At 68.7% G+C, this 55,226-nt stretch carries 49 protein-coding genes and 1 pseudogene (2 of these 50 cut by a window edge); 23 read left to right on the top strand and 27 right to left on the bottom strand.

Translation table 11 applies throughout. The annotated features are described in order from the left end of the window. A protein-coding gene (locus tag ASG27_RS21435) for a hybrid sensor histidine kinase/response regulator (protein ID WP_056420550.1) crosses the window boundary here: on the bottom strand, positions 1 to 1,693 show its 5' portion. It extends 995 nt beyond the left edge of the window; only the first 1,693 of its 2,688 coding nucleotides appear in the window; the start codon lies at positions 1,691 to 1,693; its stop codon lies off the left edge, out of view. Positions 1,694 to 1,928: 235 nt separating this feature from the next. Here ASG27_RS21435 and ASG27_RS21430 point away from each other — a divergent pair, with 235 nt between their 5' ends. Further along, entirely contained in the window at positions 1,929 to 3,278 is a 1,350-nt protein-coding gene (locus tag ASG27_RS21430; protein ID WP_056420548.1) for a dicarboxylate/amino acid:cation symporter, read from the top strand. 267 nt (positions 3,279 to 3,545) lie between these two features. Beyond that, positions 3,546 to 3,992 carry a DUF2214 family protein gene (locus tag ASG27_RS21425; protein ID WP_056420657.1) on the top strand — a complete coding sequence of 149 codons (447 nt, stop codon included), beginning with the start codon at positions 3,546 to 3,548 and terminating at the stop codon, positions 3,990 to 3,992. 109 nt (positions 3,993 to 4,101) lie between these two features. On the opposite strand, the gene ASG27_RS21420 is transcribed toward ASG27_RS21425, so the two are convergent. After that, positions 4,102 to 4,404, bottom strand: a complete 303-nt coding sequence (locus ASG27_RS21420; protein ID WP_056420545.1) for a PsiF family protein — start codon at positions 4,402 to 4,404, stop codon at positions 4,102 to 4,104. Positions 4,405 to 4,800: 396 nt separating this feature from the next. Between ASG27_RS21420 and argS the strand changes: the two genes are divergently transcribed. The 6 genes from argS to ASG27_RS21390 all read left to right on the top strand — a co-directional run bounded on the left by argS (position 4,801) and on the right by ASG27_RS21390 (position 11,241). Next, positions 4,801 to 6,510, top strand: a complete 1,710-nt coding sequence (gene argS, locus ASG27_RS21415) for an arginine--tRNA ligase (protein WP_056420542.1) — start codon at positions 4,801 to 4,803, stop codon at positions 6,508 to 6,510. Between the two features lie 9 nt (positions 6,511 to 6,519). Further along, on the top strand, positions 6,520 to 7,170 hold the full coding sequence (locus ASG27_RS21410) for an SPOR domain-containing protein (protein ID WP_056420539.1): 651 nt from the start codon (positions 6,520 to 6,522) through the stop codon (positions 7,168 to 7,170). An 86-nt stretch (positions 7,171 to 7,256) separates the two neighbouring features. Continuing rightward, positions 7,257 to 7,904: a thiol:disulfide interchange protein DsbA/DsbL gene (locus ASG27_RS21405; RefSeq protein WP_056420537.1), complete on the top strand. Its 648-nt coding sequence runs from the start codon at positions 7,257 to 7,259 to the stop codon at positions 7,902 to 7,904. 185 nt (positions 7,905 to 8,089) lie between these two features. After that, the gene (gene lptA / locus ASG27_RS21400; protein WP_056172330.1) at positions 8,090 to 8,740 is read left to right on the top strand and encodes a lipopolysaccharide transport periplasmic protein LptA; all 651 of its coding nucleotides are present in this window, start codon (positions 8,090 to 8,092) and stop codon (positions 8,738 to 8,740) included. Then, entirely contained in the window at positions 8,737 to 9,531 is a 795-nt protein-coding gene (gene lptB / locus ASG27_RS21395; protein ID WP_056420534.1) for an LPS export ABC transporter ATP-binding protein, read from the top strand. Before lptA ends, lptB begins: the two co-directional genes overlap by 4 nt. Before the next feature lie 99 nt (positions 9,532 to 9,630). After that, positions 9,631 to 11,241 carry an RNA polymerase factor sigma-54 gene (locus ASG27_RS21390; protein ID WP_056420533.1) on the top strand — a complete coding sequence of 537 codons (1,611 nt, stop codon included), beginning with the start codon at positions 9,631 to 9,633 and terminating at the stop codon, positions 11,239 to 11,241. A gap of 87 nt (positions 11,242 to 11,328) precedes the next feature. Here the strand turns inward: ASG27_RS21390 and ASG27_RS27185 are convergent, their stop codons facing one another. Beyond that, positions 11,329 to 11,844 (bottom strand): glutaredoxin domain-containing protein, encoded by a 516-nt coding sequence (locus ASG27_RS27185; RefSeq protein ID WP_162240453.1) that lies wholly within the window; start codon positions 11,842 to 11,844, stop codon positions 11,329 to 11,331. 225 nt (positions 11,845 to 12,069) lie between these two features. Here ASG27_RS27185 and ASG27_RS21380 point away from each other — a divergent pair, with 225 nt between their 5' ends. The 3 genes from ASG27_RS21380 to ASG27_RS21370 are packed head-to-tail and all read left to right on the top strand — an operon-like array spanning position 12,070 to position 14,365. Further along, positions 12,070 to 12,582: an acyl-CoA thioesterase gene (locus ASG27_RS21380; RefSeq protein ID WP_056420527.1), complete on the top strand. Its 513-nt coding sequence runs from the start codon at positions 12,070 to 12,072 to the stop codon at positions 12,580 to 12,582. A 21-nt stretch (positions 12,583 to 12,603) separates the two neighbouring features. Then, a complete protein-coding gene (locus ASG27_RS21375) occupies positions 12,604 to 13,893 on the top strand; it encodes a THUMP domain-containing class I SAM-dependent RNA methyltransferase (protein WP_056420525.1) in 1,290 nt (429 codons plus the stop codon). After that, positions 13,883 to 14,365, top strand: coding sequence for a putative toxin-antitoxin system toxin component, PIN family (locus tag ASG27_RS21370; RefSeq protein ID WP_056420521.1), 483 nt, complete (start codon positions 13,883 to 13,885; stop codon positions 14,363 to 14,365). The genes ASG27_RS21375 and ASG27_RS21370 overlap by 11 nt, the downstream gene beginning before the upstream one ends. A 172-nt stretch (positions 14,366 to 14,537) precedes the next feature. On the opposite strand, the gene ASG27_RS21365 is transcribed toward ASG27_RS21370, so the two are convergent. The 3 genes from ASG27_RS21365 to ASG27_RS21355 form a co-directional block, all read right to left on the bottom strand. Beyond that, on the bottom strand, positions 14,538 to 16,274 hold the full coding sequence (locus tag ASG27_RS21365; RefSeq protein ID WP_056420518.1) for an ABC transporter ATP-binding protein/permease: 1,737 nt from the start codon (positions 16,272 to 16,274) through the stop codon (positions 14,538 to 14,540). Positions 16,275 to 16,616: 342 nt separating this feature from the next. Next, positions 16,617 to 17,447, bottom strand: coding sequence for a hypothetical protein (locus ASG27_RS21360; protein WP_056420515.1), 831 nt, complete (start codon positions 17,445 to 17,447; stop codon positions 16,617 to 16,619). Beyond that, a complete protein-coding gene (locus ASG27_RS21355; RefSeq protein ID WP_056420512.1) occupies positions 17,444 to 19,186 on the bottom strand; it encodes an FMN-binding glutamate synthase family protein in 1,743 nt (580 codons plus the stop codon). Before ASG27_RS21355 ends, ASG27_RS21360 begins: the two co-directional genes overlap by 4 nt. A gap of 239 nt (positions 19,187 to 19,425) precedes the next feature. Between ASG27_RS21355 and ASG27_RS21350 the strand changes: the two genes are divergently transcribed. Continuing rightward, on the top strand, positions 19,426 to 20,301 hold the full coding sequence (locus ASG27_RS21350) for a UPF0149 family protein (protein WP_056420509.1): 876 nt from the start codon (positions 19,426 to 19,428) through the stop codon (positions 20,299 to 20,301). A 177-nt stretch (positions 20,302 to 20,478) separates the two neighbouring features. Next, positions 20,479 to 21,966, top strand: a complete 1,488-nt coding sequence (locus ASG27_RS21345; protein WP_056420506.1) for a SulP family inorganic anion transporter — start codon at positions 20,479 to 20,481, stop codon at positions 21,964 to 21,966. A gap of 110 nt (positions 21,967 to 22,076) precedes the next feature. On the opposite strand, the gene ASG27_RS21340 is transcribed toward ASG27_RS21345, so the two are convergent. The 3 genes from ASG27_RS21340 to ASG27_RS21330 all read right to left on the bottom strand — a co-directional run bounded on the left by ASG27_RS21340 (position 22,077) and on the right by ASG27_RS21330 (position 24,969). Next, on the bottom strand, positions 22,077 to 22,598 hold the full coding sequence (locus ASG27_RS21340) for a CinA family protein (RefSeq protein ID WP_396505017.1): 522 nt from the start codon (positions 22,596 to 22,598) through the stop codon (positions 22,077 to 22,079). A 100-nt stretch (positions 22,599 to 22,698) separates the two neighbouring features. Then, complete coding sequence (locus tag ASG27_RS21335) at positions 22,699 to 23,211, bottom strand: phosphatidylglycerophosphatase A family protein (protein WP_056420500.1); 513 nt, start codon at positions 23,209 to 23,211, stop codon at positions 22,699 to 22,701. A 126-nt stretch (positions 23,212 to 23,337) separates the two neighbouring features. Next, entirely contained in the window at positions 23,338 to 24,969 is a 1,632-nt protein-coding gene (locus ASG27_RS21330; RefSeq protein ID WP_442854099.1) for a DUF4139 domain-containing protein, read from the bottom strand. Between the two features lie 366 nt (positions 24,970 to 25,335). Here ASG27_RS21330 and ASG27_RS21325 point away from each other — a divergent pair, with 366 nt between their 5' ends. Both ASG27_RS21325 and ASG27_RS21320 read left to right on the top strand, forming a co-directional pair. Further along, entirely contained in the window at positions 25,336 to 26,031 is a 696-nt protein-coding gene (locus tag ASG27_RS21325) for a hypothetical protein (RefSeq protein ID WP_200912463.1), read from the top strand. 13 nt (positions 26,032 to 26,044) lie between these two features. After that, positions 26,045 to 26,515 carry a hypothetical protein gene (locus ASG27_RS21320; RefSeq protein WP_056420489.1) on the top strand — a complete coding sequence of 157 codons (471 nt, stop codon included), beginning with the start codon at positions 26,045 to 26,047 and terminating at the stop codon, positions 26,513 to 26,515. A 159-nt stretch (positions 26,516 to 26,674) separates the two neighbouring features. On the opposite strand, the gene ASG27_RS21315 is transcribed toward ASG27_RS21320, so the two are convergent. The 3 genes from ASG27_RS21315 to ASG27_RS21310 form a co-directional block, all read right to left on the bottom strand. Continuing rightward, entirely contained in the window at positions 26,675 to 27,022 is a 348-nt protein-coding gene (locus ASG27_RS21315) for a hypothetical protein (RefSeq protein ID WP_056172393.1), read from the bottom strand. Positions 27,023 to 27,314: 292 nt separating this feature from the next. Next, a complete protein-coding gene (locus ASG27_RS27005; RefSeq protein WP_156370847.1) occupies positions 27,315 to 27,665 on the bottom strand; it encodes a hypothetical protein in 351 nt (116 codons plus the stop codon). A 133-nt stretch (positions 27,666 to 27,798) separates the two neighbouring features. Continuing rightward, positions 27,799 to 28,686, bottom strand: coding sequence for a LysR family transcriptional regulator (locus tag ASG27_RS21310; RefSeq protein WP_056420486.1), 888 nt, complete (start codon positions 28,684 to 28,686; stop codon positions 27,799 to 27,801). 133 nt (positions 28,687 to 28,819) lie between these two features. On the opposite strand from ASG27_RS21310, the gene ASG27_RS21305 reads away from it, so the two are divergent. Further along, positions 28,820 to 29,881 carry an NAD-dependent epimerase/dehydratase family protein gene (locus ASG27_RS21305; RefSeq protein ID WP_235504101.1) on the top strand — a complete coding sequence of 354 codons (1,062 nt, stop codon included), beginning with the start codon at positions 28,820 to 28,822 and terminating at the stop codon, positions 29,879 to 29,881. A gap of 152 nt (positions 29,882 to 30,033) precedes the next feature. Continuing rightward, positions 30,034 to 31,215 carry an Acg family FMN-binding oxidoreductase gene (locus ASG27_RS21300; protein ID WP_056420484.1) on the top strand — a complete coding sequence of 394 codons (1,182 nt, stop codon included), beginning with the start codon at positions 30,034 to 30,036 and terminating at the stop codon, positions 31,213 to 31,215. Positions 31,216 to 31,382: 167 nt separating this feature from the next. Here the strand turns inward: ASG27_RS21300 and ASG27_RS21295 are convergent, their stop codons facing one another. Beyond that, the gene (locus ASG27_RS21295; RefSeq protein WP_235504100.1) at positions 31,383 to 33,179 is read right to left on the bottom strand and encodes a pectate lyase; all 1,797 of its coding nucleotides are present in this window, start codon (positions 33,177 to 33,179) and stop codon (positions 31,383 to 31,385) included. A gap of 417 nt (positions 33,180 to 33,596) precedes the next feature. On the opposite strand from ASG27_RS21295, the gene ASG27_RS21290 reads away from it, so the two are divergent. Further along, positions 33,597 to 34,571, top strand: a complete 975-nt coding sequence (locus ASG27_RS21290) for a TRAP transporter substrate-binding protein (protein WP_056420479.1) — start codon at positions 33,597 to 33,599, stop codon at positions 34,569 to 34,571. 36 nt (positions 34,572 to 34,607) lie between these two features. On the opposite strand, the gene ASG27_RS21285 is transcribed toward ASG27_RS21290, so the two are convergent. From ASG27_RS21285 to thiL, 3 genes are all read right to left on the bottom strand, one after another. Next, positions 34,608 to 35,156, bottom strand: coding sequence for an RNA polymerase sigma factor (locus ASG27_RS21285; protein ID WP_056420476.1), 549 nt, complete (start codon positions 35,154 to 35,156; stop codon positions 34,608 to 34,610). A 41-nt stretch (positions 35,157 to 35,197) separates the two neighbouring features. Continuing rightward, positions 35,198 to 35,401, bottom strand: coding sequence for a YgaP family membrane protein (locus tag ASG27_RS21280; RefSeq protein WP_056420473.1), 204 nt, complete (start codon positions 35,399 to 35,401; stop codon positions 35,198 to 35,200). Between the two features lie 157 nt (positions 35,402 to 35,558). After that, entirely contained in the window at positions 35,559 to 36,542 is a 984-nt protein-coding gene (gene thiL / locus ASG27_RS21275) for a thiamine-phosphate kinase (RefSeq protein WP_056420472.1), read from the bottom strand. On the opposite strand from thiL, the gene ASG27_RS26225 reads away from it, so the two are divergent. Next, a complete protein-coding gene (locus ASG27_RS26225; protein ID WP_082486054.1) occupies positions 36,541 to 37,305 on the top strand; it encodes a hypothetical protein in 765 nt (254 codons plus the stop codon). The genes thiL and ASG27_RS26225 overlap by 2 nt on opposite strands. A gap of 10 nt (positions 37,306 to 37,315) precedes the next feature. Here ASG27_RS26225 and ASG27_RS21270 read toward each other — a convergent pair whose 3' ends face one another. From ASG27_RS21270 to apaG, 4 genes are all read right to left on the bottom strand, one after another. After that, a complete protein-coding gene (locus tag ASG27_RS21270) occupies positions 37,316 to 38,440 on the bottom strand; it encodes a YbdK family carboxylate-amine ligase (RefSeq protein WP_056420470.1) in 1,125 nt (374 codons plus the stop codon). A 61-nt stretch (positions 38,441 to 38,501) separates the two neighbouring features. After that, entirely contained in the window at positions 38,502 to 39,758 is a 1,257-nt protein-coding gene (locus ASG27_RS21265; RefSeq protein WP_056420467.1) for a cation:proton antiporter, read from the bottom strand. A 183-nt stretch (positions 39,759 to 39,941) separates the two neighbouring features. Further along, the gene (locus ASG27_RS21260) at positions 39,942 to 41,939 is read right to left on the bottom strand and encodes a site-specific recombinase (protein ID WP_056420463.1); all 1,998 of its coding nucleotides are present in this window, start codon (positions 41,937 to 41,939) and stop codon (positions 39,942 to 39,944) included. A 58-nt stretch (positions 41,940 to 41,997) separates the two neighbouring features. Then, a complete protein-coding gene (gene apaG, locus ASG27_RS21255) occupies positions 41,998 to 42,405 on the bottom strand; it encodes a Co2+/Mg2+ efflux protein ApaG (RefSeq protein ID WP_056420460.1) in 408 nt (135 codons plus the stop codon). 87 nt (positions 42,406 to 42,492) lie between these two features. Between apaG and rpe the strand changes: the two genes are divergently transcribed. Then, positions 42,493 to 43,179 (top strand): ribulose-phosphate 3-epimerase, encoded by a 687-nt coding sequence (gene rpe / locus ASG27_RS21250; protein WP_056420457.1) that lies wholly within the window; start codon positions 42,493 to 42,495, stop codon positions 43,177 to 43,179. A gap of 186 nt (positions 43,180 to 43,365) precedes the next feature. Here the strand turns inward: rpe and ASG27_RS21245 are convergent, their stop codons facing one another. The 3 genes from ASG27_RS21245 to ASG27_RS21235 all read right to left on the bottom strand — a co-directional run bounded on the left by ASG27_RS21245 (position 43,366) and on the right by ASG27_RS21235 (position 46,983). Beyond that, positions 43,366 to 43,758 carry a hypothetical protein gene (locus ASG27_RS21245; RefSeq protein ID WP_056420454.1) on the bottom strand — a complete coding sequence of 131 codons (393 nt, stop codon included), beginning with the start codon at positions 43,756 to 43,758 and terminating at the stop codon, positions 43,366 to 43,368. Between the two features lie 158 nt (positions 43,759 to 43,916). Then, positions 43,917 to 46,085: a sensor histidine kinase gene (locus ASG27_RS21240; protein ID WP_056420451.1), complete on the bottom strand. Its 2,169-nt coding sequence runs from the start codon at positions 46,083 to 46,085 to the stop codon at positions 43,917 to 43,919. A 199-nt stretch (positions 46,086 to 46,284) separates the two neighbouring features. Further along, positions 46,285 to 46,983 carry a response regulator transcription factor gene (locus tag ASG27_RS21235; RefSeq protein WP_056420647.1) on the bottom strand — a complete coding sequence of 233 codons (699 nt, stop codon included), beginning with the start codon at positions 46,981 to 46,983 and terminating at the stop codon, positions 46,285 to 46,287. Positions 46,984 to 47,230: 247 nt separating this feature from the next. On the opposite strand from ASG27_RS21235, the gene ASG27_RS21230 reads away from it, so the two are divergent. Both ASG27_RS21230 and ASG27_RS21225 read left to right on the top strand, forming a co-directional pair. Next, entirely contained in the window at positions 47,231 to 48,580 is a 1,350-nt protein-coding gene (locus tag ASG27_RS21230; RefSeq protein WP_056420447.1) for an SPFH domain-containing protein, read from the top strand. Positions 48,581 to 48,582: 2 nt separating this feature from the next. Beyond that, complete coding sequence (locus ASG27_RS21225; protein WP_235504099.1) at positions 48,583 to 50,145, top strand: hypothetical protein; 1,563 nt, start codon at positions 48,583 to 48,585, stop codon at positions 50,143 to 50,145. Positions 50,146 to 50,189: 44 nt separating this feature from the next. Here the strand turns inward: ASG27_RS21225 and ASG27_RS21220 are convergent, their stop codons facing one another. Both ASG27_RS21220 and ASG27_RS21215 read right to left on the bottom strand, forming a co-directional pair. Then, entirely contained in the window at positions 50,190 to 50,966 is a 777-nt protein-coding gene (locus tag ASG27_RS21220) for a hypothetical protein (RefSeq protein ID WP_056420445.1), read from the bottom strand. Between the two features lie 119 nt (positions 50,967 to 51,085). Beyond that, positions 51,086 to 51,817 (bottom strand): helix-turn-helix transcriptional regulator, encoded by a 732-nt coding sequence (locus ASG27_RS21215; protein WP_056420443.1) that lies wholly within the window; start codon positions 51,815 to 51,817, stop codon positions 51,086 to 51,088. Positions 51,818 to 52,462: 645 nt separating this feature from the next. On the opposite strand from ASG27_RS21215, the gene gph reads away from it, so the two are divergent. Further along, on the top strand, positions 52,463 to 53,158 hold the full coding sequence (gph, locus tag ASG27_RS21210; RefSeq protein ID WP_056420441.1) for a phosphoglycolate phosphatase: 696 nt from the start codon (positions 52,463 to 52,465) through the stop codon (positions 53,156 to 53,158). A 61-nt stretch (positions 53,159 to 53,219) separates the two neighbouring features. On the opposite strand, the pseudogene ASG27_RS21205 reads toward gph, so the two are convergent. Together ASG27_RS21205 and ASG27_RS21200 are read right to left on the bottom strand one after the other, a co-directional pair. Continuing rightward, positions 53,220 to 54,889, bottom strand: a pseudogene (locus tag ASG27_RS21205) (methyl-accepting chemotaxis protein). 295 nt (positions 54,890 to 55,184) lie between these two features. Further along, positions 55,185 to 55,226, bottom strand: partial view of a chalcone isomerase family protein gene (locus ASG27_RS21200; RefSeq protein ID WP_056172460.1) — the 3' end only. It continues 549 nt past the right edge of the window; 42 of the gene's 591 nt are visible here — the last part of the coding sequence; its start codon lies beyond the right edge, outside the window; the stop codon is at positions 55,185 to 55,187.

The following is a 55,226-nucleotide window of genomic DNA, read 5'->3' as shown; positions in this document are numbered from 1 at the left end:
CGATGCTGTCCACCGTGCGGCGCTCGGCGTCGTCGTGCAGGTGGCTGCGCAGCAGCGAGGTGAACATGCGCGCGGCGTTCAGCGGCTGCAGCAGGTCGTGCACCGCCGCCGCGACGAAGCGGGTCTTGTAGCGGTTGGCGCGCTCGGCCTCGCGCCGGGCGGCGTCCAGGTCGCGCGTGCGGTCGGCCACGCGCTGCTCCAGCGCATCGGCGAGGGACCGCAGCTCGCGCGCGGCGTTCTTGTAGCTGGTGATGTCGGCGTAGCTCGTCACGAAGCCGCCCTCGGGCAGCGGGTTGCCGCGGATCTCGAGCACCGTGCCGTCGCCCTTGGCGCTCTCGTGCAGATGGGGCAGGCCGCTGCGCAGGTGCGACAGGCGCCGCTCGATCGCCTCGTCGGCCGGGCCGGGGCCCAGCAGGCCGCGGCGGGCGTTGTGGCGCAGCAGGTCTTCGATGGGCTGGCCCACGCGCATCAGGTCGGCGGGGTAGCGAAACAGCTGCACGTAGCGCGAGTTCCAGGCCACCAGGTTCAGGTCGGCGTCGATGATGACCACGCCCTGGGGCAGGTGCTCCAGGCTGCGCGACAGGCCCGTGTCCGTCTGCTGCGCGGCCTCTTGCGCCGCCTGCACGATGCCGTCCTGGGCGGTGCGCAGCTCCTGGGCGTGCTGCTGCAGCACGGTCTCCAGTTCCTGGCGGCTGCGCTGGCGCAGGTGGGCCAGGCGTTGCCGCTGGCGCACGAACAGCACCAGCAGGGCCAGCGCCAGCCAGCCGCCGCCACCGGCCGCGGCGGCCCAGCGGCTGTCGGCGATGCTGCTGTGCGTCTCGTGCACCAGGTGCAGCTGCCAGGGCGTGCCGGGCAGCGGCTGGGTCTGCCACAGCACGCGGCCGGGCAGGGGCGGCAGGTCGGACGACAGCATGCGCACCAGGCGGCCGCCGTTGTCCATGTGGTCGTCCACGCGGTAATCCAGCGGGCGCAGCGGCTGGTTCGAGTACTGGCGCGTGGCGTTGAGTTCGCGGCGCTCCTCGTCGCCCAGGGGTTCGAGCAGGCGGTAGCGCCAGGCGTCCTGGCTGGCCAGGAACACCACGCCGTGCGCGTCGGAGGCCAGCACGATGTCCGGCGTCTGCAGCCACTCGCGCTCGAGCTCCTGCAGCGCGATCTTGATCGCCACCAGCCCCAGCAGCTGGCCCCCCGCGTCGCGGATGGCCTGCGACAGGAAGTAGCCGGGCTCGCCCGTCGTCACCCCGATGCCGTAGAAGCTGCCGCGCCCCCGCGCCAGGGCCTCCTGTACATACGGCCTGAAGCTGTAGTCCACGCCCACGTTGCTGGTCGCGGTGCGCCAGTTGCTGGCCGCCACGGCCAGGCCTTCGCGGTTGATCAGGGTGAGCGTGGACGACTGGCTCGCGCCGTTGGCCTGCTCAAGCTTGAGGTTGAGCTGCTCCACCTCGGCCGGGCTCAGGGTGCGGGTGAGCGCGTCCTGCAGCTGCGCGTCCAGCGCCAGCACCTCGGGCAGGGTGCGGTAGCGGTCGATGCGCTGGGCCAGCGTCTGGCCGTACAGCGCCAGCTGCCGCTGCACGTTGTCGCTCTCCTCGTACAGCGAGTGCTGCCACGCCCACTGCCCGGCCACGAACATGCTGCCCGCCATGCCGGCGAGCAGGATCAGCAGGGTCCAGAATTTGCGAAGGCGCGGCGTCGTCATGGAGCAGAAAACAGGGTGCCGGGAGGAAGGCCCGGGGCTTCGATGGTGGGGTCACCGAGTGTGCCTGAGCCCGCCGGAGACTAGGTGTTTTCCCTATGTTGGGGCGTGGGGCGCCCTCTGGCGGTGCGGCCGACTAATACCAATAGGTTATCGGCTGAATGGAGGGGCAGCGGTACAAACGGCACCCTCGACGCACCCCGCTGGTGCAGTCACCGTGATTTCAGGAGACATCCCCATGCAAGCCATCACCGCTCCCACAGCCCACCCCGTGCGGCTGCCTTTCTACCGGCAACTGTACTTCCAGGTGGTGGTCGCCATCATCCTGGGCGTGCTGCTGGGCCACTTCGAGCCGGCCTACGGCGCGGCGCTCAAGCCGCTGGGCGACGCGTTCATCAAACTGATCAAGATGATCATCGCGCCGGTGATCTTTCTGACCATCGTGACCGGCATCGCCGGCATGTCGCAGCTGTCCACCGTGGGCCGCGTGTTCGGCAAGGCCATGGCGTACTTCCTGACCTTCTCCACCCTGGCGCTGGTGGTGGGCCTGGTGGTGGCCAACGTGATGCAGCCGGGCGCCGGCATGCACATCAACCCGGCCGACCTGGACCAGAAGGAAGTCAGCACCTACGTGGCCAAGTCCCACGACATGACGCTGACCGGCTTTGCCATGGACATCATCCCCAAGACGCTGGTGAGCCCCTTCGTGGGCGACAACATCCTGCAGGTGCTGCTGGTGGCCGTGCTCTTCGGCGTGGCGCTGGCGCTGTCTGGCAATGCGGGCAAGCCGGTGCAGGCGTTTCTTGAATCGCTGACGGTGCCCGTGTTCAAGGTGGTCAACATCGTCATGCGGGCCGCCCCCATCGGCGCGTTCGGGGCCATGGCCTTCACCATCGGCAAGTTCGGCCTGGGCTCGCTGCTCAACCTGGCCGAGCTGGTCGCCACGTTCTACATCACCTCGCTGCTGTTCGTGATCGTCATCCTGGGCGCCGTGGCACGGGCCTGCGGCTTCTCGGTGTTCAAGCTGATCAAGTACCTCAAGGCCGAGCTGCTGCTGGTGCTGGGCACGTCGTCGTCCGAGTCGGCCCTACCGTCGCTGATGGAAAAGATGGAGCGCGCCGGCTGCAAGAAGTCCGTCGTCGGCCTGGTGGTGCCCACCGGTTACTCGTTCAACCTGGACGGCACCAACATCTACATGACGCTGGCCGCGCTGTTCATCGCGCAGGCCACCGACACCCACCTCACGCTGGGCCACCAGGTGGCGCTGCTGCTCGTGGCCATGCTGTCGTCCAAGGGCGCGGCGGGCGTCACGGGCGCCGGCTTCATCACCCTGGCCGCCACGCTGGCCGTGGTGCCCGAAGTGCCGGTGGCCGGCATGGCGCTGATCCTGGGTGTGGACCGTTTCATGAGCGAATGCCGCTCGCTCACGAACTTCATCGGCAATGCCGTGGCCACGGTGGTCGTCTCGCGCTGGGAAAACGCGCTGGACTATGACCGCCTGAACGCTGCGCTGGACGGCGAGCCTCAGCCCCTCCCCCTGGTGGAAGAAGTGGCGCCGGTGGTGTCGTCTGCCGTGAGGCCCGCCTGATCTGCACGGCGAACTGCCATTCAATCCCCCAAAAAAGCGGTGCGGGCCTTCGGGTCTGCACCGCTTTTTGCGTGGGGGCTACTGCGTAGCAAAGCTGGTTCAGCACGTTGTTCATGGGGTGCCGACGCAGGAGTCGAAGGCCTTCGGCGGTGGTGCCCCGCGGTGAACGGGCAGCTTCCTCAAGCACAATGGCCGCCAGCCGGTTCCCCGATGGAGCAGCGCGCCCGCAGCGCCGCACACGGAGGCCGCGATGACAAGGAAACCCCCATGACCCTCGAAGCCACCCTGGCCGCCCTGCATCTGGTGGCCATCCTGACCTTTGTGGTCTTTTTGTCGAGCCAGGCGGCCTTGTGCCGCATCGAATGGATGAACGCCGCCGTCGTCGAGCGCCTTGCGCGGCTGGATGCGATCTACGGTGCGGCCGCCATGCTGATGATCGGCAGTGGCCTGGCACGCCTTCTGTGGGGCGTCAAAGGCGCGTCCTGGTACGTGTCGCAGCCGCTGTTCCACATCAAGATCACGCTCGTGGTGGTCCTGGCCCTCCTGTCGATCTGGCCGTCGATCATGTTCCGGCGCTGGCGCCGCAACCTGCGGGCCACGGGTGCCCTGCCGGATGCGCTGGAAGTGAAGAAGGTGCGCCGCCTGGTGATGATGCAGGCGCACGGGCTGCCCGTGGTCGCGGTGATTGCGGTGTTCTGGGCGAGGGGCTGGTAGGGGCGGTTGCCCGACCGCTCGCGTTCAGACGACAAAGCCCGCCAATGGCTGTCACGGGCGGGCTTTTTTGTGGGCGGCTGGCGCGGCAGCGCCGGGCCGGTGGGGCGTGTCAGCCCTTCAGGCACTCGCTCATGAAGGCCTTGCGTTCGTCGCCCTTGAGCGTCTTGGCTTTTTCGTCGGCGTTGCAGGTCTTCATCTTGGTCTGCTGCTTTTCTTGCTTGTTGGCAGACAGGCATTCCTTCATGAACGCCTTGCGTTCGTCGCCCTTGAGCGTCTTGGCCTTTTCGTCGGCGTTGCAGGTGGCCATCTTGGACTGCTGCTTGGTCGGCGCCTTGGCGTCTTCGGCGGCGTGGGCGCTGGCGCCCAGGGTCAGGGCCAGGCCGAGTGCAGTCAGGGAAATCAGCTGTTTCATGGAAGCTCCTGGAGTGAATGCGTTGTAGGTGGGTCCCGGCGGAATTGCACCATAGAACGTGCGGGCCTACAACGCGAAACAGTGCGGCACCGACCCCTTCGGCAGCTTATGCGCCGTGCCCCTGGGTCATTGGTTGTTTTTGCGGCGCGACCGCTTGGTGAACGGCTGCGCAGCGTGTGCTGGAGCTGGCTGGTGCCGTCTGGCGCCGTATGCCAGCCGCCCGGGCAACAATGAGGTCGCCCCGCCGAAGCCAGCGCCACGGCGTCTGGACGATCACTCCCCGCACAGACTTCCTCCGTCCCGCACGCCCTCTGGCGAGAAGCAAAAAAAGCACACATGGTGCCCGTTGCCACAGGGTGCCGCGAGCCGGCATGGGACGCCCCGTAAAATCCGCCGATGCTCACTGCAAAAAATGAATTGCTCGCGGCCCTGGCCGGCGAGCTGGAAAAACTGTCGCCCGGCTCTGCGGGGCGGGCTGCATTCGAATCCCCCAAAGTGGCCGCGCATGGCGATTTCGCCTGCACCGCCGCCATGCAGCTGGCCAAGCCGCTCAAGCTCAACCCGCGCGCGCTGGGCGAGCAGCTCAAGGCGGCGCTGGAGGCCACGCCGGCCTTCGCCCGCTGGGTCGATGCCATCGAGATCGCCGGCCCGGGCTTTCTGAACATCCGGTTGAAGCCCGCCGCCAAGCAGGAAGTGGTGCGCGAGGTGCTGGCCGCCGGCGAGCGCTTTGGCTACCAAAAGGACAACGGCCAGCGCGTGCTGGTCGAGTTCGTCTCGGCCAACCCCACCGGGCCCCTGCACGTGGGCCACGGCCGCCAGGCTGCCCTGGGCGACGCGATCTGCAACCTGTTCAGCACCCAGGGCTGGAACGTGCACCGCGAGTTCTACTACAACGACGCGGGCGTGCAGATCCACACGCTGACCACCAGCACCCAGTTGCGCGCCAAGGGCTTCAAGCCCGGTGACGACTGCTGGCCCACCGACCCGGACAACCCGGCCAGCAAGGCGTTCTACAACGGCGAGTACATCCAGGAGATCGCCAACGACTTCCTGGCCAAGAAGACCGTCAAGGCCGACGACCGCGAGTTCACCGCCAGCGGCGATGTGGATGATGTGGAATCCATCCGCCAGTTCGCCGTGGCCTACCTGCGCAACGAGCAGGACAAGGACCTGCAGGCCTTCAACCTGAAGTTCGACGAGTACTACCTCGAGTCGAGCCTGTACACCAGCGGCCGCGTGGACGCCACGGTGAACAAGCTCGTCGCCAACGGCAAGACCTACGAGCAGGACGGTGCGCTGTGGCTCAAAAGCACGGACTACGGCGATGACAAGGACCGGGTCATGCGCAAGAAGGACGGCACGTACACCTACTTCGTGCCCGACGTGGCCTACCACATCGCCAAGTGGGAGCGCGGCTTCACCAAGGTCGTCAACATCCAGGGCACGGACCACCACGGCACCATCGCCCGCGTGCGTGCCGGCCTGCAGGCGGCCGATGTGGGCATTCCGCAGGGCTACCCCGACTACGTGCTGCACACCATGGTGCGCGTGGTCAAGGGCGGCGAAGAGGTCAAGATCAGCAAGCGCGCGGGCAGCTACGTCACGCTGCGCGACCTGATCGAGTGGACCAGCAAGGACGCGGTCCGCTTCTTCCTCTTGAGCCGCAAGCCCGACACCGAGTACACCTTCGACGTGGACCTGGCCGTCGCGCAGAACAACGACAACCCGGTGTACTACGTGCAGTACGCCCACGCGCGCATCCAGTCGGTGCTGCGGGCCTGGCAAGAGGCCGGCGGTGGTGACGTGGCGTCGCTGCACGGCGTCGACCTGTCGGCGCTGCAGGGCCCGCAGGCCCAGGCGCTGATGCTGCAGCTGGCCAAGTACCCCGAGATGCTCACGGCCGCCGCCGACGGCGAGGCGCCGCACGACGTCACCTTCTACCTGCGCGACCTGGCCGCCAGCTACCACAGCTACTACGATGCCGAACGCATCCTGGTCGACGACGAGGCCGTGAAGAAGGCCCGCCTGGCGCTGGTCGCGGCCACCGCACAGGTATTGCACAATGGCCTGGCCGTGCTGGGCGTATCGGCTCCAGCCAGAATGTAAGCAGTCACTATGAAGAAACAACAGACGGGCGGGACGATCATCGGCTTCATCGTGGGGGTCATCGTGGGCCTGGGCGCCGCACTGGCGGTGGCCGTGTTCGTGACCAAGGTGCCCGTGCCCTTCCTGAACAAAAGCAATGGCCGCGGTGTCGACCTGGACGCGGCCGAGTCGCAAAAGAACAAGAACTGGGACCCGAACTCGCCGCTGTACGGCAAGAACCCGGCCCGCCCCCCGGTGGCTGCGGCTTCTGCCCCCGCGTCGGCACCCGCCGCCGCGGCGCCGGCGCCGGATGTGCGGGCTGCGGCCTCCGCACCCAAGCCGGCCGCCAGCAAGCCCGAGGCCGCCAAGGCCGAGAGCAAGCCCGGCGCCGACCCGCTGGGCGACCTGGCCGTGGCCAAGGCTGCTGCGAAGGGCAATGTGGACCCGTTCGACTACTTCGTGCAGGCCGGTGCCTTCCGCACCCAGGCCGACGCCGACGCCCAGCGTGCCAAGCTGGCCATGCTGGGCTGGGAAGCCCGCGTGAGCGAACGCGAGCAGAACGGCCGGCCGGTCTTCCGGGTGCGCGTGGGTCCGTTTGCCAAGCGCGACGACGCCGAGCAGCTCAAGGAAAAGCTGGACGGCACGGGCGTGGAGTCGGCCCTGGTGCGCGTGCAGCGCTGAACGGCGGGCCTGCGGACTGCGCGGGCTGAACTTTTTCCGGGGGCGCGGCTCCCATCCCCCAGACCTGAACTAGGAGAGTCTTTGTCATGAAACGCCGTGAGTTTTCTTTGTCCACTGCCTCGGCAGTCGCCGCCACCGCCCTGACGCTGCCCGTCGCCACGCCCGCGCTGGCCCAGGCCCGCCAGTTCAAGGAGGGCAAGGACTACAAGCGGCTGGACAAGCCCGTGACGCCCGACGCGCCCGCCGGCAAGGTCGATGTGATCGAGTTCTTCTGGTACAGCTGCCCCCACTGCAACGCGTTCGAACCCACGCTCGATGCCTGGGTCAAGGCCGCGCCCAAGGATTTGTCCATCCGCCGCGTGCCCGTGGCGTTCAACGCCAGCTTCGTGCCGCAGCAAAAGCTGTTCTACGCGCTGGAAGGCATGGGCAAGCTCGAAGCCCTGCACGCCAAGGTGTTCCGCGCCATCCATGTGGAGAAAGCCAAGCTCGCCAAGGACGACGAAATCCTGGCCTGGGTGACCCAGCAGGGCGTGGATGCCGCCAAGTTCAAGGAAATCTACAGCTCCTTCACCGTGTCGAACCAGGTGCGCCGCGCATCGCAGCTGCAGGACGCCTACGGCGTCGAAGGCGTGCCCTCGATGGGCGTGGCCGGCAAGTACTACACCGACGGCACCATGGCCGGCAACATGCAGAACGTGCTGCAAGTGGTGGAGTTCCTCACCAAGCAGAAGTAAGCCCGAGCCGCCTGGCCCGGTATGCCCCACGAAAAAGCCCGCGGATGCGGGCTTTTTTCATTGCGGTCCCGCGCCGAGGAAGCGACTCCTTGGGGCCAGAGACCCCACGCGCGTGGAAGCGTGCGGGTCTTTTTCCATGGCGCATGCCTTGGGGTGGCTACAATGAACTGCAAGATTCGTGCCCTATGAAACACAGCATCCTCCCAACCCTCCTGCTCACGGCCCTGGCCTGCATTCATGGCGTTGCCCATGCTGAAAAGGCTGACCGCGCCAAACCCATGAACATCGAGGCCGACGCCCTGCGGCACGATGAGCTCAAGCAAACCAGCGTGTTCACCGGCCGCGTGGTCATGACCAAGGGGTCCATCATCCTGCGCGGTGCGCGGCTGGATGTGCGCCAGGACGCCGAGGGCTACCAGTACGGGGTGGTGACGGCCGAGGCGGGCAAGCGCGCGTTCTTTCGCCAAAAGCGCGACACCGTGCCCGGTGCGCCCGACGAGTTCATCGAGGGCGAGAGCGAAGTCATCGAGTACGACGGCAAGGCCGACAACGTTCGCTTCATCACCCGCGCCGAGCTGCGCCGCTACCGCGGTGCGGTGCTGAGCGACGAGATCACCGGCGCCGTCATCGTCTACAACAACCTGACCGACGTGTTCACCGTGGACGGCCAGCGCAAGCCGTCCACCAGCACCGCAGGCGACACCCCGGCCCCTGGCAGCCGCGTGCGCGCAGTGCTGGCGCCCAAGGACCCGCCACCGGGCGCCGCAGCACCTGCCGCGCCGTCGTCGGCCCCGGCGCTGCGCCCCAGCAACACCCTCGGCGGCGGCGCCAAGTGAGCGCGCAGCCTGTCTCGTCCGGCGCACCCTCTGCTGCAGACCCACAGGTCGGCAGCCGGCTGGAGGTGCAGCACCTGGCCAAGTCGTACGGCAGCCGCAAGGTCGTCAAGGATGTGTCGCTCACCGTGCAAAAGGGCGAAGTCGTCGGGCTGCTCGGCCCCAACGGAGCGGGCAAGACCACCTCGTTCTACATGATCGTGGGCCTGGTGCGCAGCGATGCGGGCGACATCCGCATCGACGGCCAGTCGGTCGCCCACATGCCCATCCACCGTCGGTCGCGCCTGGGTTTGTCGTACCTGCCGCAGGAGGCGTCCATCTTCCGCAAGCTGTCGGTCGAGGAAAACGTGCGCGCCGTGCTGGAGCTGCAGCGCGGCGACAACGGCCAGCCGCTCCCGCGCGAGGCCATCGAAGAGCGCCTCACCGCCCTGCTGCAGGAGCTGCGGGTGGACCACCTGCGGGCCTCGCCCGCCATGGCCCTGTCCGGGGGCGAGCGCCGCCGGGTGGAGATCGCCCGCGCGCTGGCCACGCAGCCACGCTTCATCCTGCTGGACGAACCCTTCGCCGGCATCGACCCCATCGCGGTGATCGAGATCCAGCGCATCATCGGATTCCTCAAGGCGCGCGGCATCGGCGTGCTCATCACCGACCACAACGTGCGCGAGACGCTGGGCATTTGCGACCACGCGTTCATCATCAGCGACGGCCAGGTGCTGGCGCAGGGAACCCCTTCCGAGATCGTCGACAACGCCGAAGTGCGCCGGGTGTACCTGGGCGAACACTTCCGCATGTAGCAGACCGATGGACTGTACGTTCGACCCCCGCCTCTCCTTTGTGCCGCCCCGCGGGGCGGCGTGCGCCGCGCGCCCTGCAGGCCGCAAGGCGGCTGCCCGATGAAGCCCGGCCTGTCACTGCGCGTATCGCAGCACCTGGCACTCACGCCGCAGCTGCAGCAGTCCATCCGGCTGCTGCAGTTGTCCACGCTGGAGCTGGGCCAGGAGGTCGAGCAGATGCTCGACGAGAACCCGTTTCTCGAGCGCAATGCCGAGGAGGCACCGCGCGAAGAGTTCGGCCTGGAGGCGGCCGACGTTCCTGCCCAGCCCGACGAGTACAGCGCGGACGACACGCTGTATTCCAACGCCCCCGGCGCCAGCACCGCCAGCACGTCCAGCGATACCGCGGCCGACGGCCCGCTGGGTGACTCCGAGCCGGGCAGCAGCGCCAGCGACGAGCCCGACTGGAGCGGCGACGGCACCGTCGAGGTCGCACCGAACGACACCGAATGGGGCGGCGATGCGCCTGCCCGCAACCGCAACGATGCCGAAGGCGACGAGGCCGACGCCACCGAGCTGGCCCGCACGCACGAATCGCTCACCGCCTTTTTGCACCGCCAGGCGCTGTCGCTGCGCCTGTCCGAGGTGGACCGCGCGGCGCTGCGGTTTTTGATCGAGTCGCTCAACGACGACGGCTACCTCGAAGACCCGCTCGAAGAGCTGGCCATCAGCCTGGCCGGCCCCGACGACATGGAGCAGATCGAGGAGCTGGTGCACCGCTTCACGGTGGCGCAGCGCCTGTTGCAAAGCCTGGAGCCCGTGGGCGTGGGCGCGCGCGGGCTGGGCGAGTGCCTGACCCTGCAGCTCAAGGCGCTGGCCGCGGACGAAGACAGCGAGATCGACCCCGACACCGTGCAGACCGCGCTGCGCGTGTGCCAGCAGCCGCTGGAGATGCTGGCGCGCCGCGACATCCGCCGCCTGACGCAGCTGTGCGGCGACGGCGAGGAGCGCACCCGCGCCGCCATGGCCCTGATCGCCCGGCTGGAGCCGCGCCCGGGCCGCAAGTTCGTGGACGTGGAGCGCAACATCATCGTGCCCGACGTCATCGTGCGCAAAGCGGGCCGCGCCAACGGGCGCGACGGGCAGCATAATTTCATCGTCGCGCTCAACCCCGACGTGATGCCGCGCCTGCGCGTGCACGACATCTACGCCGGCGCACTGCGCGGCCACAAGGGCGGCGAAGGCCACCAGGGCATGCAGCAGCGCCTGCAGGAGGCGCGCTGGTTCATCAAGAACATCCAGCAGCGCTTCGACACCATCCTGCGCGTCTCGCGCGCCATCGTGGAGCGGCAAAAGAACTTCTTCACGCATGGCGAGCTGGCCATGCGCCCGCTGGTGCTGCGCGACATTGCCGACGAGCTGGGCCTGCACGAGTCCACCATCAGCCGCGTGACCACCGCCAAGTACATGGCCACGCCCATCGGCACCTACGAGCTCAAGTACTTCTTCGGCTCGGGCCTGGGCACCGAGACGGGCGGCAATGCGTCGAGCACCGCCGTGCGCGCGCTGATCAAGCAGTTCGTCGCGGCCGAGAGCCCCACCAAGCCGCTGTCGGACAGCCAGATCGCCGAGATGCTCAAGGAGCAGGGCATCGAGTGCGCACGCCGCACGGTGGCCAAGTACCGCGAAGCGCTCAAGATCGCGCCGGCCAATCTGCGCAAGGCGCTGTAGCTCTGCCAGCGCTGCAGGGCCTGCGCCGGAAGATCGCCGCCCACCCACCGGCCCGCCAACTGCGGTGCGGTGGGGTGCGAGGCCAGGCTACTTGCGCTGGGGCGCGAAAACGGCGTCGTAGGACTGTGCGCTGAAGCCTGACAACCGCTGGCCGTTGGTGAGCAATACCGGCACACCCCGCCCGCCAATCTGTGCAAAGGCCGCCTTGCCCACCGGCGTATCGACGTCCAGCTCGCGGTAGGCAATGCCCTTTTGCGCCAGGTACGCCTTGGCGGCCTTGCAGTAGCCGCACCAGGTGGCCATGTAGAGCACGACGTCGCCACGGGGTGCTGCGGCGGGGGGCTCGGTCTTGGGGCTGCGGTCCGCCGCGCGGGGCTCTGCACCCGGCACCACGCTGACCGGCAGGTTGTCCAGCTTCATCGCCTTGTCCACACCCACGCCCGTGGGGGGCTTGTCGCTGTAGACGACCCGGCCGTCCGGGCCCACCGTTTTGTAGAGCGTCTGGGCGCCCGCCATCGGTGCCAGCACCAGCGCGGCCATTGCCAGCGTGGCGGCTACGGCCTGGCGGAAAAGGCCGGGGGAGGGGCTCCGGTAAAATCTCATGCCTGCGAGCATAAGAGACACCGGGCGTGCTGTCAGCAAGAAGCTGCCCGGATGTGCCGCACCGCCCCATGGCACCACCCGCCGTGGGCCGCAGGGCCTGTCGCTGCAGAAAATCCCCGGCACCCAGCGGCCCTGCGCAGTACCGCATGCACGCCGCCACCGCGGGTGCCCGCCCGTTGTCCTTGTTCCACGCTTCCACCTCCGCTCCACCCCCACCGCCCAGCCATGGCCCGCATCGTCTTCGACCTTCCCGCGCAGTTCGGTTTTTCCACCGAGATGCAGATCTACATCAGCCATGTGAACCAGGGCGGGCACCTGGACAACGCGCAGCTGCTGAGCCTGGTGTCCGAGGCGCGCGTGCGTTTCTTCCAGTCGCTGGGCTACCCGGAGGCCGACGTGGGCGGGCTGTCCATCGTGGTGGGCGACATCGTGGCGCAGTACAAGTCCGAGGGCTTTCATGGCGAGACCATGTGCGTGGAGATGGCGCCGGTGGATTTCAACCGCTATGGCTTCGACCTCGTGTTCCGCATGACCGAGAAGATCTCTGGGCGCGAGGTGGCCCGCGGCAAGATCGGTATCGTCTTCATCGGCCGCAGCGACCGGAAGGTCGCCACCATTCCTGAATCGATCCGCCAACTGCTGCTGCAGCGCGCGCCCGCCGCACCCGCCGCACCCGCCGCACCCGCCGCACCAGATGCACCAGATGCACCAGATGCACCCGGCGCCCCCATGGCCTGAAGGCTTATCCTCTGCGCTGATATGAACCAACTCCAACTCTTTCTTCCTTGCGCCGCGGGCGTCGAGGGCTATCTGGCCGACGAGGTGCATGCCATCACCGGTCTCACGGGGCAGGACCTGCTGGTCGGCCGGGGCGGTGTGCTGCTGCGCGCCTCCTGGCGCGAGGCGCTGCTGCTGAACCTGCACAGCCGGCTGGCCCAGCGCGTGCTGGTGCAGCTGGCCCACCGCCCCTACCGGTCCGAGAATGACCTGTACGCCGCCGCGAGCGACGTGGCCTGGGAGATCTGGTTCACCACGCGCCAGACCTTCAAGGTCGAGGTCACGGCCCAGCACAGCCCGCTGCAGAGCCTGAACTTCGCGGGCCTGAAGGTCAAGGACGCCGTGGCCGATCGCTTCCGCGCCAAGAGCGGCGTGCGGCCCGACGTGAACACCCAGTGGCCCGACGTGCGCATCCACCTGCACCTGACCACCGACGAGGCCACGATCTACATCGACACCTCTGGCGAGCCGCTGTTCAAGCGCGGCTGGCGCGAGGACAAGGGCGATGCCCCGCTCAAGGAGACGCTGGCCGCCGCCATGATCGCCGCCAGCGGCTGGGACCCCCTGGGCGACAACCCCGTGCCGCTGTACGACCCCTGCTGCGGCAGCGGCACCATCGCCATCGAGGCCGCGCAGATCGCCTGCCGCATCCCGGCCGGCATGGTGCGGCGCTTTGCGTTCGAAAAACTGCTGCCGTTCCAGGGCCATGTGTGGTCTGCTATCAAATCAGAAGCTGAAAGCGCAATCCAGGCGAGCGCTGTGCCGATATTTGGCAGTGATGTCGCCTTCCGGATGGTCGACTTCGCGGTGCGCAACGCCGAGCGAGCCGGGGTGGCCGACGCGGTGCAGCTGCGCGGCGGCGACGCCCTGCAGCGCATGCCGCCCAGCGAACAGCCAGGCGTGATGCTGCTGAACCCGCCCTACGGCGAGCGGATTGCCGCCGCCGGTGCCGCGGGCCGCAACGCGGGCGAGCGCGCAGCCGACCGGGCCCAGGGCATGGCCGTGGGCCGGGAAGAGGCGCACACCGAGGACGGCGGCGAGTTCTTCAGCCAGCTGGCCACGCACTGGAAGAAGAACTACAGCGGCTGGACGGCCTGGATGCTCACGCCCGACCTCAAGCTGCCCGGCAAGATGCGCCTGAAGGAGTCGCGCCGCGTGCCCATGTGGAACGGCCCCATCGAGTGCCGCATGTTCCGCTTCGACATGATCAAGGGCGCGGTGCGCGAGCGCCCCGCCAAGGCCGCCGACACCGGGCCCCGCGATGCGGGTTGAGCTGCACCTGCCCGCCGAGGCAGCGCCGCAAGAGCCCGCACGCCCCGTGGTGGTGGACACCAACGTCGCGCTCGACCTGCTGATCTTCTCGGACCCCGCCACCGTGCCGCTGCGGGCGCTGCTGGCAAAGCGGCGCCTGGACTGGATCGCCACGCAGGTCATGCGCGATGAGCTCGAGCGTGTGCTGGCCTATCCGCACATCGTCTCGCGCATGGACTACTACCAGGTGGATGCCGCGCAGGTGCTGGCCGCCTTCGACGCGCAGGCGCGGCTGGTGGACATCGCCGCGCCCGTGCAGTACGTGTGCAAGGACACGGACGACCAGAAGTTCATCGACCTGGCCGCCGCGCACCGCGCCATCCTGCTGAGCAAGGACAAGGCCGTGATCTGCATGCGAAAGCGCCTGCTGACCCTGGGTGCGCATGTGGCGACCGCCCTGGTGCTGACGCAGCCCGAGGTGGCTACCGCCTGATACCCCCTTAATCTCCAGAAATCCAAAGAACCGTTCCCGCGGAGCGCTTGGACGGGCTCAGGACAGCCATGCCACATGGCCGCGCAGGGCTTCGACGGGCTCCGCCCGAGCGGTTTGGAACGATGGAACGCCCCCGTTTGAAGGGTGAAGGCGGCGCTGCGGCTTCCTTGGCTTACGCCGCGAACCGGAAGTCGCCGGCCGCGTGCAGCTGCCAGGCGCCGTCGCCCTTGAGCTCCAGCACATGGGTGTGGTGCTTGAGCACCGCAGGCCGGTGGGCGATGCTGACCAGCGTGGTGCCGCTCTCGCGCAGGCGTTCGTACAGCGCCGCTTCGTTGGCGCTGTCCAGCGCGCTCGTGGCCTCGTCCAGGATCACGATGCGCGGCTGCTTGGCCAGCACGCGGGCAAACGCCAGGCGCTGCTGCTCGCCGGTGGACAGCAGCTTCTCCCAGTCGTGCGAGGCGTCCAGCCCACCCACGCGCTCTGCCAGCGATTCGAGGTGCACCGCCTGCAGCAGCTCCAGCAGCTGCGCGTCGCTCAGCGCGGTCTTGCGCGCGGGGTAGATGATCTGGCTGCGCAGCGTGTCGAGCTGCATGTAGGGGCGCTGCGGCAGGAAGAACATGTCGTCCAGCGACGGGCTTTGCACCGTGCCGCTGCCAGAGCGCCACAGCCCGGCCACGGCGCGCAGCAGCGAGCTCTTGCCGCAGCCGCTCGGGCCGGTGATCAGCAGGGCGTCGCCCGGGTTCAGCGCCACGCACAGGTCCTGCACCAGCAGCCTGCCAAACTGGGGCGTGTGCAGCGTGAGGCCTTCGATGGACAGCGCATCGCCGCTGCGCAGCTCGATCTGCGACGTGACGTCTTCCGCGGGCACCTGCTGCGCTTCGGCGGGCGGGACGGCGGGGGGCGCAATGGGCTTTTCTGCCCATGGCGTGGGCGCGGCGGGCGTTTTCAGTGCCACCTGCGACAGCACGTGCAGGCGGTCGATGCCGGCCACGAAACGGCTCAGGCTCTCGAAGTTGTCCACGATCAGCGACACCGCGGCCAGCACGGCCGCAAACGCGCCGGCCGCCTGGATGGCGCGGCCCACCTCCATCTCGCCCGACAGCACGCCGTTGGCCAGGATGATGGCCGGCAGCACCAGCGTGAGCTGGCTGAACGCGCGCTGGTACAGGTTGAGCGAGCGCTGCTTCTTGATGAGGCGGCTGAAGTTGTTGAATGCGGCCTCGAACCGGCGGTTGAGCTGGGCGCGCTCCTGCGGCTCGCCGCGGTAGAACGCGATGGACTCGGCGTTCTCGCGCAGGCGCATGAGGCCGAAGCGGAAGTCCGCCTCGCGCCGGATCTGCCAGAAGTTGAGCCGGATGAGCGGCGCACCGAAGAAGTACAGCGCGCCGAACGTGCCCAGCAGCGCATACGCGGCCAGAAACGCCACCAGCGTGTGCGAGATGGACCACAGCACCGCGCTGAACGCCACCAGTTGCATCAGCGACCCGAGAAAGATCAGCAGAAAGTGCGTGGAGCGCCCGGTGAAGGTGTTGATGTCTTCGCTGATGCGCTGGTCGGGGTTGTCGATCTCGTTGCCGGTGCCGATCTCGTAGTACTTGCGCTCGCCCAGGTAGCCGTCGAGAAACCGGTGGGTGAGCCAGCGGCGCCAGTGGTTGGAGAACGCATCGCGCATGAAGTAGTAGAACGCGTACACCGGCACGGCGAATGCCAGCACCAGCAGGCTGCCGCGCACCGCGGCCCAGAACCGGTCGGCCTGCTTGGCGGCCAGGGCCGATGTCAGCTCGCCGCTCTTGTCGATCAGCATCACGGCCAGCTGGGTCTCCAGCACCATGAGCCCGATCAGCAGTGCGAGCAGGCCCCAGGCGGTGCGCTTCTTGTCGCCCGTCCAGTAGGGGCGGGCCACGCTCATGAACTGCTTCCAGGCCGACCAGGACAGCGTGGGTGGGCGACGGCGGCGGGGCTTTTTCTTGGCAGGCGGGGGCTTGGCTGAAGAGACGGCGGTCGGGTCAGGCAGGGCAGCGGCGGAAGCAGGATGTGGCATGAGGCAGGGAAGCTGAGGGTCGTGGTGCAAAACACCTGCCTGCACGATAGGTCCCGGGCCCCCGTGGTCCTGTCAGCCAATGCCTACCGGACATTACGGCGGGTTGCGCGACCTGCCGATGGCCGCGCAACCCGCATGGTTGGGGGCTTTGCGCCGATTCCCCTCAAAGCGCCGCGGCATGCCCAGGGGAGGGCCTTGCCACCGTGCCGCCTACGGCACCAGCAGGTCGTACGCGGCCCGCACGCGCTGCAGGTCGCGGCCCAGGCGGCGGCTGGTGGGCAGGTGGCGCATCCAGCGCATGCGGCCGATGCTGGTGGCCAGCACGGCCTGCATATCCGGGGTGCCCTGCGCCACCCACGCCGCCCAGCGGGCGCGGGCCTCGTGCAGCGTGCCGCTGGCGGGCAGGTAGATCGCCGTGGAGTGGGCGTAGCACAGCGCGTCGCGGGCATGGCACACGGCCAGCGGCAGCACGGCGGCGGGGTCGTCCTCGAAATCGATGCAGGCCACCTCGCCGTCCGGGCAGCGCACCAGGTTGCGCGCGAACGCCTGGCTCAGGCAGGTGCCCTGGCGGTGCACGTGGGCCAGGGTGTTGAGGCCCTGCTGCCACAGCGCCAGCACCGCGGTGGCGTCGCCTGCGCGCACCGCGCCGTCGATCTCGTTGCCCAGCGAATGCGTTTCCTCGCCCACGCGGCCCAGGTGGCGCATGGCGAATCCATCGGTCTGTGCAGCCAGTACCGCCGGCACGCGGATGCCGCGCGCGGCCAGGTCGGTCAGGCGCCGTACCTCGGTCGCAATCGCGGCGGGCCCGCCGGGGTTGGGCACGGGGCGCAGCACCGGCAGGCGCAGCAGGCCCGCCAGCAGGGCCATGGCGCGGTAGCGGCCCTGGCCGTGGGGCGCGCCCGCGCGCTTGATCCAGATCTGCTCGCCGCTCAGCACATGGCCCATCACGTTGTGGGGCTGCGCTGCCAACTGCTGCCGCAGAAAGGCGCTGTAGTCGGTGGAGTGGGGCACAGCCGTGCCCGCCAGTTGCTCGCCCGTCATGCCGCCACGTCGGCGGCGGCCACCGCCTGCGTCACGGCCACTGCTGCCTGTGCGACCTCCACATGGTGCGGCACCGACGGCTCCAGCTCCGGCTCGCGCGCTGCGAAGCTGTGGGCATTGGCCAGCGGCCAGTACAGGCGGAACACGTTGTGCTGCGCCTCCAGCGGGCCGAGCAGCGCGCCGGGCTGCACGCGCGTGATGAGGTTGGACAGCAGGCGCACCTCGGTGTCGCTGATGCGCCGCACGATGTGGTGCGCGGTGATGTCCTTGGGGTGGGTGAGGCCGGCCGCCTGCACCAGCTCCTGCAGCGCATGCAGCGTGCTGCGGTGGAACTGTGCCACGCGCGTGGCCTTGTCGGGCACCACCAGCGCCTGCTGGCGCAGCGGGTCCTGCGTGGTCACGCCCGTGGGACAGTGGCCGGTGTGGCAGGTCTGCGCCTGGATGCAGCCCAGCGCCATCATGAAGCCGCGCCCCGCGTTGCACCAGTCGGCGCCCAGCGCCATCATGCGCGCGATGTCGAAGGCGCTGATCACCTTGCCCGCGCAGCCGATCTGCACGCGGTCGCGCAGGTTCACGCCCACCAAGGTGTTGTGCACCAGCAGCAGGCCCTCCTGCAGCGGCGCGCCCACGTGGTCGCTGAACTCCACCGGTGCCGCGCCCGTGCCGCCCTCGGCTCCATCGACCACGATGAAGTCCGGCGTGATGCCGGTCACCAGCATGGCCTTGACGATGGCGAACCACTCCCACGGGTGGCCCAGGCAGAACTTGAAGCCCGTGGGCTTGCCACCCGACAGCGTGCGCAGCCTGGCGATGAACTGCATCATCTCCACCGGAGTGCGAAACGCGCTGTGGCTGGCCGGAGAGATGCAGGCCTCGCCCTCCATCACGCCGCGCGCCGCTGCGATCTCGGCCGTGACCTTGGCGCCGGGCAGCACGCCGCCGTGGCCCGGCTTGGCGCCCTGGCTGAGCTTGAGCTCGATCATCTTGACCTGTGGGTCGCTGGCATTGGCCGTGAAGCGTTCTTCGCTGAAGGTGCCGTCGCCATTGCGGCAGCCGAAGTAGCCCGAGCCGATCTCCCAGATCAAATCGCCGCCATGCACCCGGTGGTGCTGGCTGATGCTGCCCTCGCCCGTGTCGTGCGCAAAGCCGCCTTTGCGGGCGCCCTGGTTCAGCGCCAGGACGGCATTGGCCGACAGCGCGCCGAAGCTCATGGCCGAGATGTTGAAGATGCTCGCGTGGTAGGGCTGGGTGCAGGGCGACACGGACTGCGAGGGCTTGTCCGGGCTGCCGCCGATCCACACGCGGAAGTCGTGCGACGGCAGCTCGGTGGGCGCGAGCGAGTGGTTCACCCATTCGTAGCCCTGCGCCCCCACGTCCAGGTGCGTGCCGAAGGGCCGGTTGTCCGGGTCGCCCTTGGCGCGCTGGTACACCAGCGAGCGCTGCGCGCGCGAGAACGGCGCGGCTTCGCTGTCGCTCTCGATGAAATACTGGCGCACCTCCGGCCGGATGTACTCCAGCATGAAGCGCAGGTGCCCGATGACCGGGTAGTTGCGCAGGATGGCGTGGCGCGTCTGCTGCAGGTCGTACACGCCCAGCGCCACCAGCGCGGCGCACACCAGCACCACCGGCAGCGCCACGCCAAATGCCACGAAGGCGAACAGCGACAGCAGCAGCGCAAAAATGCTGAGCACAAACGCGGTGTAGCGCACCGGGTACAGGGAGTTGAGCTGGTGGATCATGGGGTGTCCTGGTTCTGCGGAAAGCGGCAGCGGGCTACACTGGCCGCCTTTTTGCACCGTGGCGCACGGCGCCGCCAGCCTGCGGGCGCCTGCCCTGGAGTGCCCGACGCGCTTGCCGCACGCGCATCATAGAAGTAAAAAATTGCGTCCAGAGCTTTCGGCGCCGCCTTGGCTGCCCATGGGCCCACCGCACCCTGCACCCTGAACACCGACCCGCACCGACGAACGGAGCCCCCCCCATGACCCAGCCTGCCACCCCCTCCACCCCAGCCACGGCCGACACCGCCGGCACGGATCTGTCCACGCTGCCCGCCGGCTTCCCCGCAGGCCTCGGCCCGGACGAGCTCGAAGAGATCGACAACATCCTCGACGACCTGCGTTCGCGCGGCGAGGAAATCCCCCAGTGGGAGTTCTGCGACGGCTTCCTGACCGCCGTGATCTGCAGCCGCCGCCCCATCGCCCCGGCCGAATACCTGCCCATGCTGCTGGGCGACGGTGCCGAGCTCGACATCGCCGACGGCGAGCCTCTGCCGCTGCTGTCCGCCTTTGCCGACGCTGCGCAGCAGGCGCGCTTTCTGGAGCTGTGGCAGCGCCGCTGGACCGAGGTGGAAGCACAGCTCGACGCCAAGGTCGAGACGCTGGACGACGAGCGCACCTTCCAGCCCGAAGCCATGGACATGCGCGGCGCCGTCGCCAGCCTGACCGACGAGCAGCGCGCCGAGATGGACAACGACCAGGAAGTGCCGTCCTTCGGCCAGGTGTGGGCGCTGGGCTTCATGTTCGCCGTGGAGAACTGGCCCGAGGACTGGGCCGCCCCGCGCGACAAGGAAGCCGCCCGCTGGCTGGACGATGCGCTGAGCAGCATCGTGGCCCTGACCGAAGACGACACCGGCAAGCCCGAGGTCTGCATGTACAGCGAAGACGGCCCGCCCAGCACCAGCCAGGCGCGCGTGGAAGCCTTCGGCGAAGCCATCTGGGCCGTGTACGACCTGCGCCAGATCTGGAAGAGCATGGGCCCGCGCGTGGAGACCCTGCGCAAGGCCCCCGAGCCCGGCCGCAACGACCCCTGCTTTTGCGGCAGCGGCAAGAAGTACAAGAAGTGCCACGGGGCGTGATGGCGCGTGATGGGGCTTGGCGGAGCGTGATCAGCCCTGCCAAACCCTTGTCGTGCCGGATAGACCTGTTGCTATTTATTTGATAGCTGCTGCCGCTTGCCACAAGAGCGGTAGCAGCCATTTTTGTTTGAAATCCATGTCGCGCGCCCCTTCAGGGCGCGCTGTGTTTTGCGCTGTATGACACCCGCTTACCTCACCCGCCTGCGCGCCGAATGGGCGCCCAGCATTCCGCGCGAGCTGCTGGCAGGCGCTGTCGCCACGTTTGCGCTCATCCCCGAGGTCATCGCGTTCTCGTTCGTGGCGGGCGTCGATCCGTCGGTGGGGCTGTTCGCCTCGTTCGTCATCAGTCTGGTCATCGCCTTCGTGGGCGGCCGGCCGGCCATGGTGTCGGCCGCGGCGGGCTCGGTGGCGCTGGTGGCGGCGCCGCTGGTGCAGTCGCACGGGCTCGGCTATTTGCTGGCGGCGGGCTTGCTGGCGGGGCTGGTGCAGTTGGTGTTCGGCCTGCTCAAGCTCGGCGTGCTGATGCGGTTCGTCTCCAGCTCGGTGCGCACCGGCTTCGTCAACGCGTTGGCGGTGCTGATCTTTGCCGCGCAGCTGCCGCACCTGCAGGGCCAGGGCGTGGCCACCTGGGCCATGCTGGCACTGGGGCTGGCCATCATCTACGGCCTGCCGTGGCTGGGCGTCGTGCTGCGGCTGCCTGCGCTCAGCGCCGTGCCGTCGCCGCTGATCTGCGTGGTGGCGCTGACCCTGCTGGCGCAAAGCCTGGGCGTGCATCTGCCCACGGTGGCGGACCTGGGCAAGCTGCCGGACTCGCTGCCCGTGTTCGGCTGGCCCGGCGTGCCGCTGTCGCTCGATACGCTGCGCATCATCCTGCTGCCGGCCCTGGCGATTGCCATGGTGGGCCTGCTCGAATCGGTGCTCACCGCCGCCGTGGTCGATGAGATGACCGACACCCCGAGCGACAAGAACCGCGAGTGCGCGGGCCTGGGTGTGGCCAACATCGCGGCCAGCCTGTTCGGCGGCATCGCGGGCTGCGGAATGATCGGCCAGGCCGTGGGCAACGTGAAATACGGCGGGCGCGGCCGGCTGTCCACGTTGTTCGCGGGCGTGTTCCTGCTCATCCTCATGGTGGCGCTGAAAGACTGGGTCTCCCGGGTGCCGGTGATCGCGCTCGTGGCCATCATGGTGATGGTGTCGGCCTCCACCTTCGACTGGAGGTCGCTCACTGCGCTGGTGCGCCACCCGCGCCTGTCCAGTGCGGTGATGCTGGCCACGGTCGTGGTCACCATCGCCACGCACAACCTGGCGGCGGGCGTGGCCGTGGGCGTGCTGCTCAGCGGCGTGTTCTTTGCGTTCAAGGTGTCGCGCATGCTGGCGGTGCAGGTGCACGACGACGATGCCACCGGCGTGCGCACCTGGCGGGTGACGGGCCAGGTGTTCTTTGCCTCGGCCGACGCGTTCATCGAGGCGTTCGACGTGCTGGGCGCCGAGGGCCGCGCGGTGGTCATCGACGTCACGCACGCCCACTTCTGGGACATCACCGCCGTGGCCGCGCTCGACAAGGTGGCAGAGCGCCTGCGCCACCACGGCTGCACGGTGCAGGTGCTGGGGCTGAATGAAGCCAGCGGCGTGCTGATCGACCGCATGGCAGCCGACAAGGGCTGATGGGGTTGCACAGGCGCTGATCGGGCTGCACCCCGGGGCTGCACCGCGGGCCGGCGAGCCTGGCAGGCGCCGAGGTGGTCAGTGCATCGTGATCACTGCCCCTGGCGCGGTCACGCTGGCAACCACCCCAGCAGCCGCTGCAGCGCATAGCGCAGAGTGGCCGCCCGCACGGTGCCGCGGTCGCCTGCAAAGTGCTGCATCTCGCTGTGCGTCTCGCCGCCCACGCACCAGGCGAACCACACGGTGCCCACCGGCTTGTCGTCGCTGCCGCCCGTGGGGCCGGCCACGCCGGTGACCGCCAGGCTGACCTGGGCCTGCGAGTGGGTGAGCGCGCCGTCGGCCATGGCGCGCGCCACGGCTTCGCTCACTGCGCCGTGCTGCTCGATGAGCGCGGCGGGCACGCCCAGCATGTCGGTCTTGGCGGCGTTGGAGTAGGTGACGAAGCCGCGCTCGAACCATTGGCTGGAGCCCGCCAGGTCCGTGCAGGCCGCGGCGATCATGCCGCCGGTGCAGCTCTCGGCCGTGGCCAGCATGTGGCGGTGCTGCAGCAGGCGCAGCGAAATCTGCGTCAAATTGGCATCCAGCGCTGTACTGTCAAGCGCTATCAGCTCACTTTTTGATAGTGACGTCATGGTCATCGGAGTCTCCGCAGCGCCTGTCGGCAAGTCCACTAGGCTGCCACAAACTGGCGGTGCGGTACAGGTGCAGGGCCGGCGGGCCCCGCGCAGCGGCCTACCAGAAGCGCCACAGCGCAATGACCAGCAGCGTGCAAAACGCCGCCACGAAGTCGTCGAACAAAATGCCCCAGCCGCCGCGCCAGCCAAAGCCTTTGAACAGGCCGTCGGCCCAGCCCACGGGCCCGGGCTTGGCCGCGTCAAAGAAGCGGAACAGCGCAAACGCCGTGAGCTGGCCCCAGAACCCCATGGGCATGGCCAGCCACAGCACCAGCCAGAAGGCAACGATCTCGTCCCACACGATGCTGCCGGGGTCGGCCACGCGCAGGTGGCGCGCGGCGGTGGTGCAGGCCCACCAGCCCACCAGCGTGCCGCCGGCGATGAGCAGGCCCATGCGCCAGGGCGTCATCCACTGCTGCAGCACCAGGTAGGCGAGCCACGCCCACAGCGTGCCCACGGTGCCCGGCGCCTTGCGCGAGAGGCCCGCGCCAAAGCCGAGCGCGATGAAGTGGGCCGGGTGGGCGAGCAGGAAGCGCACGGTGGGGCGCAGGGCGTCTGGGGCGGAGGGCATGTCGGCAGCAAAAAAGAAAGGGCAGGCCCGTCGTGGTGCCTGCCCTTGGATTGTCACCCAGCGGCGCCGGTGCGCCCCGGCGGCTGGTTGGATGCCGTGGCCGCCGTATCCGCAGCGGCTGCCGCGTTACTGCCGTTCTTGAAGCTGGACGTCCTTGGGGTAGCGGATGGTGTGCTCGGCGCTGAACTGCGCCGTGGCGCCTGCCGCCAGGCTCTGCTGCCAGGCCACGGTGCCGGGCGTGCGGTCCCACGCCAGGTCGGCGGGCTGGGGCTGGTAGCGCGACTCGACCTCGATCTTCTCGTTGCGCGAGACCGGCGCCGCATGCAGCACCTGCAGCGTGATGGCGGTCTTGTGGCGGTTGTCCACGCTGTAGGCGCGGCGCGTCTTGCGCTCGGTGCGCGAGCCGGTGAAACCCGTGCTGCCGGTCAGGTCCTGCACCGCCTCGGCGCGCACGGTGACCAGTTCATCGCGGCCGAACGACAGGCTGGTGCTGCCCGCAGGCGCGCCCGCGCTGGCCGCCGCGAAGTCGATGCGCCCGGTGCCCACGAAGGCGCCGTCGCGGTACAGCCCCACCGTGCCCGCCGGCCACACGCCCGCAGGCTGCGCCATCTGTGCGACGAGGTAGGCGGCTTCTTCCACCGCGGGTGCCGTGCGCGTGATCAGCGTGGCGGGCGCCGTCTGGCTGCCCAATGCCAGCGTCACGCGCTGGCCGCTGGACGGCACGGTGATGCGCTGCGGCACGGCGAACTCGGTGGCAAAGCCCTTGTCGATGGAGCTCACGTCGAAGCTGGGCATGGCGTCTTCGGCCATGCGCGCGCGAGCCAGGGGGGCAGGAGCCGCTGGTGGCGCGGGCGCAGCCATCGCCATGACGGGCGCCACAGCACCCACGGGCTGCGGCGGTGGTGCCACATCCAGCGTCCAGGCGCGCGGCAGGCGGCCCTGCGTGGCGCGGCCGGGCTGGCCGGTGGACAGCGTGAGCTGCACGCCCGTCCAGTCCTCGCCGCTGTTTTGCGCCACCAGCGCCTGGCGCTCCAGCAGCACGGTGGACTTGGCGCCATCCAGCGTGGCGCGGTAGGTGGGCTGCCAGCCCGGTCCACGCACCTGGTAGGACAGGCGCAGCTCGGCGTCGCGCTCGGCCGCCAGGTTGATGCTCACGGAGACCACGCGTGCGCGCTGGCTGGCCACGCGGTCGCGCTCGGCCACCAGGGGCTTCAAGGCGAGTTCGAGCGCCTCTTGCTTGCGCTTGAGCTGGTGCGTGCGTGCAAACGCGTCCTGCCCGGACTTGCGCAGCACCTCGGCCGTGGCCGTGATCTGGGCGGGCGTGGGGCTGGCGATGCGGGTGTTGGTGGCGGTCGCCGTGGTGGCCGCTGCCGTGGCGTCGTCGCCCGTGACCGCACCACCCGCGCCGGCCACGCCGCGCAGGTAGCCGTCCACCAACTGCAGCGCCGAGGCCTCGGCCTTCACCCCGGCGATCTGGTCCTCCAGCTCGCGGATGCGGCCGTCCAGCGGGCTCGCGCAGGCGGCGGCCACATCGCGGTCTTCGGTCAGCACGTTGAACTCGCCCACGCGCACGGCGGGGTCGGCGCTGATCTGCAGGCTCTGCGCGTCGATGGATGCGGGCAGGCAGCCAATGGTCAGGCTGCGCGCGCCGGCTGGCACGCGGGCCACGCGCTCCACGGTGGCGCTGCCGGGGTACACGGTGACGCGGGCGATGCGTGATGTGTCGCCGGCCGCGGGGCGTGGCGCGTCCTGCGCCATGGCGACGAAGGGCAGCGCGCCCACCCCGCTGACGATGCAGGCCATCCACCACGCGCGGTGGACGACAAAAGCGCGTGGGCGCAACGCGGTGGGGCTGGGCATCGCAGGCTCCTCGAAGGGGTGTGGATCGGGTGCCGGATGCTAGCAGGCCCGGGGCGGCAGGCAGCGGTGGATTCAGGGGGTTGGCGCCGTCGCTGCAGCCACTTCTTGTAACGATTTTCGGGGAGTGCCCTAGGGGCATGTTCGCCCGCTCCGTTTAAAACGCCAGGGGGCCGCCTGCCGCCTGCCAGCGCACGCCGCGCAGGGCTCGGCCTGGCCGCCATCGCCGCACGATCCATCCATCCATCCAACCACGAGGAGCACCGAGTGCAGGACAACGACAAGACCGCCTTTGACTCCGCGATCCGAGCGCTGGAGTTCGAGATCGCCAACGCCGGCACGCACCTGACCATCGACGCCACCGCGCGCCAGGCGTATTCGATGCAGATCCAGGCGATGGCCAACGAGCTGCGCGGGCAGGTGAGCAGCGGGCGCATGACCTGGGCGCAGGCCGCCCAGCAGGCGCAGGAGGCCCGCAACGCCATCATGGAAGTCATTCGCGGCCGCAGCACCCCGGTGGGCCGCGCGATGGCCGAGCGCCTCAAGCGCGAAGGCAAGACGCTCAACGAACTCATCGCGCGCAAGACGCAGCAACTGCACGGCGCCGGCGCGGACTTCGGCCGGCTCTCCACCACCCAGCAGAACGCGGTGTATGCCGAGATCGTCAAATCCGCCGGCACGTCGAACCCCCGCGTGACCGCCACCATGCGCAACCTCTCGCGCGCAGGGCGGGGCCTGCTGGTGCTGTCGATCGCCCTGTCCGTGTATTCCATCGCCAAGGCCGAAGACAAGGCCGGCGCCGCCCGCCGCGAAGTGGCCGTCACCGGCGCCGGCATTGGCGGCGGCATCGCCGGCGGCGCCCTGGCCGGCCTGGCCTGCGGCCCCGGGGCGCCTGTGTGCGTCACCGTCGGGGCTTTTGTCGGCGGCGCGCTGGCGGCCTTTGGCGTGGACTACTTCTGGTAAGGACGCAGCGCCCATGCACCTGCTCACCCCCCAAGAGCTGTCGGTCGAGCGCCTGGCAGGCCGCCCCGACGACGCACCCGCCCGCTGCCACATCCTGCGCAACGGCCAGCCCACCGGCCGCCACGTGCCCGGCGCGGTGCTGGAGGCGGCTGCGCAATGGCAAGGCTTCACGCTGCTGCTGACGACCGACGACGTCCCGGCGGAAGAATTTCTGCATATCCACCTGCTCGATGCGGACCTGCAGTGCATCGACACCGCAACGGTGGGGGCGATGTATTCCACGGGCTCGTTCTCGCTGCTCCCGTCGCCCGAGCCTGACACGCTGCGGTTTCGTTTCATTGGCGATACCGACTGGAGCGTGCAGGTGCTGGCGGAGCCTGGCTTTCGGGTTCCGCTGTGGTCGGAGCCGACGGGTGTGAGTAGGCCTGTGGGGTTTTCGCGGCACTTTGTGGTGCGGGGGGATCCGAAGCGGGAGGGGGAGTAGGGTGCTTGCCATGTGGCAGGCGCAAGCTAGAGGCTGTCACACCTTCATAGGCCAGATTCGAGATGACAGGAGCTGGGGCGTTGGAGCGGTTGGTACTCGGACGGCTATCGGCCAGGAGCGGTCTGTGGCGGCGTACGAAAGCGGACACTCCATGTGAAATCATGCACCATTTGGCTCCCTGTAGCCAAATGAGACGAAAATCGGGGACTCCCGATCGTGCTGGCCGCAGGCGAGGACCAAGTACCCGTGGTCCTTTGGCCAAGCCGCCAATTCAAAGGCCTCGAAGTAGAGCTCCTCAGCCAGATCGGGCGCACGCTCACGGGTAACGCTGGGCGGGCCAAGGCTCTCCGCCAGTCTCGCCCGCCATGTACGAAAACGGCTTGCGAAGTCGGTGTATGTCCGTTCGAGTTCCTCAGGAGAGCAGTCGTCCAGCCAACCTGTCTCTTCGAGGAACACCTCTTCAGCGGAAGTGAGTAGCGCTTTGATGTCCAAGGGGGCCTCGTTCATGGGGCATAACGTGGAGTTGAGGTGCCTGCGCGGCTTTTCGCAGAGGTCGACTCGAACGCGGGGTTAGGCGTTTTCACCACAGAGTCGGTGACTCGTGCGGCGCCTACGACTCTTTGCAGATTGGGCAATAGCAGCGCCTGACTATAGCTTGCCAGTAGGCAGGCACCGGACAGTGAGGCAGCGCGGTTTGGAGGGCAAGCAAACAGTCAACGGCAGCTTTGGGGTCGTTTCGTCCACCGGCTGCTTAGGGCTCAAAGCAGCCGCTCAGACCGGGCGCTTGGCTGGCGCGAAATTAATGCCCTGCATCTGTCGGCAGAGCGCTCAATGAACCAGCCCCGGCGAGCAGTGCAATGCATTCATTGGCGCGTCGTATGCCTCCTTCGGCGATTTCCCCCCTGCAAATCTCCTCCAGCATTCGAGCCAGATAAGCCGCATCATTCCAATTCAACGAGTCAGACTTACCTGTAGCCTGCTCGGAAAACGAGGGAGTTCCGTATGCGGTCCGTACCCCCAACTCGCTTAGCTTTACTGGCAACCTGAGAGTGAAGGTTTGGCCTCCTTTTCCTTCGAGCAGCAGGAAGTAAGAGCCTCCGTCACGCAGGACGTCAGCCATTGCAATACGAGCAATCGATGGAAGTTTCATAGAGTTGGAGTCTTCTAGTGGGGCTGTCGTCGTGATGTTTATTTCGGTGCCCGCTTTTGGCCGTATTCTGTCATCAGCTACCCTTCCACCGTTTCCCCCGTTTCTACACACCCAACGCCCTCCCCCACCACCTTCACCCCAACGCCTGCGGCACCTCCCGCGCCAAAAAGTCGTACACCGCGCGAATCCTGCGGCTCGTGCGGATCTCGCGGTGCACCGTGAGCCAGATGGGCAGTTCGGGCAGGGGCAGCATGGGCAGCACGCGCACCACATCGGGATCGGTGCGGGCCATGTAGTCGCCGACAAAGCCAACGCCCAGGCCGGCGCGCACGGCCTCCCAGCAGGCGATGAGGTCATCCGTGCGGAAGGCAAAACGCTGGCGGTCCACCGGGTAGCCCATGGCGGTGAAGCCTTGCTGGATGTCTTCGTGCCGGTCGTTGCCGATCAGCTCGTGCTGCAGCAGGTCTGACGGCTGGCGCGGTGTGCCTTTGCGGCGCAGGTAGTCGCGGTGGGCATATGCGCCCAGCTTTACGGCGCCGATGCGCTTGGCCACCAGGCTGGCCTGGTCGGGGCGGACCATGCGCAGGGCGATGTCGGCTTCGCGGCGCAGCAGGTTGGTGACCTCGTTGCTGGACACCAGCTCCACCTGCACCTCAGGCAGCGCCTGCCGCATGCGTGCGAGCACCGGCGGCAGCAGCACGCAGGCCACGGGCTGGCTGGCGGTGATGCGCACGGTGCCGCTGACGCCGGCCTCGGCGCCCGACACGCTGCGCGCCAGTTGATGGGCGCCTGCCTCCATGGCGCGGGCCGATTCGGCCAGCTGCAGTGCCGTGGCGGTGGGCAGCAGGCCGCGGCCGGTGCGCTCGAACAGCACCACGCCCAGCTGTGATTCCAGCTCGGCGATGTGGCGGCCGATGGTGGGCTGGCTGGCGTTCAGGACACGGGCCGCGCCCAGCAGGCTGCCTTGGTCCAGCGCGGCCAGGAAGGACTGCACCAGGCTCCAGTCGAAGGTCTGATTCATGGCGGTAGCGTGCTCCGGTTCGGCGGTGTTTAGCTATTCAAAAATGAATTGCTGGTATGGATGGTTAGGCAATTGTGTGGTTGTCGGTGCGTTTTCACAATCGGTCCATTCCTTTCCCGCCGTGGAGATTCCGATGACCGCACCGCTCAACACTCCCTTCGCTCCTGCCGCACCACAGGCAGCACCAGCCGCTCAGCCCACGGTGTTGATCCTGGGCGCGCGCGGCCGCCTGGGGCTGGCTGCCGCACGGGCCTTTGCCCAGGCCGGCTGGCAGGTGCTGGCGCAGGTGCGGCCCGCTGCGGGCGGCCACGCGCTGCCCGCCATGGGCGGTGTGTGGTGGATGCCGGTGGCGGTGCATGACACGGCGGAGCTGTTGCGCCAGGCGCGCGGCGCACAGGTGGTGGTGCATGCGATCAGCCCTGCGTACACGGACAAGGCATGGCGCCTGGAGGCGCTCGGCTTGCTGGACGCTGCCATCGACGTTACGCAGCAGTTGGGCGCCACGCTCATGCTGCCGGGCAACGTCTACAACTTCGGCGAGGGCATGCCCGCCGTGCTGCGCGAAGACACGCCCCAGGCGGCCGCTGGCGGCAAGGGGCTGGTGCGCGTGGCGATGGAGCAGCGCCTGACCGCCGCTACGCTGGGCGGGCGCATGCGGGCGGTGGTGGTGCGCGCGGGCGACTTCTTCGGCAGCGGCGCCAGTGGCTGGCTCGACCAGTCCATCGCCAAGGACCTGCACCGGGGCCGCGTCACCTGGCCCGGCCCGCTGAACGTGGCCACGCCCTGGGCGTACCTGCCCGACCTGGCGGCCACCTTGGTGCGCGTCGCCGACGAGCGCCACCGGCTGGCCGCGTTCGACTGCCTGCATTTCCAGGGCCACACCGTGACCGCGCAGCCCTGGCTGCACAGCCTCTCCACCTTGGCCGCAGAGCGCGGCTGGCTGCCAGATACCGGCACGCTGCGTGTGAAGCGCCTGAACTGGACGCTGCTGCACGTGGCGGGTGTGTTCATGCCCATGCTCGCGTCGCTGGCCGCCATGCGTTACCTGCGCCACGAGCCCCACCGGCTGGACAACACCCGCCTGCGCGCGCTGATCGGCGAGGAGCCCCACACGCCGTTCGACCAGGCAGCGCGCCAGGCGCTGAACGACCTGGCGCTGGGTGCTGCGCCCGCCCCGCGCGCCGCGCTGGCCTGAAGGCGCGGCGCCCACGGGCCTGTCACCGCTGCACCGCCACACCCAACCCACCCGCGGTCGTGGCGAGCTGGCGCGCGCGCCAGGCCACACCACCTTGTCTTCACAGCCTTTTTTGACACACACACCGGCCCACAGGGCCAGAAGGACCCGCCATGAACCGTCGCAATTTCATCCGCCTGGCAGGCGGTGGCACCGTCGTCGCCGCCACGGCCGGCACCCTGGCCGCCTGTGGCGTGGCCAGCCCGCACTACCCCGCCGAAGCGGTGGAGGCGTGGCAAGGCCCGGTGGGCGAGACCGAGGTGCGCCGCCGCGCCGTGGCCTACGCCATCACCGCCCCCAACCCGCACAACCTGCAGCCCTGGGTGGTGGACCTGCGCGAAGACGGCGTGATCACCCTGCGCACCGACCGCGAACGCGTGCTGCCGCACACCGACCCCCTGGGCCGCCAGATACTGATCGGCCACGGCGCCTTTCTGGAGCTGCTGGTGCTGGCCCTGGCGCAGCAGGGCGTGGGCAGCGACGTGCTGCTGTGGCCGCAGGGCCCGCTGCCTGCGGCGTTGGCGGACTGGGATGACCGGCCGGTGGCGCGTATCACCTTGAAGCCCGCGGGCCAGCCCGATGCGCTGTTTGCCCAGGTCCTGCAGCGCCACACGCCCAAGAGCGACTTCGACATGGCCCGCCCCGTGGCGCCCGATGTGCTGGCCGCGCTGCTGGCGAGCCAGCGGCCCGTGGCGGGGGTGCAGGTGGGTGGCACGGTCGACGCTGCGCGCCTGGAGCCGCTGCGCACGCTGTGCTGGCAGTCCGCGCAGGTGGAGCTGCTGACCCCGCGCACGATGATGGAGAGCATCCACCTCACGCGCGTGGGCCCGGCCGAGATCCTGCGCCACCGCGACGGCATCTCGCTCAACGCACCGTTCGTGCGGGCGATGTCGGCGCTGGGCATGTTCGACCGGTCCGCGCCACCCGCCGAGGGCAGCGCCGCGTACAAGAGCGCGATGGGCCGCTTCGAGGGCCACAGCCGCACGGCGATGGGCTTTGTGTGGATCACCGGCGGCAACACACGCGGCGACCAGATCGACGCGGGCCGGGCCTATGTGCGCTTGCAGCTGCAGGCCACGGCGCTGGGCGTGGGCATGCACCCCATGAGCCAGGCGCTGCAAGAGTTTGCCGAGATGGCGCCGCATTACGAGCAGATGCACCAGCTGGTGCTGGGCCGGCCCGCGCCGCGCGCGGCGGAGGATGCCACCGTGCAGATGTTCTGCCGCATCGGCTATCCGCAGGACGAGGTGCCTGCCACGCCGCGCCGGCCCCTGCGGCAGTTCGTGCAGGCGTGAAGCGGGCCGGTTGGGGCGGAGCGGGTTTCAGGCGCCGGGAGTTCACCAGAATCGGCGCTCCAATGCCACAGAGCCGTTCGGGCTGAGCCTGTCGAAGCCTGGTGCAGCGCTTCGACAGGCTCAGCGTGAACGGGTGAGGTTCTACCCGCCCATCGAGACCATCGGAATCAAGCCACGGGCGCCACGAACGCAATCAGCCGCCCCATGCGCCTTATCCATTCGGCCGTGACGATGAACTGGGGCTTGTCCTTCTTCACGTACGGCGGCACTTCGGGCGGGTTGTCGGCCGGGTAGGGCGAGGTGTCGTACACATCGCCCACGTGCTTGCTGCGGTAGGCGGTGCCGGTGTACGGCGCGGTGGGGCCGTCGCCCTGGTAGGGGTTCACCACTTCGGGCACGGGCGATGTCCAGTAGTTGCGCGTGCCCAGCTCGGTCAGCAGCGTGGCGACTTCGGATTCGGGCACCGCGGGGGTGGCCATGACTGCACCGGTGAACAGGTCCGGAAAGTCCACCTCGCGGATCGAGAAGTATTTGGGCAGCGCCTTGCCGCCGCCCGCCACCTTCAGCGGCGAGCGCGCGGCCATCTCGGCCACGGCCGCGTCCGTCATGCCGCTGAGCTTGGCGTACGTGGCCTCCAGCCCCGCGATGTCGATGGGACGGCCGGCCGAGTAGTGGCTCACGGTGTTGGTGTAGTTCTTGTCGTAGTAGTAGGCGCCGTTGTGGATGTTGGAGCCGTAGCGGTGCACGTACAGGCCGTCGTTGGTGCCCAGCTCGACAAACGTGGGGTGGGTGCGGCCGCCGCCCAGCAGCGGGTTCACCGTGGCGGCGTCGGCCGGCAGCGGGCAGCTCTTGAGCCAGGCGATCGCCTCGGGCAGGCGCGCCAGGTACTTGCGGTCGCCAGTGAGCTGGAAGTAGTTGAACATCTGGCGGATGTTGGTCTGCGTGGTGTGCGTGGCCAGCGAGCGGGGCTCGTAGCTGCGGGCACCGGCGGGCGACCCGGCAGGGCGGCCGTCCTTGGCGCGCGAGAGGTGCTGCAGCCCCCAGCCCGCCTGCTGGCCGGGCTGCTGCATCAGGCGCATGCATTCCATCGCGCGGCTGATGCTGGGCAGCAGGCGCGTCTCGCCCAGCGCCATCACGCACAGGGTGAGGAACTTGATGTTCTCGCCCATCACGTCGTCGTTGAAGGTCACGTGCAGTGTGTAGTCGCCGTCGTCCATGCCGGCCTTGGCACCGGCGGGCAGCTGCGACGCGTTGGGCAGCGGCATGCTGCTGATCGCCCCGGGGAAGTGCGGAAACCGCTGAGGCCAGCCGCCATTGGCCACGCCGTACTCGGGGCCGAACTGCGCGTTGAGCACGAAGTCGATCGCCTTTTGCACGGCTGGCAGGTAGCGGGCGTCGCGCTTTTCGAGGTACATGCGCAGCAGGAACTGCGATGCCACGGCCGTGCCCGCATCGTCGAACGTGGCGTTGCCGTAGTAGTGCTGGAACTCTTCGAGCCGCCAGCCGTTCTTGCCGATGGTGTCGTACCACTTTTTCAGCGACGCCTCGCCCGCGAAGTCGTGGATGTAGTTCCACCCGCCCGAGCTGTGCTGCGCGGCCATGATGGCCGTGGCGGTGCGCTCGGCCGCGCGCCAGTGGCGCTCGTCGCCGGTCGCGTGGTAGGCGTCCAGGTACACATGGCCCACCGACGGCGTGCCCGGCGGCTGGATCCAGCACATGGTGCGGTAGGCCTCCATCTCTCCGAAGGTCTGCTTCAGGTCCGGCGAGTACGACCACACGTAGCCGCCCTGGTAGGACACGGTGTCGTCCATGTAGTGCGTGGCCCGCTTCAGGGCGTCGGCAGCGTCGGCCTTGGGGCCGGGCGGAAAGGTGGGCGCGGGGTCGTCGCTGCCGCCGCCGCAGGCGCTCAGCAGCAGGGGGGCCAGGACACTCAGGGTGAAGTCTCTGCGCTTCATGGTCAGCATGGAATGTCTCCTCGTTGGATGGCAGTGGGTCTGAAAGGGGCCGAAGCGGGTGCACCGGCTGCCGCCCCGGTGCCCGGCCCCAGGCCATACGGCACCATGAAAGATGACGTCGTACAACTTGGCGCAAATTCTGGGCGCGGGATTTCCTGCTGCGACTGGCGTTAACCCCAATCGGCCTGTGGCACTGGCCGCTGCAGAATCGGGCGCGAGAACGAGGTGGGTGCGGGCGCTTATGCCTTGAAATCCGCATGGAATCTCAGGTTCGCGGGATTTTCGACGGTCCGCTTCCGCGGCGCACAGTGCGCCGCAGAACGTGCTGACGCCGCGCGATCAAAACACTAAAAATTTGTGATTATTTGTATGACGTCAGATGATGACGTTAACAATGCACACAGAACAACAGGATGGGGGACAAGCATGGTCAAGAGATGGAAAGCCAGTTGTCTGGTGGCGGCAGCATTGCTGTGCGCGGGTGCCGCGTGGGGGCAGACGAAGCTGCGCGCATGGAATATCCACCCTGACGGCTACCCCGTCACCGAGGCCATGAAAAGCTTCGCGCAGCAGGTGGGCAAGGCCACGCAGGGGCGCTACCAGATCGAGGTGTTTTCCAACGCAACCCTTGGCGATCAGCCCAAGGCCGTGCAAATGCTCAAGAGTGGCGAGATCGACATCGCCGAGTTCAGCTCGGGCCCGCTGTCCGACGCGGTGCCCGGCATCAAGGTGCTGAACCTGCCGTTCCTCTTCACCGACTCGGCCCACATGTTCCGCCACCTGGACGGCGCCCTGGGCCAGCGCTTTGCCGCCAACCTGCAGTCGGCCGGCTTCGTGGTGCTGGGCTGGTACGACGGCGGGGGGCGATCGTTCTACTGCGCCAACCGCTCGCCCGCCACGATCCGCGATCTGGCAGGAGCGTCCATCCGCGTGCAGCAGTCGGAGATCTTCACCGAGATGATCCGGCTGCTGGACGCGAAGCCCGTGGCGATGCCCTTCAAGGAAGTGCTGGGCGGTTTCGAGAAAGGCAGCATCGACTGCGCCGAGAACAACATGCCCTCGTACGAATCCACGGGGCACCACAAGCTGGCCAAGAACGTCTACGTGACCAACCACGTGATCTCGCCCGAGGCGCTGGTGGTGTCCGCCGCGCTGTGGGCCAAGCTCTCGGCCGAAGACCGCAAGGCCTTTGCCGACGCGGGTGTCCAGTCGGCCCTGCTGATGCGCGAGCTGTGGAACAAGCGCGTGGCGCAGGCGCTGGAGACCACGGCCAAACAGGGCTCCCAGTTCGTGCGCGTGAAGGACGTCTCGCCCTTCGTGCGGCGCATGGCGCCGCTCTACAACAAGTACATGGCCGACCCGACCACGCGCGAAGAGCTGCTGACCATCATTGCGAAGTAGCGCGGCATTCCGTGATCGCTGCCGCTGCGGTGCTCCTCACAGCGTGCCGGCGCCGGCAGTGGTGCCAGTGGGCAGCAGGTACTCGCGCACCAGGGCTCTGGCGCGGTGCAGCCGGCTCTTGGCCGCCTCGCGCGTGGTGCCCAGGCGCTCAGCCATCTCTTCGATGGTCAGTTCCTCGAAGTCGCGCATCAGCAGCGCATCGCGGTAGATGGGCGGCAGCGAGTCGATGGCCAGGGCCAGGTCGTGGCGCAGTTCGTGGTCGGGCCTGTGCGACCAGGCCAGGTTGTCTTCGACCTGCGCGAGCGACTCGCCCTTGAGCCAGCCCAGCACCGGGCGCATGCACAGGCGCTGCACGATGCGCACCACCCAGCCGCCAAAGGCCGCCACCTCGCGCAGCGCGCCGACGCGGCGGTACACGATGATCAGCGCCTCCTGCACCACGTCGTCGGTGGCCGTGGTGGCGGCGCAGTGGCGCAGCGCGTAGCGGCGGATGTCCGGGCGCGCCAGCGCCAGCAGTTGCTCCATGGCCCGCGCGTCCCCATCGCGGGCGGCGGGCAGCAGTTGGGCGAGGGTGGGGCGTGGCATGGTGGGTAGTCTCAGTTGGAAGCGACTCAGGGGGCGTCAGTTCACTCCACCGGCTTGCGGCCGACCAGCGCGCAGGCGGGGCAGTAGCCGAAGGCGCCGCTCAGCACGCTGCCCACGCCGGATGCGGCCAGCACCAGGCCCAGGGGGGATGCGCCTTGCCACCACAGGCCGACGGCTGCGAGGGCGATGCCGCCGACGATGCGCAACAGGCTTTCGGGGCGGGTAATGTTCTTGCGGTACAGCATGGTGAAAAGCTCCTGGGAATCGGTGGATGGATGGACAGCGAGGCGCACTCACTGCGCGCCTCACCTACCAAGAGCCGCCGAATTCGACAAAGGATTCATGCGTTGGCAAATATTTTTAGGTGCTGCCCCCTTGGCAGATGTGCGGTTGCCGCGCCCCTTACCCGAAGTGGTCGAACGAGGCATACCGGTTCTCCACCGGCTGACCCTGGCCGTCCACCAGGCGCAGGCCCGGCTCAGCCACCACGGTGCCGATGCGTGTCACCGCCGTACCGCTGGCGGCGGCTGCAGAGGCCACGGCGTTGCGCCGGTCGGGTGGTGCGGTGAAGGCCAGCTCGTAGTCGTCGCCGCCCGACAAAGTGCAGCGGCGCAAGAGTTCAGCATCAAAAATGCCGCTACCGCTTGATAGGTAAGCGCTAGCAGCTATCAAATTGGTAGTAACGTCCACATCGATCACTGCCCCCACGCGGGAGGCCTTGAGGATGTGCGACACGTCGCCCACCAGCCCGTCGCTCAGGTCCATGGCGCTGCTGGCCACGCCGCGCAGTTGCAGGCCCAGGGCCACGCGTGGTGTGGGGCGCTCCAGCCGCTGGCGGGCGCGGGCCAGCACGTCGGCGGGTAGCGTGATGTGGCCCAGCAGCGCCTCCAGCGCCAGCCGTGCATCGCCCAGCGTGCCGCTCACGTAGAGGTCGTCGCCAGGCCGTGCGGCGCTGCGCAGCAGGGCCTGGCGCGGAGGGACCTCGCCGAACACGGTGATGCAGATGTTGAGCGGGCCCTGCGTGGTGTCGCCGCCCACCAGCTCGCAGCCGTGCGCATCGGCCAGTTGCCACATCCCGCGCGCGAAGCCGGCCAGCCAGCTTTCGTCCACGCGCGGCAGCGACAGCGCCAGCGTGAAGGCCAACGGCCGCGCGCCGCAGGCCGCCAGGTCCGACAGGTTCACCGCCAGCGCCTTGTGGCCCAGCGCCTCGGGGTCCACGTCGGCGAAGAAGTGGCGGCCCTCCACCAGCATGTCGCTGGAGATGGCCAACTGCATGCCGGGAGCGGGTGCCAGCAGCGCGCAGTCGTCGCCCACGCCCAGCACGGCAGCGCCATCGGGCCTGGCAGCGCGGGTGAAGTAGCGGTGAATCAGTTCGAATTCATTCATGGAAAAGCACAAGTCCCTGATGTTTTTGGGCGCCGGCCGTGTGGCCAGAGGATTGTCACGGATGGGTCATGCCGGCTTCCTGAGGTGCCGCAGCACGCGCTCCGCTCCGCTGCGCTCCGCCACGCATGCGCTGGCTTCACGTCCTTGGCATTGGCACCACCTCACGCCGGCAAAAGATCATGATTTCAGATCGCAATGGCCGTTCCACCCATTCTGCGGCCACCACCACGGAGCGGAGCGCCTCACGAAGACCAACGACTTCGGGAATGCGGTCGAGGAAATGGGGGTGGACTACCAAATGTCTTACCAGGGCGGCAACGGCCAGATGCGGCTGAATGGGTTCGACCTGCCCCACAACACCATCGACGTGCTGTCGTCCTCTCCGTGGGTGGGGTGCACAAGCCCCGCAGCATGCCGGCGCCCGTGCGCCGCAGGCCAGCTGGTCGGGAGAGATCTTCTTGTGGACCGCTGGGTCCACGTGGCCATCGTCGGCAACCCCGCGAAGGGCGAGACGACGATGTATGGGGAGGGTGCAACCGTGCTTCGCAACAGCGCGGACGCGTCGGGCATCGCATCGCCACGACCGGGGCCACCATGCAGTGGAGGGTGGTGCGGGCTCGTGGAGCTGGCGGCGCGCCGATGGCTTCTTCGGCCAGATCGTCGAGATTCGCCTGGCGGCGGAGCCGCTGCCCTCTGCGCCGTGGCGCACGGCGCGCGCGGTGTGACCGGCTGGCGCCGCCTGCCCGCCACGCCGTCTGCGTAAGGGGGCCGCGTCAGGCCAGCGCGCCGCGAAAGCGCTGCGCCGCCTGGCGGCTGACTTCGGCCAGCAACTGTTCTTCACGCTGGCGCTCGCGCAGCCAGCGCGCATCGTTTTGCCCGGCCTCGACCTCGGTGCGCAGCATGTGCATGGCGCTCGATGAGCCCTGCACGGCCGCGTGGCCGGCGATCTTGTCCATGGTCTTGAGGATGTGCTCGCGCAGCGGCATGTGGTCGCCGGTGGCCGGGTCCACATACACCGCGTCCATGCCGAAGCGGCACGCCTGGAAGCGGTTGTAGGTGTAGACGAGGTAGTCGTCTTCGGTGGGCATGAAGGGCTGGTCCGCCAGGAACCAGGCGCCCAGCGACTGCACGTAGCCCGCGAGCGCCGCGGCGCGCTCGATGGTCAGCGGCGTGTCGAACACGCGGATCTCGATGGTGCCGAACTCGGGCTTGGGACGGATGTCCCAGTAGAAGTCCTTCATGCTCTTGACCACGCCGGTGCGCGTCATCTTGTCGAAGTAGACGGTGAAGTCTTCCCAGGTGAGCGCCAGCGGCGCACGGCCCGAGAGCGGGAACGCGAACACCGAGTTCAGGCGCGCGGAGTCGAAAGCCGTGTCCTGCCCCTGCACATAGGGGCTTGATGCCGACAGCGCGATGAAGTGCGGGATGTAGCGCGACATGCGGTGCAGCATGAGCAGCGCGGCATTGGCATCGGGGCAGCCGATGTGCACGTGCTGGCCGAAGATGGTGAACTGCTTGGACAGGTAGCCGTACAGCTCCGACAGCTCGCGAAAGCGCGGCTTGTCGTAGATGCGCCGCTCGTGCCACTGCTGGAACGGGTGCGTGCCGCCGCCCACCACGGCGATGTTGAGCTTGTCCGCGCTTTTGACCAGCGCATCGCGGATGGGCGTGAGCTGGCCCAGCACCTCGCTGCTGGAGTGGCAAATGCCGGTGGAGATCTCGATCATGCTGTTCGTCATCTCCGGCACCACGCTGCCGGGCAGCGGGGTCTTGTGCATGAGGCGCAGCATGTCCTCGGCATAGGGCGCGAGGTCGTAGTCGTTGGTGTTGACGAGCTGCAGCTCCAGCTCGACGCCCAGGGTCAGGGGCTCGGAATGGTTGAAGGCTTCAAGGGACATTAGATGCGTTCCGTGCTGTGCACTGCGGTGCGCGCTGGCGGGTGGCTGGCGCGCGCGGTGCTCATGATTGGGTGTCTCCGTTCTGGCCGCGGGCCGTCAGCGCCGCCCAGGGTTTGGAGCTTTCGCCTGCGCGGTAGATGGCCACGGTGGCGATCACGGCGCCCATCACTTCCATCAGCAAGATGGCGGGCAGGGCCACACCTGCGATCACATGGCCGGTGGAGGGCGAGGCCAGGACGAACTGCGAGGCGATCAGCAGCGCGATGGAGGACATCGGCGTCATCGCGCAGCCCACCCACAGCGCCTGCTTCCAGCTGGCGCCACTGCCCACGTTGCCCAGCGCCACGCCCGTGGCCTTGGCCACCAGGCGCACGGCGATCAGCGCCAGCACCACGCCGGCCACGGGGGCGCTCCAGTCGGCCTGCGCGGCCACGGTGGAGACCAGCACGAACATCAGCATGGTGAGCAGGGACGACGCGTTGCCCAGCTGGCGCGGCCAGGCCCAGGGCCGGGGGTTGAGCTGCTTGAGCAGCATGCCGCCCAGCAGTGCTGCCAGCGGCGCGGAGCCGCCCATGTGCGCGGCCACGGCCGTGCCGGCCGCCACCAGCGCCAGGAACAGCATGGAGGTGTTCTCGCTCGTCGGGCTCATCACGCGCAGCGCCATGCGCAGCACCAGCGCCAGCACGGCAGCCACGACGATGGAGACGCCCAGCACCACCACGACGGGCGACATGGTCTCCATCAAGGTGAGGCCCTGGCGGTTGATGAGCTCGGCCTTGGCGCTGCCCAGCGTCAGCGCATACAGCGTGGACAGGGTGGTGAGCACGATGGCGCGTTCCGTCACCGGGCCGGCAGCGCGGGTGTCGGCCACCACGCGGGTCAGCACCGCGGGCGACGCGGCCAGCGCCACCAGGGCCAGCGGTCCGGCCACCTGCGTGGGCAGGTTGAGCCACACCAGCACCCAGTACACGGCGAAGTAGGTGAACACCGATTCGGCGATGCTCTGCACCAGCACCATGGGGTTGTGGCGGAACCAGCGCAGCGGAATGCGGCCGCCGCACTCGAAGAGCACGATGGCAATGCCCAGCTCCAGGAGGAACAGGCCGATGCCTTGCAGCGGCCACACGGCGCCGCTGAAGCCGGCCAGGCCCGCGGCGGTGCCGACGAGCGAATAGCCCAATACCTTGGGCAGACCGGTGTGGCGCTGGGTGAGATAGCCTGCCATGGCCGCCACTGCCAGCAGCAGTGACCACTGGACCGTCGGCAACCCGGCCGAGGGGCGCAGCCACTGCGCCCAGAAGGTCAGGATTTCATTCATGTCTGGAACCTCTGCGTCAGGCGGGGACGGGCCCCGCCGGGAGTGAAGAAGCGGGTGCGCAGAAACCCTGAAAAATCAGGGACGCACCAGCGTTGCCTGAATTTACAGGCCGAAAGATCCCGTCCATGTAGGACAGGGGCGGGGCTTGCCGCTGCCGCCGGGCCCGTCTTTCCGGGTCTCTCGTCAGGCTGTGCGGCGGGCGGGCACGAAAAAGCTCAGGGGCGCGGTGCGCAGGCGCACGCGGATCGCTCTGTAGATGTGAGAGCGGTCCACGCCGCTCACGTTCTGCGCCCGCAGCGCCAGGCTGAAGGCGAGGTAGAAACTCACCGTCACGTTGAGCGCACCGAGCAGCGGCAGCGATGCCACCGCCCACCAGAAGGCCGGCATGTGCAACACGCCGATCCCCAGCGTCGCACTGGCCGCAGCCACCTGGCCCGTGGACAGTGTGACATGGCGCACATCCAGGCCCAGCCCGAAAAACCCTGCGAAGGCAGGGACGAGACCGAGCATGAACCCCAGCGAGATGTTGGCCGCGAAGCCCGACAGGTTCTCGCGCAGGAAGCGCGCCCACCGCGCCGCGCGCTCGGCGCCCAGCCAGCGGGTGATGCGCGGGTTGTAGTGCAGCGCGGAGTCCAGCCGGTTGAGCACGAACCAGTTCTCGGCCCAGCCCGCGATGATGCTCGACGCGAACAGCAGCACGCCGGTGAAGGCCGCGAAGAACAGCGACGGCCCGAGCAGGTGCAGGGATTCGAACACATGCAGGGCCTGCTTCTCGCTGATGGCCGGTGCGCCCGTGGCCAGCGCGATGGCCGTGGCCAGCAGCAGCACGGCCGGGAAGACCACCAGCACATTGCCCAGCACGGCGGCCACCTGGGAGCGCACCAGGTGCGTGATCTCGTCGACGAAGGATTCGATGGCACCGCTGGCATCCAGCTCCTTGAGCTTGGCGGCCATGGCAGGTGCGGTCATCGCGGGCTGCTTGGTGGCCACCGTCAGGTGCAGCAGCTGGATCAACACGAAGGTGACCGCGTAGTTCACCCCCGCGATGAAGCCGCCCCAGAAGGCCGACAGCGCCAGGGCATGCAGCCCGAACTTCACCAGCGTGGTGACGGACATCAGCGCGCCGCCGCCCGCGGCCTTGGCCACCATCGACCGGTAGTCGGCCGCGTTGCGGGTGATGTAGTGCTCGCCAGTTTCCGCGCTGCGCTCGGCCACCTTGGCCGCCAGCAGCGACGAGTTGGAAGCCAGCAGCGCGCGCAGGCTGCGCCGCTCCTGCCCCACCATCACCAGGTGGGCCAGCAGGCGCGCCGCGGTGACCGGAGGCTTGGGCGAGAGCAGGCAGTCCAGCAACTCGCGCACGCGCAGGATGCGCTCGCGCAGCTGCCGCAGGCGAAACACCAGGCCGACCGAAATGCCGTTGTCTTCGAAATGCGTGTACACGGTGGATGCCGCCGCGCGGCACGCTTCGAGCCGCTCGCGCAGGCGCTGGGCGGCGTCGTTCAGGCGGTCGGGCGTGCGCAGCGCCAGCAACACTTCCACGCGCAGGCTCTCCACATCGTGGATCAGCGCATGAAAAGGCTGGGCATCGCGCGCGGATTCGCTCATGCGCAGGCGCAGCTCCGGCGCGAAACCGGTCGACAGGATCTGGCCGGCGCAGTAGGTGATGGCATCGAGCAGCGCCTTGTGCCAGCGCGAGGGCCCGGTGTGGGCATCGGGGTCCGCGGGCGCGAGCAAGTCCACCAGGCGGGCGAGCTGCGCTTCGTCCAGCGCCAGCAGCCACTGGGCATCGAACTCGCCGGGCAGCGCCAGCATGAAGAGCTCGGAGGCATCGATGGTCTCGGGGCTGCCCGGCAGGAACTTGGTGCGCAGGCGCTCGGAGATCTCGCTGACCAGCGCGGTGCGCGGCGCAAAGCCGAAGTCGGCCAGCAGCGTGGTGACGTCCACCTGGTCCACCAGCGTGGCCCACCAGGCGCGCAGCCGCAGCTGCACGTCCGGCCGCGTTTCGACGGCATCGAGGAAGAGCTGCACCCGGCCCACGGCGGCAGGGATGGAGTCGCTCTTGCCGCGCACCCAGTCCAGCAGGTGGATGAGCCACAGGTGGCGGTGGGCCAGGTCGGCGGCCGGGTCCAGCCGGGCCAGCAGCCCGGGCAGATCGTAGGCGGGATGGGGTTGTTTCTTCATCGCCATGCTCCGCGCAGGGGCGAAGCCCCCACACCGTGGGGAGCGCGAGGGGCTGCGCTCAATGCAGCACCCGACCGGTCAGCGGCTGGCCTGCAGGCCCGTGGCCCAGCGCCTCCAGCATGAACAGCGGGACGGTTGCGTCGAAGGGCTCGCCCTCTTCGCCCACGCAATGGAAGGTGCCATGCATGGTGCCGCTGGCCGTGCGCAGGCGGCATCCGCTGGTGTACTGGAAGGATTCGCCCGGCTTGAGCAGCGGCTGGTGTCCCACCACCCCCAGGCCCTTGACCTCTTCGGTGTGGCCGCGTGAATCGCTGATGATCCAGTGGCGTGCAATGAGCTGGGCCGGCGTGTCGCCGGCATTGGTGATCGTGATCGTGTAGGCGAAGCTGAACACCCCGGTGTCCGGCGCGGACTGCTCGGGCAGGTACTCGGGCAGCACTGTCACGTCAAACTGGTACTTTGGCATGGCGGAATGGTAACCGTGGCGGCCCTTAAAACCCGCGGAAACATCCCGCAAATCGCCACAGGCCGCCCGCTTTGAGACAATCGGGGCATGAGCCGCACATTCCAAATCGCCCCCTCGATCCTCTCTGCCGACTTTGCCCGCCTGGGCGAAGAAGTGCGCAACGTCATTGCCGCCGGCGCGGACTGGATCCATTTCGACGTGATGGACAACCATTACGTGCCCAACCTCACCTTCGGCCCGATGATCTGCCAGGCCCTGAAGCCCCATTCCAAGACGGCCGATGGCGTGGCCGTGCCGATCGACGTGCACCTGATGATCCAGCCGGTGGACGCGCTGGCCGCCGCGTTTGCCGATGCGGGTGCCGACTACATCAGCTTTCACCCCGATGCCTCGGGCCATGTGCACCGCAGCATCCAGGCCATCCGCTCCAAAGGCGTGAAGGCCGGCCTCGTGTTCAACCCCGCGGCGCCACTGGATGTGCTGGACTGGGTGATCGACGACATCGACCTGATCCTGATCATGAGCGTGAACCCCGGCTTTGGCGGCCAGAGCTTCATCGACTCGGCGCTGCGCAAGATCGAGGACGTGCGCCGCCGCATCGACGCGACGGGCAAGGACATTCGGCTGGAAGTGGATGGCGGCATCAAGACCGACAACATCCGCCGCGTGGCGGATGCCGGGGCCGATACCTTCGTGGCTGGCAGCGCCATTTTCGGCAAGCCAGACTACAAGGGTGTCATCGACGCGATGCGTGACGCCTTGGCCAAGCCCTGAGGCGCTGAGCGCCTTCACCCATGGGGGACACACCCTTGGCCTGGCATCGCCAGCTCCACGAGTGCGAGGGTCCCGGCGCGCGCCCGCTGCGGCGGGCGCTTGCTATTTTATTGATAGCTATTGGCGCTGGATGGGCAAGCGGTGGTGCCCATTCTCATTCGGTTTTATGGAGCGCCGGAGCGCTTCTTACTTGGCCGGGATCACCGTGGTGGTGACCGATTCACGCAGCACGCCACCGCCGGACACGGAGCCGCTCACCGACGACGACTGGGTGCGGCGCACGCACTCGGCCTGCTCGGCTGCCGTCTGGAAGGCCTCGCAGCGCTGGGTGGTGTTCTCCGAAGCGGCCGGGCCGGGGTTGCTCAGCTGGCCCTTGCGCGACGCGTCCAGCGCGTTGTTGGCTTCACGCAGGCAGGTCGCCAGCGAATCCTGGGTGTTGTTCGTCATGCACTTCTCGCGCTCTTGTTCGTAGCGGGCACGGGCGTCGCCCGAAGGGGCTGGGGCTTGTGCCATGGCCGTGGCGGAAGCCGCCAGCAGGACAGCGGTGAGGGCGGGGGTGATGAAAGCGAAGCGGGGCATGAGAAGGTCTCCTTGCGCGGTTGTGACAGGGCGCACCTGGGTGCAGTGCAATCCTGCAGCGTAGGGCGCGTGCCTTTGCACCGCTGTCGGACGGCACGCCCCGCCGCCGTGCGCGCAGGTGCCTTCTCTGCCACCGTGGCGGGTGTGCGAAACCGGCCTCAGCCCAGGCGCTGGAAGGTCAATGTGAACGCCACGCCGTCCTCCGTATTGCGCGCATTGACGGTGCCGCCCATCTTGGCCATGTAGGTCTTGGCCACGAACAGGCCCTGGCCCCGGTGCTCCGAGCCACCCGGCGGTACGGGCAGGCTGGGGTCGGACACGCCCAACTCGAAAATGCGCCCGAGCAAGTCCTCTTCGATGGTGGAGCCCTGGTTGTGCAGCGTGGCGCTGGCCGTGGACTCGGACGCCTTGAGCGTGAGCGTGATCGCGGTGCCCGCCGGGCGGTAGCGGTCTGCGTTGCCCAGGATGTGGGTCACCACGTCCTCCAGCGCGAACTCATCGGCGCGCACGACCACCGGGCCCGTGCCGCCCTGGTAGACCACGTTGCCGATGCCCGCGAAATGCGCGTTGTCGGCCACGTGGCGCAAGAAGGCGTCCAGGTCCAGCCGGCCCTGCGGCAGGTCGGCGGCCTGCAGCGCCTCGGCCGGTGAGGCCGTGCCGTACAGCACGTGCACGGCCTGTTGCATGCGCTGCACGTAGCGATGCCCCGGGTCGCCAGGCCCGCCGTGCAGCACCATGAGCGACTGCAGCGGCGACATGATCTCGTGGCCCACGGCGTGCCACATGTCGCGCTCCTGCTGGGCGCGCAGCTGTTCGCGCTGGATGTCGTCTTTCACGCGCTGCAGCAGGTCGGCCAGGCCGCCAGCCAGGATGCCCAGCTCGTCCGAACCGCGCAGGTCCGACACATCCAGGTCGCCCAGGCGTGGGCCGATGTGGCCGTCCTGCACGTTGTACGAGACGGCGGCCGCGCGCCGCGTCAGCGCGGTCACGCGCCGCAGCAGGCCGACTTCCACCGCCAGCCAGGCCAGCGCGATGGCCGCCAGCATGGCCCCCAGGTACCACGACATGCGCGTGGCCACGACCGCCAGGCCCTGCTCCACGCCACGCAGGTTGCCGGTGAAGGTGACGGCGTAGTTGCCCAGCGGTGTGTCGAGAATGTCGAGCCCTGCGGGCACCTCCTGCACCTTGGCTTCGCCCGGGCCCTGCAGGTCCAGCGGCAGCCAGCTGATCAGGCGGATCAGCCACGGCGCCGTCGGTCCCGCCTCGACTTCGGTGCCGCGCAGCGTGAGGGCGTCCTGCTCGCTGCTGCCCAGCTTGCGGATCTGCACCTTCTCGCCCGGCAGCAGCGAACGGGCCACGTCTGCCAGCGACGCTGCAGGCTGCGCGCCGGGCGTGTTGCTGTCGAACAGCGCAGGCGTGCGGGTGGGGCCGCTGCCGGCGTCGGCCGCAGGGCCCAGCATCTCCACCCGCACGCGCATGCTGCCCAGGTCCTCGGGCGGCCAGACCAGCGGTTGCTTGCCGAACAGCGCCTCGCGAAACAGCTCCACGGGCAGGCGGATCGAATAGAACGTGCGGCGCAGGCAGCCGGGCGCGGTGCCCGCCGGGTCGCGGCACGCATTGCTTTGCCACAGCCAGCCGCGGAAGTCGCGCACCGGGCGGGCGCGCACGTCGAGCGTCTCTTCGCCCACGTCCGCAAAGCCGGTCAGCCGGCCGCGGGTCTGGATGCTGCCTTGCGGCGGCAGCGCCTCGAACGGCGCCACCCAGCGGGACGTGGTGCCGCGCATGTCCAGCGTGACCCGGGCGCGGTGCACGGCGGCCAGGTCCAGCGCGCCGCGTTCGCGCGGCACCAGCTCGCCCGCATAGAAGCTGCCCACCAGGTAGATGAAACCGCCCGCATAGGGGTTGTTGCCGATGGCCGCGCAGGCCGAGGCGCCGTCCGGGTACTGCACCGCGCAGCCCGCCATCTCCACCGCCTGCTGGGCCTTGTTCTGGTCGTCGAAGTCGATGGCCGCATAGGGCAGCAGCAGCGGCGCCAGTGGCGTGGCGCCCTGGCCCTGGATGTGTGCGTTCAGCAGCGCCAACTGGCCGGACGGATGGCGCAGGCGTGCCATCACTTCGGACTGGCTGCGCTTGAAGCCATTTTGGTAGCTCTGCCAGGCGCGCTCCTTTTCCTCCTTGAGCAGCACCACGCTGAGCGCCACCGTGGCCGCTGCCAGCAGCAGGAACACGCTGCGCACGAGGATGCGCAGGCGAAACGCCGGCAGGCCCAGGCGGGGCATCTCGAGCCGCGGCATCTCCAGCGCCGGGCGCCGCAGCAGGCGCTTCATTGCCAGCTCCCCCCATCAAAGGCACTTGGCACGGCAGATGGCGAATGAACAGGGCGTGGCCTAGGCCTGGGTCGCCGCGCAAGGGTCGCCAAGCTGCCCGGGCGGCGCTTAGCTTGCGGGCGCTGGCGACGTCCCACTTCCCGAATGGCGCAGCCAGTCGAGAGAAGGGGGAAGCGGCGAAGCCGCTCAGGGGGATGCTTCACTGCCTTACCCAACGGAAGCCGCGCATGGGGACGTTCTCGATGCCTTCGAACGACGGATCGACCTCGCGCAGCGCCTCGCGGATGGTGCTCACATGCTTGCGCACGTTGTCGCGGTTGCGGCCGCTCTTGACCACATCGAACAGCTCGTCGTACGACACGACCTCGCCGCTGCGCTGGTGCAGTGTGGCCAGGATGCGCTGGGCGGTCAGCGGCAGGTTGATGCGCTCGCCGCGCCAGGTGGGGGTGCGCTGCCACAGCGGGTCGAGCACCAGCGCGTCGCCTGGCGCCGCAGCGGGCGCGGCCTGGGCGGGGGCGGTCTGCGTGGTGCGCAGGATGTCGAGAAAGGTCTCGATGAAGTCGGCCTCTTCGAAGGTCGTCTTCTGCAGGTAGTCCCACGCGTCCAGCGCTTTCATGATGCTGCGGTAGATGGCCGCGGGCATGGCCGACACCACCAGCACGGGCGTGCCCTGGCCGAGCTTGTTGATGGCGTTGATGAGCGCCACGCCCGCATGGCGCTCGCGCCCCAGTTCGATGTCCAGCACCACAGCGTCGTAATGCTCGCGCGCCAGGGCGGCTTCGGCGTCGTCGCGGGTGAACCACTGGTCGATCACGATGCCGCTCTTCGCACTGGCAATCCAGCCGGCCAGCTGGTTGCTGGTGGGCAGGTCGTCTTCGATCACGGCGATGCGTGCCATGCGTGCGTTGGGGGTCATGAAAGCGCTTTGCAGTGGTGGTGGCCGGATTATCCCGGCGCGCCACCGGGGCCGGTGTGAGTTTTTCTTCCGGGGCAGGAGCAATTGCTCGGCCGGCGGGCGGACTCTGGGCTGTGGTGCGCGTTGTTGCTTCCGGGTGTTCTCCGAAGAATCACCTACCAATGAACAGCCCGCAGGTTGTTCAGGCCAAGACAACAAATTCAACCCGTCCGAGAGAGAGAGAAACACCATGAAATTTACCTGGAACCGCATCGTCCAAGCCCTGCGCGGCCGCTCCGCCGCCGCTGACGCAGCCCTGGACGCTCAGTTCGACAGCGCGGTGGGGGCCGCAGCGGCCAATCCCTGGGCTGCCGAAGACCGCCGCCCCCTCCGCTGGGCCTATTTGCTGCCCACGGCACGCACCGTGCGTTGGCTGGCCCTGGGTGCAGTGGTGGTCGCTGCGGGCGTGGCGGTGGTGCGCAACCCGCCGGTGCGCCATCTGGACCAGGGCGAGCTGGGCCTGCGCACGAACCAGTTCACCGGCTCGGTCACCCAATGGCGCGACGGCGGCGTGTGGGTGCTGCCCGGCGTGCACAGCGTGCGGGTGCTCTCCCTGCGCGACCAGAGCTACCGCCCTGAAGCCATGCGCCAGGCCACCGGCAGCGCGCCCCTGCAGTCGGTGGAAGGCCTGTCGTTCGGCCTGGACCTGAGCGTGCGCTACGCGCTGGACCCGGCCTCCAACGCCGTGAAGTCCGGCAACCTGCCCGACGATATCGATGGCGACATCGTGGCCCCCGCGGTGCAGGGCCTGGTCTACAAGGTGTTCGCCCGCTACACGGTGCGGGAGATCTTCTCGTCCAAGCGTGCCGAGATCGCACAGATCATCGAGACCGAGCTGCGCACCCGCCTTGCGGCCGATGGCGTGGTGCTGCGCAGCGTGCAGATCGGCAAGGTCGACCTGCCCGCCGAATACCGCCGCGGCATGGACAGCCTGCTGGCCGAAGAGCTGGCCTCCGAGAAGATGCGCTACACGCTGGAGCTCAAGGACAAGCGCGTGAAGGAAACCGAGCTCGACGCATCGGCAGACAAGGTCCGCCGCGAAGTGGCCGCCGAAGCCGCAGCGCGCGAACAGGTGATCGCCGCGCGCGCCCAGGAAGAAGCCATGAAGCACGTGCTGCCCTTCAAGCAGCGCCAGATCGAGCAGCGCCAGCTGGAAGCCGAAGCCGAGCGCGTGGCCCGTGTGAAGGCCGCCGAAGGCAACGCCCAGGCCCGCCGCATCGAGGCCAACGGCGAGGCCGACGCCCGCCAGAAGCTGGCCGAAGCCGAGGCCTACCGCATGGACCGCATCGGCAAGGTGAACGCCGAGCAGATGGCCCGCGAGGGCGCCCTGGTCACGCGCCACCCGCTGCTCATCCAGAAGACGCTGGCCGACAAGCTCTCCGACAAGATCCAGGTCATCATCGCGCCGCCGCCCACCAATGGCGACTTCATCGGTGCAGCGCTGCTGGGCGGCAACCGCAATGCCCAGGCCGCTGCAGCCCAGGCTGTTGCAGGCTCCGGCGCCGACGACGCATCCGCCACCCCCGCCACGGAGCAATGAACATGTTGCGCACTCTCTTCACGCTCATCACGGCCATCGCTTCGGCGGCCACCACGGTGGCCACCGCTGCCACCGCCAGCGTGCCCACCGGCGCGGCGGCCAGCGCATCCAGCAGCGCACCTTCCAGCGACTTCGGCTGTGCCATCGTGGTGCAGGACCAGGCCAGCCTGCGTGCCGCGCCGCGCGACTCGGCCCAGCAGCAGACGCTGCTGTGGCAGGGCGAGGTGCTGGAAGTGCGCGGCGAGCGCATGGACTACCTGCAGGTGTGGGACCACAAGCGCGAGCGCGGCGGGTTCATCCGGGCCAGCGACGTGCGCCGGGTCTCGCTGACCGAGGCCGACGGCCCCGCGCTGCTGTCGGTGCTGCGCTTCGTGCGGGACACACCCGGCTCCGAAGCGCTGGGCATCGGCCTGACCGCCGCCTACCTGCAGGCAGCGCCTGCGGCAGCGCTGTCGGGCGAGCGCGGTGCGCAGGCCCTGGATGCCCTGGGCACGTTCGCCGACCGGCTGGCGCGCAGGGCATCGCTGGCACCGTCGAGCACGGCGGCAGGCAAGGCCAACGGCGCCACGCTGTCCGCACATCTCGACGTAGCCAACGGCTACGGCGTGCGGTTCACCACCTACGAGGTCGAAGGCCGCATGCAGATCTGCTACGACGGCGAGGCCTTCCGCCGCGTGCTGGCCATGCCCTCGGCCGACGCCGACCAGCGTGCGCGTGCGGCGCTGGCGCTCACGCGGCCCGAATGCACCAACCCCGACCTGCCCGCCCACGAACGCGCCAAGCTGCAGGACTGGCAGGCCCAGTTGCTGGAAAAAGTCGACGTGGCCGGCCTGCCCAGCTACCTGCGCAACCGGGTGCAGATGCGCCGGGCGGGGCTGTGGAGCGCCGTGGCCTTCCAGCAGGCGCGCAAGGACGGCGGCCCCGCCGCGGGCGCTGCCGCGTCGCGGGCCCTGGCGGAGTTTGCGGGCGTGAGCCGCAACGATCTGCCGGACGAAGACCAGGTTGCGTACAACGACGCCGCCATGCGCGTGAGCGCGGTGCGCTGGGCGCTGGTACCCGCCGCCGCACCGGTGGCCGACGCCAAGCGGCCCGCCGTGGTGGTGCAGCCGGGTGCGACCGGCGAGAGCTGCGTGCTGCTGGTGGACGCGCAGCACGGCGCCAAGGACCCGCTGGTGCGTCGCTGCACCTACGGCGTGGTCTGGGCGGCGTCCGCCACCGTCAACCGCGAAGGCACTGCCGTGGCCCTGGCCGTGCAGCCGCTCGAAGGCTGGCGCGAGCTGTGGGTGATGCGCAAGGCGGGCGATGCCTGGGTGGTGGACGTGCTGCCCCCTGCAGCCACATTGCCCGAAACCGGCTATGCCGAATTCGCCGGCTGGGTCCCCGGCGGCCAGCAGATGCTGGTGGCCCGCGAGGCGCGCGGCCAGGGCCGCTACCGCAAGAGCTTCGAGGTGGTCCGCATCGACGGCCTGGCCACCGAACGGGTGACGGGTGACGTCGCATCGCTGCCCTTGTTCCAGCGCTGGCAGGACGCAGGCTGGAAGCGCCAGACGCTGAGCCTGCGTTGAACGCAACGCTCGCCTGCTGATGCTCAGCGGGGGAGCGGGCGTTTCTACAGCCGGCTGTAGCAGGCCGACGCCGGCAGGGTGTCGAGCGCTGCGGCCACACGGGCCAGGGTCGGCAGGATGGACGGGTTTTCATCTCCCAGCAGGCACAGCGTGTTCTCGCCGCGCTTGGCCCAGATGGCCTGGCTGGTCAGGCCCGTGATCTGCCGGAAGGTACCCCAGTTGGCCGCCACGCTGGCGTTGGACTCGGAGCGCGAGAACGCCACCTGGCCCAGCGACGTGCCGCCCAGCACCGTGCCGGCACCCGAACACTGGCTGTTGCCAAAGAGCCGCAAGCCCTGCACGTGCGAGAGGGTGGTGCCGTTGACCTGCACGGGGCGCAGGTAGTTGCGGGCCCACTGGCCGCCGCCCGCGGCCACGCAGCTGTTTTGCTGCCACTCGCCCAGCAGGCCGGCGATCCCCGCGGTGATGACCGGGCCCGTGTCGCCACCGCCCGTGCCGGCCGCGCAGTTCACCTGCACATCGGCGACGGGCGCCGTGGCGGTGCCGCTGCCGTTGGCCACCTTGCAGTTTTGCCCGGCCGGTTGTGTGGCTACCTCGACCCGGTAGCCGGTGGACGGCTGGGCGAACTGGAAAGCACCGTTGGCGTTGATGCGCAAGGCATCGCCGCCGTTGTTGTTGAGCACCAGCTCGGTGTTGGCGGCCAGCCCGGTCACCGTGCCGCCGATGGCATGGGGCGCCGCGCCGCCGGTATCGTCGTCGCCCCCTCCACCGCAAGCGGTGAGCAGGGCGGCGATGCAGGCGACCACGGTCAGGCGTGGCATGAAAAGAAAGGTGGCAGGTGCAGTGCGCAAAGTGAAACTCCCCAATGAATGGCTTCACGCACAGCGCATGAAGTGGGGCGATTGCAGCGCACAGGCCCTGCGGCTTGAACTGGCTGTTCTTACAGGCCGACCAGCCCCTGCATGAGCGCCTTGACGATGGCGTGCTGCCGGCTGTGGCAGCCCAGCTTGGCCATCGCATTGCTGAGGTGAAAGTTCACCGTGCGCTCGGCGATGTTCAGCACCAGTCCGATCTCCCACGACGTCTTGCCCGCAGCCGCCCACTGCAGGCATTCGCATTCGCGCCGCGTGAGAACCGGCTCCTGCTCGGCGTTCGCACGCAACATGCGCAGCACCGCCTCGTGCGCATGCGCCGCCAGTGCGGGTATCAAGGGTGCCGTGTGCAGCACCAGGTCCTGGGCCTCGGCCACGGGCACATGGCGCAAGCTCAGGCACAGTAGGCTGAAGCGTCCGTCCATGCTGTGCGTGGGCGCGTAGATGCCCGCGCGCACGCCGAAGTCGTGGGCCTCCTGCATCATCTGCGCGGCGCGGGGGTGGTCGTACAGGTCGGCGCTGCTCCAGCGCTGCGGGGTGGTGTGGCGCGCGCAGTGGTGCACCCGCGGGTCGACCTTGTAGTAGTTCTTCTTCAGGTAGTGGCTGTGCCACTTGTCGGAGATCACCGAGGTCGAGTCGACATGCAGCCCGCCCTGGCGCGAGTAGCTTTGAAGGCCCTGCACGATGCTGTCGTAACCCAGTGCCTGGCCGACGCTCGACAGCAACTGCGTGAGCTCCTGCGGCGTGCGCACGCTGTGGAATTGCTCCAGGGAGTGAAGGTAGCGGGGCAGCGTGAGCATGGCCGGTGTTCTATCCAATCGCAACGAAGCACGCACCTGGCAGATCTGACAGGGCGCATCCGAATCGTAGTCTTTCTGGCGGTGAGCGGGGCGCCATCCTGGGCAGTCGCCGCCAGCGCATGGCGTCGCCGTGTGTGCTGTCTGCGCCTCGGCACGTTCCACCCATGCAGAGCCCCAGTACCGCAGATCCTGCTGCCCCGAGCCTGCCATGCGGCGCTGGCGCATCCAGTCCAGATGGCGGCCTACACACCCCGACCGCTGTCCGCCTACGCGCTGGTGCCCGGCGGTCGGSGAGCCTATGGGCAACCAAAACGGAATGGTCCGGTTTGAAACTGGCTGTTCAGCCGTCGTCCATGCAAAGCCTTCAATACCAATGCTTTTCGAGCCAGTTGCTGGTCTGCGATAGCTTTCGGGCGTTGACTTCGTGCCAGAAGTCCTGCCCCCGCGCCGTCTCGGCCGCCAAAGCGCAGCAAGTGCTGTCGGGCTCCACAGCCGCACCTGCAGAGGCTGCGTCTGTTTCGGCCGGCGACGCCAAGCCGGTGATTCCCCTGCACGGGTAGCAAAGCCGGCGGCTCAGTCCGCATGGGGTGTCCGAGGGCGGCGCCCCGTTACCATCCAAGGCATTTTTCACTTCATCGTGCTGCCTTGAACTTCCTTCCCCTGAACCAGAAACAACTGGACGCTGCCATCGTCGATCTGGACGGCACCATGGTCGACACCATGGGTGATTTTGCCGAGGCCATCAACCGCATGCTCCGCGATCTGGACCTGCCGTCCATCGAGGCTGCGCGCATCGAGCCCATGGTGGGCAAGGGCTCGGAGAACCTGCTGCGTTCGGTGCTTCAGCACGTCCTTGCGCAGGATGACAAAGCGCAGGCTGCGATCCCAATCGACGCGCTGTACCCCGCTGCGTGGGATAGCTACCAGCGGCACTACCTCGCCATCAATGGCCAGTACTCGGCAGTCTACGCGGGCGTGGTGGATGGTCTGCAGGCGTTGCGCGCCGCCGGTCTGCGCCTGGCCTGCCTGACCAACAAGCCCACGGACTTTGCCGTGCCGCTGCTCCAGGCCAAGGGGCTCGACGGCTTCTTCGACCATGTGTTCGGCGGCGATGCGTTCGAGCGCAAGAAGCCCGACCCCTTGCCGCTGCTCAAGACCTGCGAGGCCCTCGGTACGTCACCGGCGCGCACGCTGATGGTGGGCGACTCCAGCAACGACGCGCAGGCCGCACGCGCGGCGGGCTGCCCCGTGGTGCTGGTGACCTACGGCTACAACCATGGCCAGCCGGTGCGCGGCGTGGATGCTGACGGTTTTGTGGACTCCCTGGCCGCGCTGCGCTAGCGTCTTTAGATCCTCAATGCCCGCGCCCGGTGATCGATCGGGGCTGCTGGGCCAGCCAGCGTCACGCCGGGAGTTGCCTCGGCGCAGCGCCGCTGCGGTAGCCCAGGCGGGCGCCGCCCGAAGGTGTCGAGGGGTCTGCAGTGGCCGACCGCGTGGACGCTCCCGAAGTGCCCGAAGTGCCCGAAGTGCCCGAAGTGCCCGAAGTGCCCGAAGTGCCCGAAGCACCCGGCGCCAGGCGGAACACCGCCACCGCATCCACCAGCAGCCCTGCCTGCGTCTTGAGGCTGTCGGCCGCTGCCGCGCTTTGCTCCACCAGCGCCGCGTTCTGCTGCGTGGTCTGGTCCATCTGCGTGATGGCTTCCCCCACTTGGGACACGCCCTGGCTCTGCTCGCCGCTGGCCGCGCTGATCTCGCCCATGATGTCCGTCACGCGGCGGATGGCGCTGACCACCTCGGTCATGGTGGCGCCGGCCTTGTCCACCAGCACGGTGCCGCGCTCCACGCGTTCCACGCTGGTGCTGATCAGGGCCTTGATCTCCTTGGCGGCCTCGGCGCTGCGGCCGGCCAGGCTGCGCACCTCGCTGGCCACTACCGCAAAGCGGCATTCAAAGCCAGGATGTTGGTCTGAAAGGCAATGCCGTCGATCACGCTGATGATGTCGGCGATCTTCTTGCTGCTGTCGTTGATGCCCTTCATCGTGTCCACGACTTCGGCGACGACGTCGCCGCCCTGCACGGCCACGGTCGACGCGGTCATGGCCAGCTGGTTGGCCTGGCGCGCGTTGTCCGCGTTCTGGCTGACGGTGGAGCCCAGCTCCTCCATCGACGCGGCGGTCTGCTGCAGGGCCGACGCCTGCTGCTCGGTGCGCGCCGACAAATCGTTGTTGCCCGAGGCAATCTCCGCGCTGGCCGTGGCCACGCCTTCGGCGCTGTGGCGCACGTTGCCCACGATGGTGGCCAGGCGGGCCTGCATGGTGGCCAGGGCCTGCAGCAGTTGCCCGGTCTCGTCGTTGCGGCCGGTGTCGATGGGGTGGGTCAGGTCGCCGTCGGCGATGTTCTCGGCGGCCCGCTGGCCGCGCTGCACCGGCCGCACGATGGAGCGGGTGACGGTGAAGGCCAGCAGCGCGCCCAGCGCCACGGCCACCAGCGTGCCCACGCCCAGCAGCACCTGGCTGGCCGTGGCCAGCGTGCCGGTGTCGGCCTGGCCCTCGGCCAGTTGCGTGGCCATGGCCTTGCGCAGGTCGTCCAGGGCCTTGAGGTATTTGTCCGCCAGCGGCCGCAGGTCCTTGTCCACGAGGGCCGGCACATTGGGCTCGCCGCCGCGGTGCAGTTCGCGGATCTCGGTCAGCTTGTCGTTGTAGGCCGTGCGGGCCGTGGCGATGGCCGCCAGCAGCGTGCGTGCCTGCTCGCCCTGCGCCAGCGCCTCGATGCGCTGCACCTTGGTGTCCATGCCCTTGGCGGTGGCCGTGGTGTCGGCCGTGAGCTTGTCCATGTAGTCGCGGTCGATGGCCTTGAGGAAGGCTTCGGTGCGCACCCAGTTCAGCCGGATGTCGGCCGCCCAGTCTTCCACCAGCAGTTGCTGTTCGATCTCCTGCGTGGCCACGCGCTCGCTCGCGCGGTGCAGGCTGCCGATGCGCCACATGCCCATGGCGGCGATGAGCGCGGTGATGAGCAGGATGGCGGCGAACGAGGCGCCCAGCCGCAGGCCGACGGAGAGGTTGCTGAATTTCATGGTGGTGTCCGGCGCAGAAGAGGTCTTCGTGAAAGGCGGGAGGTCGTTGCGTTGCAGACAGCTCGTTCCGGGGCGCGGGTAGCGGGGAGGAGGCTGCGGCCCGCCGCGCTGCAGGGGATGTGCAGTAGCGGGTCGGTGTAGGTCAGTACGGGGCCGTGGGTGGTGCGGCGCTGTAAAAAAACGCTGCATGAAGGTTACGCGCCGGCAGTGCCGGCATCTGTCGGCCGCGCGACAAGAAGTGGCCTCATCGCGTGGGGGTTTGCCCGGGGCTTGACCCGGACCCTCTGGCGTGCAGTCAGCCCGCGGGCTTGCCCAGCATGGCGTCCTTGAGCTTCCA

Source organism: Acidovorax sp. Leaf191 (assembly GCF_001424425.1).
GTDB lineage: Bacteria > Pseudomonadota > Gammaproteobacteria > Burkholderiales > Burkholderiaceae_C > Acidovorax.
The sequence above is the reverse complement of the archived record's forward strand: the minus strand, read 5'-3'. Positions and strand labels throughout refer to the sequence as shown.

Bases quoted from the DNA above. Each gene is read 5' to 3' on its own strand.
- ASG27_RS21300 (WP_056420484.1), top strand. From the start codon at position 30,034: ATGAACCGTCGCAATTTCATCCGCCTGGCAGGCGGTGGCACCGTCGTC.
- ASG27_RS27185 (WP_162240453.1), bottom strand. From the start codon at position 11,844: ATGAGATTTTACCGGAGCCCCTCCCCCGGCCTTTTCCGCCAGGCCGTA.
- ASG27_RS21375 (WP_056420525.1), top strand. From the start codon at position 12,604: ATGAACCAACTCCAACTCTTTCTTCCTTGCGCCGCGGGCGTCGAGGGC.
- ASG27_RS21245 (WP_056420454.1), bottom strand. From the start codon at position 43,758: ATGCCCCGCTTCGCTTTCATCACCCCCGCCCTCACCGCTGTCCTGCTG.
- ASG27_RS21220 (WP_056420445.1), bottom strand. From the start codon at position 50,966: ATGCCACGCCTGACCGTGGTCGCCTGCATCGCCGCCCTGCTCACCGCT.
- ASG27_RS21410 (WP_056420539.1), top strand. From the start codon at position 6,520: ATGAAGAAACAACAGACGGGCGGGACGATCATCGGCTTCATCGTGGGG.
- ASG27_RS21295 (WP_235504100.1), bottom strand. From the start codon at position 33,179: ATGCTGACCATGAAGCGCAGAGACTTCACCCTGAGTGTCCTGGCCCCC.
- ASG27_RS21380 (WP_056420527.1), top strand. From the start codon at position 12,070: ATGGCCCGCATCGTCTTCGACCTTCCCGCGCAGTTCGGTTTTTCCACC.
- ASG27_RS21270 (WP_056420470.1), bottom strand. From the start codon at position 38,440: ATGTCCCTTGAAGCCTTCAACCATTCCGAGCCCCTGACCCTGGGCGTC.
- ASG27_RS26225 (WP_082486054.1), top strand. From the start codon at position 36,541: ATGGAAAAGCACAAGTCCCTGATGTTTTTGGGCGCCGGCCGTGTGGCC.
- ASG27_RS21240 (WP_056420451.1), bottom strand. From the start codon at position 46,085: ATGAAGCGCCTGCTGCGGCGCCCGGCGCTGGAGATGCCGCGGCTCGAG.
- ASG27_RS21365 (WP_056420518.1), bottom strand. From the start codon at position 16,274: ATGAGCGTGGCCCGCCCCTACTGGACGGGCGACAAGAAGCGCACCGCC.
- ASG27_RS21390 (WP_056420533.1), top strand. From the start codon at position 9,631: ATGAAGCCCGGCCTGTCACTGCGCGTATCGCAGCACCTGGCACTCACG.
- ASG27_RS21370 (WP_056420521.1), top strand. From the start codon at position 13,883: ATGCGGGTTGAGCTGCACCTGCCCGCCGAGGCAGCGCCGCAAGAGCCC.
- ASG27_RS21330 (WP_442854099.1), bottom strand. From the start codon at position 24,969: ATGGCGCAGGACGCGCCACGCCCCGCGGCCGGCGACACATCACGCATC.
- ASG27_RS21225 (WP_235504099.1), top strand. From the start codon at position 48,583: ATGTTGCGCACTCTCTTCACGCTCATCACGGCCATCGCTTCGGCGGCC.
- ASG27_RS21350 (WP_056420509.1), top strand. From the start codon at position 19,426: ATGACCCAGCCTGCCACCCCCTCCACCCCAGCCACGGCCGACACCGCC.
- ASG27_RS21305 (WP_235504101.1), top strand. From the start codon at position 28,820: ATGACCGCACCGCTCAACACTCCCTTCGCTCCTGCCGCACCACAGGCA.
- ASG27_RS21260 (WP_056420463.1), bottom strand. From the start codon at position 41,939: ATGAAGAAACAACCCCATCCCGCCTACGATCTGCCCGGGCTGCTGGCC.
- rpe (WP_056420457.1), top strand. From the start codon at position 42,493: ATGAGCCGCACATTCCAAATCGCCCCCTCGATCCTCTCTGCCGACTTT.
- ASG27_RS21430 (WP_056420548.1), top strand. From the start codon at position 1,929: ATGCAAGCCATCACCGCTCCCACAGCCCACCCCGTGCGGCTGCCTTTC.
- ASG27_RS21230 (WP_056420447.1), top strand. From the start codon at position 47,231: ATGAAATTTACCTGGAACCGCATCGTCCAAGCCCTGCGCGGCCGCTCC.
- argS (WP_056420542.1), top strand. From the start codon at position 4,801: ATGCTCACTGCAAAAAATGAATTGCTCGCGGCCCTGGCCGGCGAGCTG.
- ASG27_RS21265 (WP_056420467.1), bottom strand. From the start codon at position 39,758: ATGAATGAAATCCTGACCTTCTGGGCGCAGTGGCTGCGCCCCTCGGCC.
- ASG27_RS21290 (WP_056420479.1), top strand. From the start codon at position 33,597: ATGGTCAAGAGATGGAAAGCCAGTTGTCTGGTGGCGGCAGCATTGCTG.
- ASG27_RS21280 (WP_056420473.1), bottom strand. From the start codon at position 35,401: ATGCTGTACCGCAAGAACATTACCCGCCCCGAAAGCCTGTTGCGCATC.
- ASG27_RS21310 (WP_056420486.1), bottom strand. From the start codon at position 28,686: ATGAATCAGACCTTCGACTGGAGCCTGGTGCAGTCCTTCCTGGCCGCG.
- ASG27_RS21360 (WP_056420515.1), bottom strand. From the start codon at position 17,447: ATGACGGGCGAGCAACTGGCGGGCACGGCTGTGCCCCACTCCACCGAC.
- ASG27_RS21320 (WP_056420489.1), top strand. From the start codon at position 26,045: ATGCACCTGCTCACCCCCCAAGAGCTGTCGGTCGAGCGCCTGGCAGGC.
- ASG27_RS21405 (WP_056420537.1), top strand. From the start codon at position 7,257: ATGAAACGCCGTGAGTTTTCTTTGTCCACTGCCTCGGCAGTCGCCGCC.
- lptA (WP_056172330.1), top strand. From the start codon at position 8,090: ATGAAACACAGCATCCTCCCAACCCTCCTGCTCACGGCCCTGGCCTGC.
- ASG27_RS21340 (WP_396505017.1), bottom strand. From the start codon at position 22,598: ATGACGTCACTATCAAAAAGTGAGCTGATAGCGCTTGACAGTACAGCG.
- ASG27_RS21345 (WP_056420506.1), top strand. From the start codon at position 20,479: ATGACACCCGCTTACCTCACCCGCCTGCGCGCCGAATGGGCGCCCAGC.
- ASG27_RS21215 (WP_056420443.1), bottom strand. From the start codon at position 51,817: ATGCTCACGCTGCCCCGCTACCTTCACTCCCTGGAGCAATTCCACAGC.
- ASG27_RS21335 (WP_056420500.1), bottom strand. From the start codon at position 23,211: ATGCCCTCCGCCCCAGACGCCCTGCGCCCCACCGTGCGCTTCCTGCTC.
- ASG27_RS21355 (WP_056420512.1), bottom strand. From the start codon at position 19,186: ATGATCCACCAGCTCAACTCCCTGTACCCGGTGCGCTACACCGCGTTT.
- ASG27_RS21315 (WP_056172393.1), bottom strand. From the start codon at position 27,022: ATGAACGAGGCCCCCTTGGACATCAAAGCGCTACTCACTTCCGCTGAA.
- thiL (WP_056420472.1), bottom strand. From the start codon at position 36,542: ATGAATGAATTCGAACTGATTCACCGCTACTTCACCCGCGCTGCCAGG.
- ASG27_RS21420 (WP_056420545.1), bottom strand. From the start codon at position 4,404: ATGAAACAGCTGATTTCCCTGACTGCACTCGGCCTGGCCCTGACCCTG.
- apaG (WP_056420460.1), bottom strand. From the start codon at position 42,405: ATGCCAAAGTACCAGTTTGACGTGACAGTGCTGCCCGAGTACCTGCCC.
- ASG27_RS27005 (WP_156370847.1), bottom strand. From the start codon at position 27,665: ATGAAACTTCCATCGATTGCTCGTATTGCAATGGCTGACGTCCTGCGT.
- ASG27_RS21285 (WP_056420476.1), bottom strand. From the start codon at position 35,156: ATGCCACGCCCCACCCTCGCCCAACTGCTGCCCGCCGCCCGCGATGGG.
- ASG27_RS21425 (WP_056420657.1), top strand. From the start codon at position 3,546: ATGACCCTCGAAGCCACCCTGGCCGCCCTGCATCTGGTGGCCATCCTG.
- ASG27_RS21235 (WP_056420647.1), bottom strand. From the start codon at position 46,983: ATGGCACGCATCGCCGTGATCGAAGACGACCTGCCCACCAGCAACCAG.